Below are 57,671 nucleotides of genomic sequence, written 5' to 3' on the forward strand. Positions count from 1 at the left end.
GTAAGGCGTCTTCTGTAAAATAACGTCTCCCTCGTGGAGCGGGTACATGGTTTGCATCCAGTAAATCCGATTTACGGCCGCTTTGTGTTCAACTAGCACACCTTTTGGCTGACCGGTTGAGCCTGACGTATAAATGACGTATGCCGCATCATTGGAAGTGGAATTGCTTGTAACTGCCTGGCTATGCTCCCCACCGAAAGTTTGCTCAGTGCTTTGGGCGGTTCCCTTGTTCACAGCCGTTAAATCACTAGATTCATCATAAGCGGACGAGAATGCAGCTATCGGCATAAGCTCAACGTCACCAAGCTGTACATGCAACAGCTCACTACTTGTCTCTACAAGCACAAGGCTCGTATTTGAATCCTCTAGCACGAACCGAATTCTATCCAATGGCTGAGACGGTGCGATTGGAACGTACGCTCCACCAGCTTTCCAGATGGCTAACATGGCAACAATCATCTCAAGCGAGCGTTCCATACATATCGCAACTAGGCTATCCGCTTTAACGCCTTTTGATCGCAACAGATGTGCGACATGCTCCGCCTGATGTTGAAGCTCCCCGTACGTGACTGCTTGATCACCAACTAGCAAAGCTGTGCGCGCAGGCTCCGCGTGCGCAAACTTCTCTACCGCTTCACCTAATGTCATATGGGCTGGGAAGGAATGCTTTGTATCATTAAATAAATCGTATATGTTGCACTCTTCCGCCTCGGTCATAAGCCGCAGTTCACCAAGCAGAGCATTAGGCTGAGCCGCAGCGCTAGTCAGCACATGCATGTAATAATCAAGCAGGCGCATTACGCTCGCTCGTTCAAACAATGCCGTTGCATACTCGGCTCGTATGCGCAGCCCGCCCTCAATTTCGGTTACTTCAACAGTCAAGTCCAGCTTCGACACACCTGCGTCGAGCAGTTGGGAAGCAAATTGAAGCCCCTTCACTTCTGTAGTAGGAAGGCCCATATTTTGCATCACAAACATGACATCAAAAATCGGATTGCGGCTCAAATCCCGCGGCACTTGCAATGCAGTGACTATCTGTTCAAACGGCAGCGTCTGATGTGCAAAAGCTTGGACAGTCCGCTGCTTCACCTGCTGCGCAAAGGTAGCAAATGGAATAGAAGCCGATGGCTGCGTTCTAATCGGAAGCGTATTTACAAACATGCCGATTAATGGTTCTGTGTCTGGATGCAACCGTCCGCCAATCGGTGTCCCGACGATAATATCCTCTTGACCACTTACTTTAAATAGCAGTGCATGAAAAGCCGTCAGTACATACATAAAAAGTGTCATGTCCAACTTATCGGCGGCAGCCTTCACCAGCTCTAGCTGTGGTTGCTTCAGCTCTGCATACACACACTCGCCTTTAAAAGACTGAAGTGCAGGACGAGTATAATCCAGAGGCAGATGAAGCAGCGGCAATGAGCCTGCTAACGCTTCGCGCCAATAAGTTTCTTCTTGTGTACGTGCTTCACTGCTCATCCATTGCTGCTGCCATACCGCATAGTCCTTGTACTGAATCCGCAGCGGATTCGCAGCAGTCAGACTAAGCTTGTCATGCAAATCTTCATATTCCCGCACTAGCTGAGCAGCCATTACGTTCATGGAAATACCATCCGATACGATATGGTGCATATCCATCAACAATGTAAACTCGTTACTGTCCCGCTCCATCAAGCAAGCCCGCATTAGTGGCGCTTTGGTTAAGTCGAACGGTCGGATAAACGACTTGCCCGCCTCAAGCATGGCGTCATCAAGCGATTGCTGCTGATTAGACGACATAGAGCGCTCTAGTCTTAGTTCGATCTGCTCTGGTGCTACAATACATTGAACAGGCGCACCTTCGTACCATTTAAAACAAGTTCGAAGCGGCTCATGGCGCTCCACCAGTCGAACGAGTGCACGCTCAAGTATTTCGGGATCAAGTGCTCCTTTTATGTGTACAGCAAACGGCAAGTTGTAAGCCGTCTGCTCCTGATCCATTTCCTGCAAAATAAACAGGCGATTTTGAGCAAGCGACAGCGGATAGTGGGGTCTTAGCTCCACTTGTTCAAGCGGCATACTTGTCATCCCACCCGCTGCTTCTATAACGGTCGCCATATGTCGAAGTACAGGAGCTTGAAACACATGCTGTAACGTAAATTGCACTTGGAATTGCTGTTCGACCAGACCAGCCAACTGTGCTGCCCGCAATGAATGACCACCTAGCATAAAGAAATGATCGTCTCTTGCAGGTGATGCCACTGCCAATACCTGCTGCCAAATAGCGGCAAGCTTCAGCTCTGTAGGAGTCTGTGGTAACTCACCACTGCCTCCCGTTTTCCAATCTGGCTGCGGCAAGCTTCGTCGATCCAGCTTGCCGCTTGGTGTTAATGGCCATTGATCCAGTCGTATGATATAGACGGGTATCATATACTCAGGCAGCAAACGTCGCATCCAGATCATTAACGATTCGTCATCGCATAAAGCGGCTTCATTGGAATATACGATGTCCGCATCATTAGCTAGCTGCTCCACTTGTTGATCCACCTGCTGACTAACCTTGGCTGCTGCTTGAGGTACGATATAAGCACATAGCACCCGCTCCTTTAGTTGGTCCTCTACCGCTGTAACGACAGCTTCAGCGACTCCTGGATGTCGCAGCAGCACATGCTCGATCTCTCCACATTCAATTCGAATCCCACGAATTTTGACCTGCTGATCTATGCGTCCTTGGTATTCTATATTGCCGTCTGGAAGCCATTTAGCACGATCACCGGTTAAGTACATTCGTGTGCCAGACTGATGCGGGTGCTCAACGAACCGTTCAGCTGTTAACGCTGGCTTGTTCCAGTACCCTCTCGCTAGCCCTGTTCCAGCAATACACAATTGGCCAGACACACCGATTGGTTGCTGCTCTAAGTCCTCATTCACAATGTAGAGCTGAATGTTGCTGATCGGACTGCCTATCGGTACCGATCCTCCTCGATAAGCGCTGCAAGCATAAGCAGTTACATCAACTGCCGCTTCCGTTGGACCATATAAATTAACTAAGGCTGCCGTACGATTAGCTTTAAATATATTGTGGAACGTCTCTACATGCTGTGGCAGAAGTGCCTCGCCACTTGTAAATACATAGCGGAGACTAGACAGCATGCTGCTTGCATCATTACCTTCGCCGCAGCGCTGATCCGCACTGCGCAAAAACAATCCCAGCATGGACGGTACAAAATGCATAATCGTAATACGCTGCAAATCAATCGTTGCCATTAGACCTACAGGGTCTTTTTCTCCCCCAGGCTCTAGCACGTACACCGCAGCGCCCGCCGCACTCCACCAAAACAGCTCCCACACCGATACATCAAACGTAATTGGTGTCTTGTGTAAAATAGTATCCGCTTCTGTAAGGGGGTATGACTGCTGCATCCAATAAATCCGATTAACGATGGCTGCATGCTCCACCATTACTCCTTTTGGCATACCCGTCGAGCCTGATGTATAAATGACGTATGCCAAATGATGTGGAGTTGATATTGGTGCAAGGTCGTGCCGATCTTTGCTTCTGCCACATGTTTCGTCATCCAGTTCAATGATAGTCCCCTCAAATGGAAGGGACCCCCTCCATTTGTGCTGAGTACATACCAATTTAGATTGGCTGTCATCCAAGAAATATCGAATACGCTCTTCTGGATATTCAGGGCTTATAGGTAAATAGGCTCCACCTGCTTTTAAGATGGCAAATATACCAACAAAAAGTTCTAATGATCGTTCCGCCACAACAGGCACGACCGTGTCCGCCTTGACACCATACCCTCGCAAAACACGAGCAAACTGATTCGCTCTTTCATTTAATTGACGGTAAGTAAGCTCATGATCGGCACAGCGCACCGCCGTACGATCTGGGTAAAGCCGCGCTTGCTCTTCCAACCACTGATGTAGCAGCATGTGGGATGGAAATGGCGCAGCCGTCTCATTAAAGGCATTAATCATCTTCATGTCGGCTTCAGATGCACGCAATAATTCGCAGCACACTTGACCCGGCTTCTGCAAAGCCTGCTCAATCAAATGAAGCCACTGTGCAACTAAACGGCTAATAGTTGCCTCTTTAAACAGGTCTGTGTTGTATTCCGCCGCACCACTTATACGTCCGTCTCCGTACAAGAAAATATCTAGCTTCACATCCAGCTTGGCCGTATTTGTATGTACAGGGAGCGGGTTTAGCTTGAAACTATGCCCGTGCACCTGCTCTTCTGCATCCATTTGATTGTGAACAATCAGCATCGTATCAAATAACGGATTCCGTGAACGATCATAAGCCTGCGGTCGGTCGTTAAAATGAAGTAAACTGTCAACTGAGAATTCCTGATGCGAATAAGCACCAGATAACTGTTCTTGCACATATTTAGTGTGTTCATCCACTGTACGTCCCGAATCTATACCAATAAATATTGGTAAAAAGGCGTTAAACATCCCAATCATCTGCTCCGTATCTGGATGCGTTCTACCTGACGCAAGTGAACCAATAACACATTCATCTTGTCCAGTAAACTGATGCAGCAGCAGGCTGTACAGGGAAAATAAAAAGCTGTTCATCGTTATGCCGCTGCGTTCGCAATATTCAGCTATTTTTGTGCCCATCTGTGAGGAAAGCTCGAATGGAACAACCCCACCGTTAAAGGAGCGCTGATCACCTCTGCTAAAGTCAGTCGGTAGCTCAAGTACAGGCAGCTCTTGCGGCAATTGTCGCCGCCAATAAGCTTCGCTCCGCTTCATTGCAGGGTCCGCCTGCTCTCCATTCAACCAAACCGCATAATCCTTATACTGCACGTTAGGCGGCTGGCTTGTATAACCCGCTACGTATCCAGCCCAATCCGAAATGAGCGTCTGGATGGAAATACCGTCAGCCACAATATGATGAATATCGATGAGCATATAATGCTTTGACTGCCCGCTAATCCAATAGCCTTGCAATAACGGCGCAGCGGATAAATGGAATGGGCGAAGGTAACGCAAACAATAAGCCGATAGTTGCTGCATGTCCTTGTCGTCAACATTTTCAGGCAACGTAATCTGATTCATTTGGAACGAAACAGATTCATGAATCAACTGCTGGATATGGCCTTCATACATTCGAAATGACGTTCGAAACGGCTCATGTATGTTGATCATTTCTTGCCAGGCGGCTTCAGCCTGTTCCCGCGTCAGCTCGCCTTCTACCTCAAAAAGGATAGGCATATGATACGTCGTTCCAACTCCCTCAAACTGATCCAGCAAATACATTCGTTGCTGAGCAGGAGTTGTCGGATAGGCCAACATAGGTTCAGCAGCAGGAATTGGGTAATAACCTTGTGTATCTGTTTTGGCCTGAATGTCGATCCACGCTGCCTGTTCCCTAATCGTTGGGCAGGTAAAAATTTGCTGAATCGGCATTTGAAGATGAAATTGTTTATAAATCAAGGAGGCCAGCTTTGAAGCCTTTAACGAGTGCCCGCCCCGTTCAAAGAAATGGTCTGTTACCCCAATTTCATCAGCATGAAGCGCTTCTTGCCATAATAGCTGCAACGCTCGTTCTGTTTCTGTCTCCGGTTGCAGCACCGTAAATGCTGCCTCAGGAGCAGGTAGTGCCCGCGCATCCACTTTTCCGTTAGAAGTCAAGGGGAGCTTATCTAGCTGAATAACTGCGGCAGGCACCATATAATAAGGCAGCACGCGACGCAGTTCCTGCACATATTCAGCAGCAACTATAGGCTTATCGGCAACCACATAAGCACAAAGTGCGAGGTCACCACCAAGCTCTCTTGTTGTAAGGTGCGCCTCCCGAATATGTGGCAGCTTGAGCCATGCACTCTCGATCTCACCAAGTTCGATGCGATACCCCCGCAGCTTAACTTGCTTGTCTAATCGATCCAAATATTCCAATTGTCCGTCCGCATTCCATCTCACGAGATCGCCAGTTCGGTACATTCGGCGTGTCGAATCTGAATTATGAATTACAAAGCGCTCTGCCGTCATCGCTTGTAAATGGGCATAGCCTAGTGCAACACCATCTCCGCCGATATAAAGCTCTCCCGCGACACCTTTAGCCGCCAAGCGACCATCCGAATCAAGTACAAACAGCTCCGTACGCGTAATAGGTCGTCCAATTGGGATTGTTGCCTGCGTTGAAATCCATGACACAATGGGATAGCAGGATGCAAATACGGTCGTTTCCGTAGGACCGTAAACGTGAAGCAGCTTTCCTGGACCCATAGCGTCATACGCTCTGCGAACATGAGTCATGGAGGCGCGTTCCCCCCCAAACAGCACATGTCTTACTTGGGCAAGCCCTGCCAGATCATGGTCCACCAACATGTTAAATAGGGCCGTAGTAGCAAAGAAAACCGTAACCCCTTTATTCACAATCCGCTCCATAATTCGGAAAGGATCTGCTGTTTCGTCCGTATGTAATAGGATTAATCTGGAGCCGTTCAACAGCGCTCCATAAATATCAAACGTAGACCCATCAAAAGCATAATTGGACAGTTGCAGTAATGTATCTTGTGCAGTCAGTTCCAAATAGTTAGTATGCCGGACAACCCGAGATACATTGGCATGTGTAGTATAAATACCTTTAGGCCGACCTGTTGTTCCCGAGGTATACATCATATAAGCAACTTCATCCACATTTGTTGTAATCGACAAATTGCTTCCGTCATCATTCATATATTCCAAGCGCTGATCCGTAACGTGCAACCAGACAGCAGGCAACGCTCCCGCCTCTTCCAGTTCATTCCGCAGCTGTCGTCTGTCACCGTTAACTAACACAGCTCGGACCTTTGCGTCTTCGAACATGTAACGTATCCGTTCGGTTGGGAATGATGGATCTATTGGCACGTAGGCCATACCTGCCTTTAATACGGCCAACATAGCCGCGATCATTTCCATAGAACGATCCATAATGAGCGCAACATAAGGGCGCACGCCTGCTTTTGTTACATTCGAATCCGCTTGTGAGGCCGTACTTGTATCCAACAACCAGCGTGCTAGACGGTTAGCTTCTGCATTGAGCTTGGCATAAGACCATTGCTGCTCGTCCATTTCAAGAGCGATTGCTTCTGGTCGCTCCTCTACTTGCCATTCAAACCATCCATGCAGCGTCATCTCCCGATGTCTGACATCCGTCATCTCGCTGCACTCCCGCAACAATTGGGCTTGCTGCGGCTTATTCATCAGCTCCAGCTTGCTGAGGCTTTGATCTGAATAGTCAACGGCTTGCTCTAACAAGTAAGTGTAACAGCGCAGCATTTGCCTTATCGTGTCTGCACGGAATAATTCAAGTGAGAACTCCACATGCAAATCCAAGCCTTGTGCTGTTACGTAGCCTTCCCAGCTCATATCAAACTTGGAAGTAGACGTGAGAAGCGGAGCTATCTCGCATGTAAAATGCTGCGTCCGCAATTCAGGAAGATCCATATTCTGCAACGTAAATGCTGTATCAAAAAAAGGATGACGCCCCATTTCGCTAATATGGCCGGCAGCCTCCATCATATCTTCAAATGGCAGCGCTTGATGACGTAAAGCCGCAGAAAGTTGCTCCTGCACCGCTTGGAACCATTCGCTTAGCGTAATATCCAAAATAGTCGAGGTCGATCCTTGCAAATTAGCCTGATTTGAAGCTAGCTCGCTAACAGCAGCCGGATTGCTCTTACTCTGCTGCATGTTCGAGATGTTGTTACGAAGACGCAGCGGAATCATATTTACAAATAAGCCTGCTATTTGTTCCATCTCTGTACGTGTACGGCCTGCTGCTGCGGTCCCGATAACGATATCCTGTTGTCCGCTGTAACGACTAAGCAGCACATAATAAAGTGAGACCAACACGGTATATAATGTACACCCTGAATTGTTCGCCAATTTATGAAGCTTGGACAACAAAGCAGCATCGATTCTAACACTTTCAACACCACCACGATACGAAGGTGTAAGTGGACGTACAAAGTCCAAGGGCAACGTCAAACGCGGGCAGCCGTCTGCAAAAGTCGCTTGCCAATGCTGCCAGGCATGACGCCACTCCGGCGTATCATGCTGCTTGTTAAGCCATAATGCAACATCGGTATATTGGAGCGAACGAGCAGGCAGTTCAAAGCCGTCATACAGAGCAGCAAATTCACGTATCCATATTCCCATCGAGCTGCCATCCGTAATGATATGATGCATATCGAGCAGCATAAGGTGCCGATCGTGAGCGAGTTTAACGATCTCAATACGGAATAATGGCGCCTGCTCAAGCTGAAATGGACGTACAAAGGATACGGAATAACTACGAATCTGCTCCTCCGTCCAATCCGTTCCGTCTACCCACAGGAGCGGCAGCTCCACATCCTCAGCCACATACTGAACGGCTGTATCCTCTAACTGGCTGATGGACGTGCGGAGCATAACATGGCGTCTCATCAATTGTTGCCATGCCGCAGCAAGCTTCGTATAATCACACGTCCCCGTTATGGTGACCACATAAGGTAAGTTGTAATGTGTCAGCGACGGATTAATCTGCTGTAGAACGTATAGTCTGTTTTGAGCCGACGTGAGCGGATAGTATGCACTTGCGCTGGCAGGCACGATAGGGTTCGTTTGCTCTACTTGCTTGTCCCCGATAGAAGCGTCCACCCATGCTGCAAGCGACCGAATAGTTTCATGCTGGAGCACTTCACCCAAACTTACCTCAAGTCCCCATGTATCTTGCAAGCGGCTTGCAATCATTCCTGCTTTGAGCGAATTGCCGCCCATCTCCAAGAAATGAGCATCTATACTTGGTTGGGATAGACCTAGCACCTCATTCCAGAACGCAGCAATACGACTCTCGGTGTCTGTCATGGTCATGATCTGCGCTTGAAATCTTGAATCGTCTCCCGCAGCAGATGGCGTGGCGTCAACTTCCAAAATGGCGAGCTTCGCAACAACCTCCGTAAATTCACCACTTCCAAACCGCTCCGCCAACAAATAACGCTGAATCTTGCCTGAAGTTGTCTTCGGGATTTGCCGTATCGGCAGTACGGACGTCACATCCAGTCCAGTTGCACGGTTTAGCAAGCTCTTCACTTCCGACCGTATGCCGACAAAAGACTCCAGTTTGCCGCGATACTGAACAAATACGACGATCTCATCCTGTTTCGTAACAGGATCTTGCACGCCGCAAACGGCTACCTTACCGAGTGACAAACTTTTCGCTTCGCTTGCAATCTGCTCCAAATCGTGTGGGTACAAGTTTTGCCCATTTACAAACAAAATGTCCTTCATCCGCCCCGTTACAAATAAGCGCCCGTTCTGCATATATCCCAGATCACCTGTATTTAGCCAGCCATCCACTGTAATTAACTGCTTATTGATGTCCGGAAGGTTAAAATAACCGGCTGTCACATTTCGGCCTTGAATGTAAATAAGTCCAATGTGCCCTTCCTCCATCTGGATCTGATCCTCGTCTCGAATCGTTACCGCGCAGTCCTTCACGGGGTATCCAAGATCCAAGATAGGGACTGCTTCCTTGGCTTCAGCGTCAACTAGACATACAGCAGATCCCAAGCCCAGTTGTTCACGATCCAAGTACGAGACTTGAAGTTCCTCTTCTGGATCGGGAAACGTGACCGCGAGACTAGCTTCTGCAAGTCCATATACTGGAAATAAACTATTTGAAGGAAGACCGTATGGTGCAAGGCATGTTAAAAATTGACGACATATCACTTCAGAAATCGGCTCAGCTCCGTTAAATATTAACCGGACACAAGATAAATCCCATTGTTCCCCCACCGCTTGTTCTGGTTTAAAATGCTGCAAAAAATGGGCATATCCGAAGTTGGGTGATGCCAAACACGAGATGCGTCGCTCTGACGCAGTACGAAGCCAATTCATCGGGTGAAGTACAAAAGCAGAAGTCGTCATTTGATACTGGTGAATACGCCCGAGTATAGGAGTCAAATGAAATCCGATTAACCCCATATCATGTGTGAGCGGCAGCCAGCTTAATGAACTGTCTGCTTCCGTAGTTCGCGAGCCGTCAAGAATAGCGGACATGTTAGCAAGTAAATTATCGTGCGTTAATACGACACCTTTGGGGCTGCCTGTCGAGCCAGAGGAGAATTGAATGAACGCCGTGTCCTCCATGCGTGGTGTGTGCAGCTTGGCACCAGTTGCTAACGTGGCATCTGCCGATAACACTTCATCCAACAACACGGTTCTCGTTACGAGAGATCGATACAGTTCTTCCGCCCCAACACGACTGCTATAGGCTCCGAGGCTGCTTATGGCTTCACCAGCAGCGACAACATAAGCAAGTCCCAACTCCTTATAAATCTGGAGCAGCTTGTTACGCTGCTCATCGTTATGTGCGGCCGTCACGGGAACGGGCACATAACCTCCAAGCACGCATGCCCAGAATAAAATGACAAGCGCTTCATTGTCGTCCGTTTGAATAATGATTGGACAAGCAACCGGAATGCCGCGCTCCTGCAACATGGAAAGTACCGCAGCGGACTTGTTGTACAAATCGTTGTATGAATAACTTCGATCTTGTCCTGATTGTAAGAAGGTGATTCCAGCAGACTTTGTATCACTCTTTAGAAGCAATTCTGCTAAATGACGTATCGGTTTCACGCTTAACCCGCCCCCCAGTACAACTTAGTTATTTAGTTATAAGGAATACTCCATTTGCTTGTCCTGCACATTGGCAGTACGAGATGTAATCAAGCCATGCTCCAACTTAATAAACTGATCAGCATGATCAAAGTACCGATCATCATGAGTAATACAGATTACACATGTGCCATGCCGCTTCATATCAGGCAGCAATACTTCGTAAAAAAATTGGCGATATTCAGGGTCCTGATCCGCAGCCCATTCGTCCAGCAAGCAGAATGGACGATCTTCCAACAAACAGATAAGCAAAGCAAGACGCTTCCGCTGCCCAGTAGATAACAAGGTTGTACTAAAGCGATCCGCTTCCAACGTCACCTTGCCTTCCAAACCAAGCAAGCGAATATATTCAGGCAGCCGTTCAGCGACCCACCCTTTATCCAATCCATACAAACGATCAAATAAATGAAAATCGCTAAACACGGCAGAGAAGCTTTGCCGAAGTTCATCAGGTGTTATCGCTTGCCCATTCATGAGTACGCTGCCTTCATCAGGCGTATACAGCCCCAATATTAATTTGGCCAACGTAGACTTGCCGCTGCCGTTACCCCCCGTAATAAAGGTGATCTCCCCGCTTCTAAACGTACAATTAAATGGCCCAACAGCGAATGGCTCGCCCTGCTGAGCGGGATAGCTGAAACGAACATCTTTTAGTTCAAGCGCGTACTTGCCGCGCTCCACTTCCCCTGCATCATCAGATTCATCCAGCTCTGAAATACTTGCTTCTAGCAGACGCAGCCTTTTCCAGCTGACCCGAAAGTGCATAAATTCTGGAATCGTATTTAATACAAATGAGACATGTCCTGTCATATACAAAAAAATAAATACGTAGTCGCGCAGAACTTCATCTGAACCGCCTGGAAACAATAGTGGAAATACGAACACAACGGAACCAATGACTAGCATAAACATAAGTTCACCTGTCAAAATAACCTTTGCATACATAAGTCCACTAGTCGTCCGCTTGTCACTGTAAGCTTGACATGATGCATATAATTCCTGTTCAAATTGACGCTTCTTACCTCGATGAAGCGAAAGTTCCCGGAAGCCGGAGACGAGTTCCTGCACGAAACGGAAAAATACATTTTGTAAGTCTCTCGTTTCTTCCCACAACCGGTTAGCTCTCTGTCCTACAACGAAGTACAAAAGTGAGCTGAGTAGGACGACACCAAGGGAGAACAAAAAGCCGTACAAATCCAACCAGCCCAAGTATACGAACCCAAACAGTATAATCATCAAGCTCGTAGATACCGTCACAATTAGATTCGCAAAGTTGCTGACGACCTCAACATCGTTATTAAGACTTGTTAATATCTTCTCACGACTGATCTGTTCAAATTGCTGAAAACGTGTTCGTGCCAGTTGAGATAGCATGCGGGTTCGTTTCTCGTAAACGATACGGTTCGTTAACCGAATCATTAAAGCGCGTACAATCCGCTGTCCTAAAAAATAAGAGGCGAGGGCCAGTCCAAAACAAAGAAAGAGTGCTTGCTTGGCGGAGGCCTCAACTACTACTGCTTGGTTAACGATAAAAATAATAAGTGAGTTAGTTAGTCCACTTGTTATGCTCAACAAAATGAGTGGAAGGTAGGTCTTGAGGTGAGGGGTCGGACGTATACTGGAAAAAAAACTGTTTGCGATAAACACTGTAATAGCAGCGGCACACCACCCAACTGCTTCTGCCACCTGAATGGGTAAAGATACGATAAACTGACTCCATTCATTGTTGGCAACGCTTCCATAGTATGGAATAAGGATGGTTGATGCTCCGATCCATATGACACCTGTGATGCCGATCCACCACCAACGCCATCTGGCGGGCTCTCTCTCCTCTTCGCTGCGTTGCCTGCGGATGTAATCTACGGCATTTTTAAGCAACATATACAGCCCCGCAAACAACATGATTACGGTAACCATTTTGATAAGCCATGCCGCCTGCAACAGTCGCGGCTCGTAGAGATCGGCTGCGGCATACGAAGTAGGGATAGGCATCAACAAGCTGGCAAGCAGCAGCGGCATGACCTTACGGATACCAAAGCGGCGTAAGTTGTCATTCATAGGCAGTATCCTTTCGATGCGAATTCCATCATCGTATTTCGTATGACTATTGTGATCAAATTGCAAAGCGCTTTTACTTTGATGATATAATTAAATTCTTGTCTGTCCGATACCGCTGAACAATGGCTGGAAAACAAGACAAACGATGTCGTTATACGTAGACTCCTGATGAAAATAGCCCAATAAGTGAAAACATCGTCTACTACCAACTTAATACCACTTGGTCAAAAAAAAAATACTCAAATGATTGAGTATTTAAACAGTATTGCCCATAGTTCTCATTTTCCTCTATTGTATCGAGCTATACTTTGCTATAGGCTGACTCTATTTTGACAGTCAAAGGGCACTACTCCCCCTTCGCATATCAAAATATCTACGCTATAATTATCCAGTGGTGATTATTGAATACCCTTTTTTATAAAATATGACGACATAGATATAAAGATGTATAAATTATGTAAATAAATATCATCTTTACTCCTTTAAGTAAGTTGTAACGCGGTTCTGAATTAACTTCGCGACCTCAGTAGCTGACTTTTGTCCCGTAAAAAAGAAAGGTATTTCATCGTATATAATAGACAGTACATTAACATCCAGCCCTTGCAAGTTGTCAGCCGTGTTTATGACCGTTTTAAACTGCTCAAACTGTTTATCTGTTACTTGTACTAATTTTCCATTTTCTAGTTTATACGCGCCTTTCTTCACTTGTGTCTTCATGTCTTCCAGCTTTTTGTCATTTAGCGATCGCAGCATAGAGAAGCCATCTCTCTCGCTTAATAATTGGGCATCTTCTGACATCAAAAACGAAATAAATGTCCACGCTTCCTCCTTAACCGCGGATTTAGCTTGTATGCCTAGTTCCAGTGGGAGAACGATACGTGCCTTCCCCGTCTCACCTTTAGCATGTGGTTTTTGCAGCAGCTTGGGTTGTGACAAGAGCATATAGGGTATCCTTATCAAATCGTCAGGGGAAGCTATCATGCTGGAATAAAATAGTTGTCTACTCCCTGTTGTTGACTTATCCGTAAATACTTCATCATTATACATTTTCTGAACCTGCTCCATCATAGCAATAAAAGCAGGGGAATCAAAGGAAGCGGTCTGGTCCTTGTGATTGACAAACTGAGAGTATCCATCAAACAACCGCTCCACCAGTGTAAGCTCAGCAGGCTGTTCAGTCATCGCATAACGACGTTCCTTTCCATCCTGTTCTGACAGTTCTACCATCCTTCTTGCTGTCTCCTCAAATTGCTGCCAAGTCCAGTCCTCGTCATCTATCGTTACACCTGTCTGTTTCATAAATGCCTCATCTCCTATAAACGTTCTTAAAGAGAATGAGGCAGGCAGTGTATACAAGCCGCCGTCTATTTTTAATGCCTCTATAATATTCATGTGAAGATCCTGCTGAGACAGCGTCTGATCCTGTTTAAGCTTCTCATTCATGTCCATAAGCAGCTTCTTGCGGACATAATTGCCTACAGGCACTCCGCTTAATTCAATTAGATCAGCGCTAGTTCCGGCTAACAATGCTGCGTTTCTTGATTTTTTAAACTTTTCCATATCACCTGGTTGCCACTTCTCACCGGCCTTTTTAAACGATTCGATTTGCAAGTCTATATGAGGATATTTTTCTTCAAATTTGCGTTCTGCAGCCTCATAAAAAGGCTGCGTCTCTTTTAATGATAAAGTTACGATTACTTTTCCCTCTTTAGAAATGGGTGGTTTCTTCTTGTTCATATCCTCATCTCCATCACCACCAGAACCACAAGCGGTAACCATCATTAAACATATACAGACGATAACAATCCCTATCCATTTCTTTTCCATATTACGTGTTCGCTCCTTTAACTATATGAATAGACACCTTACTGCAAGCGGACCCGGTTGCCATCCTGTAGCGGTTCACTACTCTCCATAATGATCCGATCTTGCTCATAAATGCTGTCCGATGTAAAAAGTGTTTCGTTATCATTGGATTCCCTGCGCGTGACGGGGATTTTTCGTACGATAAAGACGTTACTTAATGCGCCTCTTTGCTCCTCCACCTTATACACGTAGCTGCCTTTCCGATCTTGATGAACAGCCTTGTTCATCAAAAGAAGGCCGTCCTGTTGGGAGCTTTTTTTAAGCTTGACGTAAGCCTGCTCATTCCCTTTTAAAGCTGAATCCGTCACTTTGACACGTAAAATCTGTTGTGGAACCGTTGTACCTTTGGTGTCCTCCTGAAGTGGCACCAGTTCAGGACGCGGATCTGCTTGAATCAACTCAACGATAGTACCATTTATCCTTTTACTCTGCCGTTCTAGCGGTGCTACAACGTCCAATTGTAGCTTTTCTCCTACTTCTAGCTCTAATGTCGTTAACAACGGATCGTCAATCCGCATATCAAACCAAAAACCTTTAAGGTGGTTGGTTATTACAAGATCTGCATCTGCTGAAGAAGCTAATCCTTTAATCGCGTTCAGCCTCGTAATAACGCCGTCAAATGGAGCCGAAATCACTCGTTCATTAGAAATTCGATCCTTCATGTCTGTTATTTTCCGTGCCAGTACGTCTTGATCTAACTTGCGTGATTCCATATCACGGCTTAAACTTCTTCTGCTTGCCTCATCCCCTTCGATCGTCGCCAATATATATTGATCCTGTATACGTTGCAGTTCAATCATTTGCTTTTTGGCGTCCGTCTCCAGCCCTTGCAATTCCCATTCAGCTGCTTTACTGTCATATGTAATTAATGTCTGGCCCCTCTTTACTCGATCACCTTCTTTCACTAGAATCGTATGTACTTTCCAGCCTGCAAGATTAAATAGCTTTACTTCCTCAATTGGTCTTAACCCACCTCTTGCTTCAAGTGTGTGCTCAAGCCTGCCAACAACCGGTACTTCCGTAATGACTTTGGGCAAGGTCAACGATTCCAGTGTATTGCTGAACAAAGTGAATATAATGAGAATCGCCACAAATACACTGAAGGCGATTTGAATGTTTCGTTTATGCTGTACTTCTTTTTTACTGACAGACAAGTCACTCCCCATAACTACTTCCTCCTAACCGATAAAACTATCCCTTAATGCCTGACAGCTGAATGCCCCTGATAAAATGCGACTCTGCGTATAGAAATAACAACACCATCGGAGCCATGTAGAGCATCGAGGCTGCAAAGGCAATTCCACGCTCCCCATCATTTACTTTGGACAAAAAAACGGACAGCGGCTGTTTAAATGGATCTTCTAAAAAGATAAGCGGCTGCTCCACCATGTTCCAATAATCCACAAATAACAACACCACAAGTCCAGCTATGCCAGGCTTCATTAGTGGCATAATGATCGTCAAAAAAATCCGCATATGGCCTGCCCCATCTATTTTGGCTGCTTCTATGTAGGCATACGGAATATGCAGCATAAACTGCCGCAGCATAAACACACCAAATGCTGAAAATATTGCCGGCAATAAAATGGCCTTCGAACTATTTAGTATCCCAAGTTGATCCGCCATAATATAATTAGGTACCAATGTCACTTGAAATGGCATGAGCATCGTGAGGACGTAGATGAGAAACCATATATCACGTCCACGAAACTTTAACTTAGAGAAGGCGTATGCCGCCAATGCCGCAATAACTGTTTGGCCTGCGATAATGGGCACCACTAGAAACACTGAATTCCAAAACATGGCTAAGTACTTTGGTGTGTAAATTAATAGTTGTCCATACTGCTCTAAAGATACTTGATCAGGAATCAGCTTTATATTCACCATCCGGTTCACATTTGCTGAAGTTGTTTCCCCTAAAAATCCAATCATCCCGTAATTAATTTCAATTTCACGTTCGGTCATAAGTGAATTTGTGAATGTAATCACAATTGGAAATAGTAGAATTACCGCTATAACGATCATCCCGATCGTTAACGCACTTTTTTGCATCACGTGCACACGCTGCACTCGCCTTCCTCCTGTCTCATTCCACTGACTGCCGGAAATAGCGTTCCATTATAAACAGCCCTATTACGATAAACATAATACAACCTGCCATCAATGTAGCCGCCGCAGTCAATTTCTGAATGTCAAGCGACATAAACATATTATTCATATAATGCTGTAGCATATAAATACTGTCATGTGGATAATCACCAGCAATCAAGTACGCTTCTCGAAACACCTTAAAAGAATTAATGATGGACATGATTACAACAAAGAACATCGTTGGAATCAAATACACTAGTGTAATGCTGCTAAACTGTCGAAATCGTCCAGCACCTTCCATACACGCCGTTTCATAGTAATCCTGCGGGATTTGTTGAAGCCCCGCCAAAAATAAAATAATGTTGTAGCCGACATTTTTCCACAGGTACACTGCAATCACTACATATCGCGCCGCATCCGTCTTCATCCAATCAACACGTTCAAAGCCAAAATATTGGAGCCACACGTTTAATGATCCGTTCCAATCCAACAATATTTGCCACATCAATATAATAGAGGCCACAGGGACAACAAGAGGAAGCACATAGGCAGTTCGCAGCCACTTCCGAAAATATACAGATTGGTTGAGCACGAGCGCAAGTCCAAGCGATATGACAAGCATGAGCGGAACACTAACTACAGTAAAAATAAATGTATTAGAAGCTGCTTTTCGAAAAGAATCGCTCGCAAACAGCTCGTTATAATTATCTAATCCAACGAATTGACGCTCAACCGAACTATTCATAAAGGAGTAGCTCACTCCCATCACAAACGGTACCAAGTAAAATAACGCAAACCCAATAACACTTGGCAGAAGAAATAACATAGCCGCTCCCGTATCCTTCAGGAACCATTTTTTCATTTTGTCAAAACACCATCATTTCTGAGACTATTCTTTTAAGTACATCTCGTCGTCATCCTATTCTGAAGCAGATTGGCGGCTTCTCTACTAACTGTAGCTCGTTTATGTATTTGACTTCGTCGTTCGTCTGGAAGAACATAGTCACAACTGTCTGCTCATAAAAAAACTTCTTTTCAAACAGTGACTGCTTATCCCTATACATAAAGGATAAAGATCACTGATTAAAAAAGAAGTGGGGTAAAAATAAAGTATTTCTTAAATTAGGGATACAACTTCAAGGATGATGTCTTGTTTCGTTCACCTGTGGTAATCGCACTTCAAAAACCGTTCGAATAAGATTACTTTGAGCTGTAATGATGCCCTGATGCTGTGCAACAATATTTTTAGCGATAAACAGTCCAAGACCTGTGCTCTCTCCCTGGTGGCTGCGAGCCTTGTCGCCAATGTAGAACATGTCAAAGAGATAAGGCAATTGTTCAGGGGGAATGAAGTCCCCGTAATTAATGACCTGGACTACAACCTCCCCATCCAACCGCTCTGCACAAATATCGATAAACTGTCCATCCGCGCCATAACGAATCGCGTTCATGAGCAAATTTTCAAATACTCGCGCCAGTAATTCCCCGTCACCTGCGATGTGCAAATGTGGCCTCACATCTAATCTGGCGATCAGCTCGGTCTTTTCTAGCATCGGATATAACTCTTCGTGCAGTTGCATCAACAGCTCACTCAAGTCAATCGGCTGATGCTCAACTATCGACATCCCATAGCTCATTCTCGTAATTTCGAATAGCTCATCAACAAGCTTTTCCAGCCGCTTTGATTTCGTATATGCGATTGCTGCATAATGCTGAACTTGTGTAGCGGTCAATTGATCGTCATTTAAAATAAAATCCAAATAGCCTAACACCGACGTAAGGGGCGTCCGCAAATCGTGTGCCAAATTCAACACAAGCTGATCCTTGCTGCTTTCTGCAAACGCACCTTTTTCTACTGCTTGCTGTAGCTTCTCGCTTGCCTGATTCATGTCTCTCGCAATATCACCAAACTCATCCCGGGAAACAACACTTATTCTGCTATTAAAGTCTCCATTAGCTAAAGAGTGTATCCCTTTGGAAATTTCCTTGAAATAATCAACATAACGCTTCGTAAACATAAAGAAAAATAGAATCGAAAGTGGGATAAAAACAAGTAAAAAAAAGTAGATATCACCTAAGTCCCTCATAAAATATCGAACCGGGGTTAGTGGATTTTCAAATTTCACTTGCGTTGTATAATACAACTGAAGCAGCTTGTAAAGCACAAAAGTAATTGTAGCGGACAAAAACATGCTCAGACTTAAATACAATATCATTTTAGTTCTAAAACTGCGCCCTAGCTTAACCATTAAATGTATACCCCACACCCCAGATCGTTTTAATAAATTTATTTTTTTCTGCTCCCAGTTTTTTTCGCAGCGTTCGTATGTGAACCATTACCGTATTTCCCCCTTCATAATAAGCCTCGCCCCATACCTGCTGAAAAATATGATCCGCACTAAATACTTTCTTCGGATAACTCGCCAACAAATACAAAATATCAAACTCTTTAGGTGTCAGTTCGATCGACTTTCCATATAGGGATACAACCCTTTGATCAGGACAAATGGATATGCCACCCACCTCCAAAATAAAATGACCGTCCGTTACCGGCTGGTTGAGCTGCATATAACGCCGCAATTGAGCATTCACACGTGCTACTAATTCCATCGGATTAAAGGGCTTTGTCATGTAGTCATCCGCCCCTTTCACCAGCCCCTCAATCTTGTCCAGATCACTTGTCTTTGCGCTCAAAAAAATGATAGGCATTCGATGCCGCTCTCTGATCCGCCTAGTTACTTCATAGCCGTCCCACTTAGGCATCATAATATCCAATATAGCTAGATCGATAACTTGCGTCTGCACCGCCTGAATGGCTTCCTGACCATCTGCCGCTTGAATACAATGGTAGCCTTCCTTACGCAAATGTAGCGAGATCAATTCAGCAATTTCCACTTCATCGTCCGCAATTAGTATAGTAATAGGTTTCATGACCATTCATCCTCTGTATAAATTTAGAAAATAAGATTAATTTAACTAGTCCATAATATAGGTAGTTACCGTTTACGAGTTCCGTGGAATCACAAATGAAAGCGTAGTTCCTACCTCCAGCTCGCTTTGGATCGATAAGCCTTGACCGTAAAGCTGCTTTAATCTTCGGTCCGTATTGTACAGACCGATTCCTTTCTTGTTAGATCGATCGCTGTCTAACACCTTTGATACAGTCGCTTCATCCATGCCAATACCATCATCTTGGATTGTAAATGTAACGTGGTTTCCAACGTCCATAATTCGGATGTGTACTGTCCCACCTTTGAAACGGCTTAATATGCCGTGCTTGACCGCATTTTCCACCAAAGGCTGTATCGTCAGCGGAGGCAGTTGCAGCGCGACGTCACTGTTCACTTCCCAGACAATATGTAATCTTTCGTCAAATCTTTCTTTTTCAATATATAGGTAGGCTCGGACTAGATTAAGCTCATGTTCAAGCGGGACTAACTGCTCAGAATTCCAAAAGTTAAAGCTGATCCGCAAGTAATCGCTAAATGCTTCGATCAATTTGTGCATCTTAGTCGTATTTATCTCGCTTAAAGCCATAATCGAGTTTAACGAGTTAAATAAGAAATGAGGTCTTATTTGTGCTTGCAAATAAGCAGCCTCCATGCGCAGCCGATCACTTACTGACTGCTTTAGCGTAATTAACGCCTTTACTCGGTATTTTAATTCGAGTGCGTCTACAGGCTTCGTCACGTAGTCGTTGGCGCCTGACATAAATCCCGAGTATACGTCTTCCGCCTGGCTGCGAGCTGTCAACAAAAGGATTGGCAGATCTGCAACGGAAAAACGAGTTCGTACACAGCGAGTAAATTCATACCCCGACATATGTGGCATCATCACATCCGCAACAATTAAATCCCATTGCTTCGTATGAAGCAGTGCTAACGCCTCACGCCCTGACAATGCTTTAGTAATCTCGTAGGGCTCCGACGCCAATATGTTGCAAAGCACCTTTAAATTGACGGCGTCATCATCGATAACTAATATTTGAGCTTTACTTGTGTGTACACCACACGCGGAATCTGACAACATGTTCTGTAAAGGTGTATGCTTCTCTACATCTACAGCGAGTTCTTCAAACGTCGTTGGTTCGGCTTTGCGGTTAAGCCATTCTAATTCTGCATCATCAAAATCGACTGCATGGGGTGACAAGGGCATCGTAAATGTAAAAGTAGAGCCTTCACTAGGTACAGACTGCAAATAAATGTTACCGTCATGCAGTTCAACCAGTTGCTTGCAAATATTAAGACCAAGCCCTATGCCACCACCAGCATTAATGCCCGCTCCACCTTGCTCATATGGTTTAAAAGCACGGGCTTGCAGTTCCCTATCCATCCCAATACCAGTATCCGCAACAGAGATATATGCATATCGTTGTTTCGTATACGCAGTAATGGAGATCGTGCCTGTTTCCGTAAATTTGATCGCATTGTGCAGCAAGTTAAACATAATTTGTACAAATCGTTTTTCATCGGCCCAAATACGAGGAAAATATGGAGAAATATCCATTTTAATGTCCAGCGACTTGCCGTCCGTCATAAAATGAAGCATATCAATGACACCTGACACAACAGATGGGATCCGTACATCAACAGGCTGTAATTGAATCCGCTTCTCTTGAAGTTGGGTTAAATCCAGAAGATCATTAATCATATAGGACATACGCCTGCTAATCGTAATCAGTAGCTCCAGATCATGTACACTTTTTTGTTGGATCGTATCGCTCTCGTTGGCCACTATAGTTTGGGCAATATTCATTATCCCGTGCAGTGGTGTTCTCAGCTCATGCGATGTGTTTGCCAGAAATTCGTCCTTCAGCTTATCCGCACGCTTGAGCTGTTCCGTCATTTGCGCATTTTGCTCCGCATGTCGATAAAACTGCTTAAACCAAAACGCAGAGAAACCGATAATAGCCGCAAATATATCCCAAGGGTAAAAGGTCATCTCTACCCATCCTAAACTTTCAGCAATACCCCATAAGGCACTAGATGTGATGCTCGCTGCGGCAAATAACAAATAGACAGCATCTTGGTTCTTTTTGAGCAGCGACCGTACAAAAAGCACTAGCATCAGCACTATGGAAATAAGACACAAACAAGTAAAAATGAACTTACTATAAATAACACTTTGGATATGTGCCAGTATCAAATAACAAGCATAGACACCGGCACAACTGTACAACCATCGAAATGAATGACCGAGCCGATGTTCGGACAAGAGGCTTTTGGTCAGTTCCAGCATAAACACGGAGGTGCCGATATACGATAATAAAGCCAGTTTTATACCCCACGTATAATTGATAGGCAGCCAAATCAGCAACAGTTTATCGTCATCTGCGGCAATGGCGAGCGCCGCGCAAGCAAGCAGTAGAAAAAACGGGATTAGTGATTTTTGTTGGCGATTAAAATAATACATAATTCCTGCGTATAAGCCATGCAACAACAGTACGACAAAAATAATCAATTGAAAGCCAACAGCATATAATCGCTCATTGTCGATGGCTGCCTGTGAGCCAAATTTAATAGATTCGACAATTCCCCCTTTAACGGGATTATCATAATTAGCCACTCGAACAATCAATTCCAATTCCCGTTGATCCTCTGCTATATAAGAGGACGTATACGATTTAGCCACGGGCTTATACTGGTCCTTTTCACTCGATACGATACCAAATGCCCCTATTTTTTGCCCGTTTAATTCGATTTCCGAGGCACTTTGAATGTTATGCACCCACAAACCGTATGGCTGATTTAATGCTGCTCCTGTCAAGATTCTAAGCCGATAGGTGCCAAAACCCTTCGCTGACTGCTCGCTTTCAGGCAAAGCATTATTCCACGTCCCTGGAACATGGAGATATCGATAGGGCTTCTGTTCAGCTGCTTTTCCAGTTGGGGCGTGCTGTAACAATTGTCCCGGATAAAATTCCCATTCTCCTTTTAAGGAAATAGCCTTGTTATTCGATAGGTCCCAATTTCTCAAGTCAAGCACACCTTGAACAGCATGCGGTTGTTCGGAAACTGTTTGAGCACTTAGCCATAAGAAGCGCAGTCCCGTCAGCGCAAGCAGAAATAATGCTGCCCAAATGAGCAACTTACGATTTAATCTCATCAATTTAGATTCACTTTCCCCACCATTATGTATAAGGTATAGTTGGAGCTTTGATATGCATTAGTTGACAAGCTATCGTTCTATTAAAATTAAGCCCATAATAGCATAATCGCACGAAATTCAAAACCAAGTTTAACGAAGGATAGAACATAAAAAGCCCTGACATTTTTTATTTCTGCGCTCAACTATTCATTAATAGGTTTTATATTGCCGATATATGAGAAATAAACAACTTTTGTCGATACGAGGGGTGGATTTTCCATGAAACTGCAATTCAAGACAATAAGATCCAAATTAATTGTATTATGCTTATTTCTGTTAATTGTTCCAACGGTTTTAATCGGGATTACAACCTACCAAACTTCCAAAAACAAGCTGGATGAAGCAGGAAAAAATCAGCTGCAACAAAGCGTCAGAGCTGTCATCGGTATGATCAACTTGATGAATGCTGAAGTAGTTGATGGAAAACTGACTTTGGAGCAAGCTCAAGAGAAAGTTCGCAGAGAGTTGTTAGGTGCTAAAAATGCCAACAATAAACGTCCGATCAAGCTGGAGTACACCGTTGGAAAAACGGGATACCCGTGGGCTGTAAATAAAAATGCAATCTCGGTACTAAATCCGAGTAACGAAGGACAGGACCTAAAGCAATTTAAATCTCAGGACGGTATTCTACTAGGACAAGCTATCATTAAAACGGGTACAGAAGAAGGAGGATTCCTTTCTTATCAATATAAACTTCCGGGTGATACCGATAAAGTTGAAACCAAAATTTCTTATGTGCAGCTAGAACCTAACTGGGGCTGGATTGTTGGCTCCGGTGCTTACGTGTCAGAATTTAATAGCGGTGCACAAGCCGTATTAGAACTAGTGATGTGGATTGGTTCTATTGCCGTTATCGTTGGTGTTCTGGTCGTAGCCTATTTCTCATCCCGTATAGCTAAACCGATTCAGTTAGTCGCGAGTCAATTAAATGTAGTGGCGACGGGCGATTTTACGGTTAAAGAGATACAAAACAAATCTGTTGATGAGGTTGGCAGGTTATCACGTGACTTTAACAATATGGTGAAGCAAATGCGCTTCTTTATTGGCGAAGTCGATTCGTCTACACAGCAGGTTGCGTCCTACTCCAAAGACTTGACAGTAAGTGCAGAGCAGACGTCAAAGGCTACCGAGCAAATTACAATGTCTATTCAAGAGTCTGCTGATGCTGCGGAGGAGCAGCAACAGGCGTTGGAACAAACAACAACAGCACTAGATGAAATTGCGATTGGCATCCAACGTATTGCAGAAAGTTCTTCGACGATCGCGGAATCCTCCGTGGAAACTCGAGATATTGCAAGTCTTGGTGGTGTCGCGATTCAGGACAGCATCAGACAGATGAAATCGATCAGCACGTCCGTTAACGATTCAAATGAAGTCATTCATCGTCTCGAACAGCGTGCTGCGCAAATTGATCAAGTGCTTGCGCTCATTCGGAACATCTCCAGCCAGACAAACCTGCTCGCTTTAAATGCAGGTATTGAAGCCGCACGCGCAGGTGAACATGGACGAGGGTTCGCCGTAGTTGCTGGGGAAGTTCGCAAGTTAGCGGATCAATCTAACCGTTCAACAGATGAGATTTCCAAGCTCATTGAAGAAATGCAAGCAGATATGCAGCTATCTGTGCAAACGATGAATAAGGTCAAGCAAGAAGTAGTCTCTGGCATAGAGATTACGAATGAAACAGATCGCAGATTCCAGGATATTTCTGTTTCTACTATTCGTATATCCGAGCAAATTGAGGAATTAGCAAGTATAACCGAACAAATATCTGCTAGCGTAGAGGAAATTTCGGCAAGTGGTGAGAACGTGACCCATCTAGCTAAGCTGGCTGCCAGCAATACACAAGATATTGCCTCCTCGGCTGAAGAACAGCTTGCCTCTATGGAAGAAGTATCGGGGCTGGCAACGAATTTATCTCATATGTCAGCAGAGTTGCAGCATTTAATCCAGCGATTTAAGTACTAATTGATCATATCGTTAAAGTACGCTTCATTGATTTAACAAAGGTGGTTCAGGATAATTCCTGCCACCTTTTTTTTATTTTGCTAACCTTGTGTTTGCACCACACAGCTATATGTCTTTACTCGCATAGTAATGGAGCAATCTGCACACACTGATATACAATGTTATTTCTAATTCATCCATAAAATGGTCTCCCTTCACATCATGATTCCTGTTTAAATGAATAGCTGAATACAACAAGACTTTAAAGGTGACAATGCATGAAAAAATCCGAGATTACACATAGGCAATTCATTTTGCTCATACACGGCATACAGGTAGGGACAGGTGTGCTTTCCCTTCCTAGAATGCTCGCTGAGGTAGCTGGGACAGATGGGTGGATTTCCATTCTTTTGGGATGGATCATCAATTTAGTGTTAGGTATCATCATAGTGTGGGTGATGTCACAATATCCACAATATACGTTTTCGCAATTAATAACACGTTTATTCGGCAAATTCATCGCGACGTTTGTTATCATTGTACTGTTCTGCCATTTTGCACTCTTTTCCTGGAGTGTCTTTGCCGATGCGATGTTGTACATCAAAGCATGGTTTCTTCCGATGACACAAACCCCAATTATTATGTGCCTGTTTATTACTCCCGCTCTACTAACTGCTAAAAAGAACATACTTGTTGTCGCACGGTATAGTGAATTTGTGTTTTATTTTACGTTGTGGATGCCACTAGTTATGCTCTTTCCGCTGTTAGAGGCACAGTTCGTCCATCTTCTCCCCGTGTTAAAAGAGGGGTGGGTTCCTGTTATAAAAGCGGTAGACAATACGACCGTGGCTTTTATCGGCAATGAAATTATTTTTTTGATTTATCCTTTTCTGAAGTCTAAAGAAACGGCCATACGTGGTGTTATCGCTAGTAATACATTAACGATGTTATTATACTTGTTTGTAACCGTTATCAGTTATGCCTATTTTAGTCCTGATGAAGTCACCCAATATAGCCAGCCTGTACTCAATTTATTAAAAGTTGTTGAATTCCGGTTTTTAGAAAGAATTGATGTTATTTACTTGGCGTTGTATTTGTTTGTTGTATCCACATCATGGGTAAATTATATCTACTCCACAGGAGTATGCGCTTCGCAGCTTGTGAAAAGCAGCAATCATTCGCCATTTGTACTCGTTTTTGGCGTCCTTATTGTTGTGTTGTCTGCCTGGATAGAGCCCTCTTGGCAGCAGTCTAGGCAATGGATGAATTGGTGCAAGTACTCGGGGATAATCGTAGCTTATCTGCTTCCTGTAATATTGATGGTATACATAAAAGCAATCCAGCTTTTTCCTAATAAAACGAACCCCTCCGAAGCGTAACAAGAATTTCGTTCGTCAGCTTTGCGCAAAAACAAAACACTAACACTCTCAAAGCCCGGAAGACATAATATTATTCCGGGCACTGCGACTGACGGGATTTATCCGCTACTTTTCATTTTGTTTGCGATACTCCGTAGGGGTATGTCCTGTTTTCTTTTTGAACAGCGTTATAAAATAAGGGATATTAGGAATACCGGCCAGTCTGGCAACTTCGGATACAGACCTGTCCGTATGCTGCAAATACGCAGCAGCTTTAGTGATTCTTATGTGCTGTGCATATTCGATCGGAGACAGCCCCTTGATTCGTTTAAATGTTCTTTGCAGATGATAAGGACTGCCATGACACATGTCTGCCAATACGGCAAGTGTTAATGTGTCACTGTAGTGAGTCTCGATATATTGTGTAATCTGTTCCACCCACTCTTCGTCGGGTAACCGCTGCCCCGTTGGTTTGCACCGCTTGCATGGCCGGAAGCCGGAGGCTGCTGCTTGCTCAGCATTTTGAAAAATGCAAACATTTTCTTTTCGGGGAGGTCTTGATTTACACGCAGGCCTGCAAAAAATACCCGTGGTCGTCACCGCATAAATAAATTTCCCGTCATATGTGCCATCGTTCGTAATGATCGCTTGCCACTGCTCTTCAGCTAGTTGGGGTAAGCTCATACCCTCCGTTTCTGTATATGTGCGTCCTTTATTTATATGTGACTGCTCTTTTATATTTTTCATCATAACACCTCCAAACACAGTATACCCCCAAACATCACGTCTTGACTGCATGATGGAATGTAAAAGCAAGATAGTAAAATGTGATTCGCTATTTTTTGAAGGACAGAGAAAGTCTTGCTTTCGTCTTATTGTACAGGTATAAATGCGCAAACAACCGATTCACCGATTCTTATTCATGTAGGAGGTTATACAATCCATGATTAAAGCAGTAAAATCGTTGGCAGCGCTCACGATGATATGGTCATTGTTTGCGTTTGGGACAATGGCACAGGCCGCCCCGTGTAACACATCTAACTCTAACACAAACACGTCTCCAGCGAGTATCAAAGCAACACAGAGTGGGTTTCATGGGAAAATAAGTCTAGGAACGTACGGTCTTTATGTTAACCTGATGGGAGAATCACGCGTGGATGTGCCAACCGTTGTCTTTGACAGTGGTAATGGGGATGACTCTTCTATTTGGAGTCAAGTTGCACCCCAAATTTCTAGCTACACACAGACGTTTACTTATGATCGCGTAGGGCTGGGACAATCCGATCTAGCAGCTGGGCTAGATCGCAGCGCTAAAGGTTCTGCGGAACGCCTACACTCTTTATTACATAAGGCACAAGTAAAAGGTCCTTATCTGCTAGTCTCCCATTCCATAGCTGGGCTGTACGCTAGACAATTCCAAGCCTTATATCCCGATGAGGTAGCAGGTATCGTATTTGTAGATTCAAGCTATGAACACATGGAATCTTCCCTCTTCCCTGACCCTGATTTTACAGATGCAGAGCGTCGCAGCATCATGGAGGCCGATTTGTCTAATGGCACAGGGATTCCGATCGAAGGAAACTATAATGATCTGTTAACTTCGTACCAACAAATAGCGACAGCGCGTACACAGGACTCCCTGCGGAATGTGCCTATTTCAGTGCTTACCGGAGGTAATCATGGATACCCATCTCATTTCGGTAGTATGGAACAACGTTGGGCCAGCCTGCAGCAGCAGTTGGCAAGCCTTTCTAACTTCACCACACACCATCTCGATCCTGATCATGGGCACTACCTTCATACACAAAATCCTCAACTGGTCATTCAGCATATTGTAGATTTAATTCAATTGACAACTTCCACCGTAAAACAATCTCATTAACACCAGATTTATAGCCACAATCGCCATAATCTGGAAGGTACTTAGAAGTGTACCTTCCTACGATTATGGCGATGAAAGTTTCATAACCCTGTTATTTATCGAGCAACAGCCAACCTATTAATGAGTAAGTACAACATCACATAAATAATCATATGTACGGTACCACATAGAATAGCAAATTGGATTGACTCCAAATGCAGATCCCTTGTCAGAATCGTCCATAAGTTACTAGGCGCTGTAATCAGATCCCAGCTATTCCAGCGGATGAATCTGCCCAGATAGATGGCGAATCCACTTAACAGCTGCATAAATGCCACCAGCAACCAACTAAGCTGCCGATTCCATACCTTTGCCAGCAACTGCTGCAACACATACATAGACACAAAACTGAGTATTATCGCGATAAACACTCCAATGGCGATTGTATAAAAATTGCTCCATAGCGCCATATCCGAATTAAACAAGAACCGCGGTTGATCCATGTAAGGAACGTAATCCGGATTTTTAATTATAAATTTCTCGCTTTGAATATGAATCATATCCGTCACAACATAAGGGGCATTAGGATAAAACAAAAACCATATCACGGACAACCCACCGATATACACTTTACTAAATAGAGAGGATCGGCTGGCCTTCATCCGGTCTTGACTGCGATACAGCAATATGGACGCATAAAACGGTATAGCAGCCAGCATTACATTCCAGATCATATACCCTTGACCCCCGCGTTCAAATGCAACAATCCAAGTAAAGTATAAAAGAATGATAGCCGTGAACGGAATAACAGCCATTTTAGAATAATATGGTCGCTCCAACATCATAGTTACCTCCTACATACGTGCTGCTTAATGAAGATGCCGCGTATCCCCATTAGCGCTCCTCCAATTCATAATCGTTTTATGAATCCAAATCGCAGCTTGTGCACCTTCTCCCATTGCTATCGTTAACTGTTCAGCATGTGCACAAACATCCCCAGCTGCCCATACGTTTGGGACACTTGTCATTTTGGTACGGGGATCGACCATGATATGTTTATTTTCCAGCCTTTCAATCTTAAGCCGTGAAGCTAACGATGATCGTACCTCGTTACCTCCAAAAGCTATAAATCCGCGCTCCCCTGTGATGACACGTCCATTTGCAAGACATATGCCACTGAACATACCTTCTGCCGCGCATAGTACCTGTTCGATCGGTTCAGCGACTACCTCGATTCGCAACTCCGCTAACCTTGAATGCAATTCTGAACATATGGGTGCCTGCTCATGGTTGACGTATATTATCTTATCAGTCCAGCCCGACAATGTCACCGCCATATATGCCCCCGTATCACCAGAGCCTAGCACAATCGTTCTTTTATTTTTAACTTCATAACCATCACAATCGGGACAAACATACATTGTCGAGCCCAGACAAGATCTCAAATTCGGCAGCTCAGGGAAACGGTCCATTACCCCTGTTGCGAAGAGAATGGTAACCGCTTTAAACAATTCCCTCTCTTTCGTGCGGACAACAAACTGTCCATCTTGACAATCCACCTCTACGACTTCATCTGTTACCCACGACACACCTAGTGACTGTGCTTGTTTACGCCCTATTTCACGCAGCTTGGGCCCTGATATGCCATCAGGCCATCCTAATACGTTCCGATAGGAGCCACAAATTGTTGATCTGCCCACGCCAGCATCAATGACCAGCACGTTATGCGCATACCTGCCAAGTTGTATCGCCGCCTGCGTGCCAGCAATACCACCACCAATAATGACACATTCGTAATCCATTTGATAAACTTCCCTTCTAGCCTCAACTTGCATCCACATGAACACTCATACGACCGGACGGCTACTATAAAGTATTACATGTAGAGTCCATGTTAATCCGTCATATGAACGTGAGCATTTTCGCCTGACAGCAGCAAAACTGGCGTCGGACTTTAGACGCCAGTTTCTCTTTATCGCAGACGCAAACAGCAGCGTTGCCAATTGAATACAATACAAGCTAGAAGGCCTACCTGACTTCACCTACCATACATACAAGTAAGCACCTTACTCTAAAGGAAACTTCACTTCAGGAAATTGCGGACTAGGCCCCTTAATCAACTCTCCACCGATTCCTTTTAGTTGTTTATTAAAGAAATCCAATACATATTGGTTAACGATATTTGCCCCTCGTTCGCCTTTAATGTTTCCCGTCATGCCCATAAACGTCGTAAAGGAAGAGTACAATTGAAGATCTGTAAAATTGTAATGATCCGTGCCCTCCACTACGATCATAGTGCCTCCATGCTGTGCAACTTTGTTGATAATACCGTATTCTTTTTTGACACTTCGAACCATCTTTTCGTATTGCGGCCTTGTCAACTGGATGTCTGCCAACTCATCATCCGATAATGTTTTCGTTTTCAGTTCTTGTTTCTTCGTTAAATATTGTCCCGATTCCATAAACATAAATGGCTTCGTAAAATTGGTTTTGTTGTCTACGTTGTAAAGTGAGCCATCCATATTAATTCCGGCCTTAATGTTCGGGTTGCTGTAATAGGCGTTAAATGCCGTCGCACCTCCAAAGGAATGACCCATTACCCCAATTTTGTTTAAGTCAAATGTCCCCTTCAGAGCGCTTTTAATTTGACCTTCGTTCAGCCGTCCGAGTTGACGAATAATAAATTCAACATCTTTTGTCCACACTTGCCCTACAAGATTGTTTGGCGCATAAAACTGGTCTACTGTAAAATTCGTTTTGCTTCCAGCAATTGTCCCGTCCTTTAACTCAGTTGCTGTTGAACTGTACGTATGATTTGCAGCAACGACAATATATCCTTGGCTGGCAAGGTGTTCAGCTTGCGAAGTATGCAGCATTCGTCCCGTCCCCATACCATGACTAATGAGAATAACAGGATATGGGGTAGAAGATGGCTGTACCTTTGCATTTTCATATGAATTGGTGCGCACATATTTCCAATACTCCAATACAAACCCTGGAAGACCCAACTGCTCGGCATACGCTCTTGCTACCTGTTTAGACCTATTTTTGGAGGATGCTAACAAATACTCTGTCTTCTGCTTTCCTACCTCTGTTGCTGGATACCAGAATTGAACGATTAATTCTCTTTTGTCGCCTTTTCTTTCAGTAAAAATTTCCTCTCGATTCGTATCTGTAAAATGGAACGTTTGTGTACCTACTGCATAAGGGCCATCGGGGGGCGGGAGTTGAAATACAGGCAAATATGCCGAAACTACAGTGCTAAGGCCAATCAAGATTACGAACAGCCCACATCCTACCCACTTCACAGGACTCCAAATGTTAATATCTTTTATTTTAGGGACAAACTTTGCCAACTGAAACAGTAACAGCAGAACGGTAATGACGTACACTGCATAAAGCTGCCATCTATATCCTTCCACAAATAAGTGCAAGGTCAGCACCACAGTGCCAGCACCACTAATTAGAACAACGAAGCGCTGCGGTATCAGTCTCGGTAAACATAAGCATAACAGTAAGGACAAACTGGACAGCACTAACAAGATTTCAAATAGCCTCATCAATTCCTCTCCTTTGTATGCATCACAGCTGACGCTGCTTTTATACGCTTATCATATCTTTCCAGTTAAAGGAGAGCCATTGATTTGAATGACATATAAGTTGTACAACATTGCATTATTGAAAGATTATTTTATGCCATCTTCTTTACAACGCTTCGAATGTAAGATTCTCCCTCTTCGATGCGTATTACATATGAACCATACTCATAATAAATAACTAGAATGGAGCGTTAAAGACATTATGAAGACCAAAAAGATATTTTTATTCATTCTCATGCTGATGTTGGTTGTCCCCCTTTTGTCCGCTTGCGGAGGCGGGACTCCTGACCAAGACAACAAACGTGTGCTCAGAATTGGCGTGATGTCGGGTAATGGTGATGAACAATACATACGACAGAAATACACGGATGTATTTGAATACGCCAATCCAAACCTTACGATTGAGATCGTTCCGGCATTTGACCATATCGAATATCGTTATGTTGATAAAGAAGAACAGAAAAACAGACCTGATGCAGTGGAGGAAATGAAAAAAAAGATGACAGGCAGCAATCCAGTTGACATTGTGTTAATGGACAGCGAAGCGTTCCAAGTATACGCCGGGGAAGGACATTTAAAACAGCTGGATACCTATATAAAAAATGATAAGTTTGATACAAGTGACTTTGTCCCTTCTATTCTGGAACATCTGAAAACGATTGGAAATGGAAATCTGTACGGCTTAACCCCCACTTTTTATACAAGTGCAATATTTTATAATAAAAACCTGTTCAAAGAAGCAGGCGTTCCCTTACCAGAAGACAATATGACGTGGGATGAAGCGTTTGATTTAGCACGTCGTGTCGCAAAGGGAGGCGGAGCTGACCGGAAGTTCGGATTCAGCTTTAGTCCTTACTGGTTCAGCAACTTCTACGATATTTTTAATTATGCTAAGCCGTTACAATTAAGGTTGTATGACGATAAAGCGGAAAAAATGACCGTAAATTCACCTCAGTGGGAAAAAGTATTTGACACTTTCTTAAAGCTAGAGAAAGAACATATTTTTCCTGTTGAACCCGAACAAAACGAAGTTGGTCAATCTTATAACCCTATAGCACGTGATGCATTTTTGTCTGGAAAAGTAGCAATGGTCGTAAATTACTATGATTACATTGCGGAACTGCAAGAGGTTAGCAAACATGCGGGCAATCTTAAAAACTTTAAAATGCCTGACTGGGATGTCGTGACGATGCCCCATCATGTGGAAGCGCCAAACATAAACAGCTGGATGGATGTAAAAACAATATTTGGTATTAACAATCAAGCCCAAAATCCAGATGATGCATGGAATTTTATTCGGTTTATTCATAGTGAGCAATGGTCGAAGTTGCAATCTCGCTCCAGTCGACAGTTAGTAACCCGCAAAACTTACATCAAACCACAGGAAGGCATGAATTATAACATCCAGGCTTTCTACGCGATGAGTCCTGACAATAGCACCGATCCGAAAATTGCCCGCCAGAAACGAAACCTGTGGGTAGTTAACGAAACAGGAAATACATTTTATGAAAAAGCGAAGGAAGGCAAAATGAGCACGGCTAACATGCTGAAGGAATGGGAAGTCACTGGCAACAAATTGTTACAAGCGATTAAAAACAATCCTAATGGTAATATAAACGAGGATGAAACGATACGGAAAGCCATTTATGGAGAATAAACGTCAAAAACAACTGGATCAAATGATCCAGTTGTTTTTTGCTCGTTATCCGTTTAAAACTTTACGGCTGGTTAATTGGCTCCCTTTTGCTGCAACATATTGAACGATATGATCCGCCGCGCGGTCCAGCCCGCCAGTCGCCTCAAATGAACGTGTTACTCGCACGCAATTCTCTTTATAGGAGGGATCGGCGAGTACAGTCTGCACAGCTGTACGAATTTCAGAAGCACTTGGCTCTTGTGTCTTCAAATACAGTCCAACCTCTGCCCTCTCCACCATCATTGCGCCCATAAACTCATCAAAAGCTTGAGGGATGACTACTTGTGGAACATGATAACAAATACTTTCATAAACACTGTTAGTACCTGCGTGGTTCACAAAAATACGCGCTTGCTCAAGCACTGCTAGTTGAGGAACATAGCTCATCACTCTAAAATGGTCGGGAATAACTCCGAGTTCATCTATCCGGATACCCTTGCCGACGGACATAACAACCTGACATTCTATGTCGGAGAAAGCTTCTATACAGTTTCGGTACAGCACATGCAGACGTTCTAGCATGGTGCCAAATGCAACATAGATCAGCGGTCTGCCATCGAGCCAGTCCATTTGGAACGTAACTTCTTCCTGGCGGGAATAAAGACTATATCCCGCAAAAAAGTAGCGCTGATCAAAAGCTTCTGAATGGAGCTGAAACTCGCGCGAGGTGAACAATATATTTAAATCCTCGCGGCTGCAAAACACATCGTTTATGAGGTTTAACGGCTCTGGCAACTTGTATTTATGAGCAAACAGCTTAGCGCTCTTATGTAAATAGTTGCGGAAAGCGTCAGCGGGGTCTTTATGTTTTAACAAGAAGGAATTTTCCTCAGATCTCAAAATCATCTTCATGAAAAAATGGGGGTCCACTTCTGACATCTCATCGATATAAGGAAAGGGGGCTGTAATCGAGACACATGGAATATGAAGCTGTCTACCTAATTCCTTGCCCCAATAGCAAAATACATCGTGAATAATATAGTCTGGCTTTAAACTCCTAATATCATCACCCAGTTGTTCAATAATAGCTTGGCTGCGTTCCAGAATGTAATTCGCAAATATAAAAAACGTATCCAATCGATCTCCGCCGTGCAAGCCAAAGCTTATTAATTGCTCATAACTTCGAAACTGTGCTCCTACTGCTTCGATTCGAGGGCGGAACAAGTCACTAGAATAGTAAATGACCTCCTCCCCTCTCTGAATCAATTTATCAATGAGCCCTAGTGAAACGTTAACATGCCCATGCAGATCTACACTGAAATACACCATTTTAGCCATAAAGCACCACCTTTTTAGCTGAACTTGACCTTGATTATACGAAAACACACACAACTGACGGCATGACTAGAAGTGGAGGTATACAATCTTCATGTTGGGAAAGTTAGACATGGAAAACAACAGTAGGAGGAATTCGAAGTGACTGGAAGAAGACCTACGCTTCTCCAACTATTATAAGGGCGATCTAACCATTGGTAAACTTTTCTTTTTTAACACCCTTCATAATAGGAGCAACTGCCGCTATCATGGAGCTGCCATTATTCGAAATGTGTGCTTGCCGTTGAGAATTAAACTCGATTGCTTTGGCTTATGATCCACAACAAAGCCTACCCTTATTTGAACAGGATAGGCTTGCACGATAGTTTGATTATGCTGTAGGGGCTAACAGCTACCGTCTCCCGACTTTGACCGGTACAGACGCCAACCGATCATCCCCTTGATGACGAGAATGCCCAGAGTCTAAAGCTGAGTCAAAATTAATTTCATCCTGCACAATGTATAACGGCCTGTCTTTGCTCTCGTCGTAGATTCGTGCGATATATTCGCCTATAATACCTAGCGATAACAGTTGAACGCCACTAAATAACGTAATCGCAACCATAATGGAAGTCCAACCTGCTTCTGTAGGAAAACCGAGAATCTTAGCGCACACAGAGTACACCAGCACAACAAAAGCCAATAGAACAGCAAAAAAGCCCATTTTCATAATATATCTTAACGGTTTGGAGGAAAACGACACGATGCCATCTGAGGCAAATTTAATCATCTTTTTAAACGGATATTTGGTTACACCCGCAAATCTTTCATGTCGATCATACTCCACATAGGATTGCTTGAAGCCGACCCAACTGATCATACCGCGAATAAATCTATTTTTCTCAGACATACGGTTAAATACATACGCCACTTTACGGTCAATTAAGCGGAAGTCACCCGTGTCTCTAGGAATATCCACATCCGACATGTAATGGAGAAATTTGTAGAAATACTTGGCGGTGATCAGTTTAAACCAGGTTTCACCTTCACGTCTTTTCCTCTTACCATAAACGATGTCATACCCCTCTTCCCATTTGGCTAACATCTGGTGGATCACTTCAGGGGGATCTTGCAAATCAGCATCAATAATGACGATTGCGTCGCCGCAAGCTCTGTTAATCCCCGCGCTAACTGCCGCCTGATGGCCAAAGTTTCTTGCGAAATCAATAATTTTGACGGTATTGTCTTGCTTTGCAATTTGTAACAAGATGTCTAACGTACGATCCTTACTGCCATCGTTAATAAAAATGAGCTCATAGCTGTAATTGGTTTGCTCCGCTACCGCTTTTAGCTGATCGTAACATTGCTCGATTACCTCTTCCTCAAAATAAGCGGGTATAACGATAGATAGCTGTTTCACTTGCAAGTACACTCCTTTAAAGATAGCTTATTCGTTGGCGTATCGATTTTCAGGCCTGCACTCAGGCCCGTCTTATTTTGGCACCGCTTTTGTAAGTTATAGCGATTTCATTTGAATTACTCTGCTTCTGTCGTTTACTCCATATCATCTGCTTATCAGCAAGCTCCGCCAAATCTTCTAACCGCTTCCCCTGGCAGGGATAAACAGACGTCCCTACGGTTACCGTTAGCGGAATCGGTGCCTGCTGGTTTCGTGTTACTGACTTCATGCTAGATTGAATCTCTTCATAAATAGCTGCAATCTCTTGATGTTGCTTACATGGCACCATTACTACAAATTCATCCCCGCCCCAACGTACAACCGCTTTTCCTGGACGATCGATCCGCTGCAAGCAAGCTGCAACAAAACGAAGCACAGCATCGCCGACACTGTGTCCAAAATTATCGTTAATTAGTTTAAAACGATCCACATCAATAAAATAGATTGCTACCATATGATTGCCTGGTGTCATCCGCTTTGTTAGATTTCGATACAGGCTGACCGCTGCGTTTCGATTAAAAACGTTAGTTAACGAGTCAATTTGTATTTCAAACCGTAATTTGTCAATATATTTCCCTACATACCATGAGCTTGTGATCCATACGCTAGTAGCAATCAAGATCCACATCGATATGGGTCCAAACCGAAATAAATACATATGGAGCATGGCTGCCATACCAATAGATATCAGACTAAAGATGATTCGTCCTGTATGTTTCATTGTCCTGCTCACTCCTACCACTCTATATATTTATCATTATATGGAAGGAGACTGAACATTTTCTGAAACATCATGTTCGTTGCAGTTGGCAACTGCTTGCAAACATGACAAAAAGGCTGCTCTAATTAGAGCAGCCAGACTATCGTCCCTATTACATCCTGGTAACAAAGGATTCATACCAATGCTGAATATTCGGGCTTGGTTTCAAGCCCAGTTCATTCCTTAAATTTGAAGTTAGTTTGTCAAATAATTTTTTGACTTCATAGGTATTGCCAAGTTCAGCTTGCAGCTTCATCGCTTCAAACCAAATTTCTTCATTGTACGGATATTTCTCTACCATGAGTAAGTACACTTGTAAAGCCTCAACCTGCTGCAGTTGCTCTCTGTGACAAAAGGCAACTTGCTGCGCACGGATAAGCCATAATGTTCTTAGCCGTTCACGTTCGCTTTCCGCCCAAATATAATCGTATTCCCCTAAATAATCACCACGATATTGGGCTAATAGTCGATGCTGTTGGTTCAGATTATGCGGTGCAACTGGCAGTGTCATGTTGAGATCCTGCTCCCACGCCTCTACATCCAACGAGACTGTATTTGTCTCCAATCGATATCCACTGTCTGCATACTTAATATGTACGTCTACCCCTTTAAGTTTTAACACTCTACGAATCTGGTAGATCGTCGTATGCAGCAAATTGGAAGCTTTGTCTGGCTCGCAATCCGACCACATCCACTCTAATATCGATTCCTTTCGCACCGTTTGACCACGATGATGAAGTAAATAAGCAAACAATTCCTGCGCCTTTACGGTCCGCCACTGAAAAGAATGGCTCCGCCCATCATCGTCACACAAATGAAGGCTGTGCATGCAGCAAAGCTGAAAATTGTGGCTAGACTTCGTAGCAGCCGCAGCCTTCATCAGTTGGTCGCTAGACCGCTGGAGCGTTACGGCTATTCGGCTGCGCTGTACAGGTTTAAGCAAATAGTCCATCGCGTTAAGCTCAAAAGCCTGAATCGCATATTCACTATAAGCGGTTACGAACACGATACGGATATGTGGCTGCTTTTCCATTAGCCGTTCGGCAAGCACCATCCCATTGATTTCAGGCATTTCAATATCGAGAAAAACTAGATCTATATGTTCGTTACTCGCCAGTTTAAGCGCTTCCCTCGGATCGTTAAACAGGCCCACAATTTCGACATTCGTGAACTCCTTTAAATGGTGACTCATGCTTCGCAAAGCCAGCTTCTCATCATCTACGATCATGATTTTCATTATGATGTTGGCGCTCCCTTCATTGCTCATCCCAGTTATGTATAACCAACATTATAGGAGAACGAAAGCACAAGAGCATTATTTTTTTTGTAATTGAGGCTGAAAATGAGGCCTACTGTTTCCCATTTCACACATACCCAACCCTAACACCGAATGCACTTAGTTATTTATTTTATTTTATTCGTAATCCAATGTTGCCAAACTGTTCGCTGTTTTTCATTCGTTGAAACGCTTGAACCGTCTCTTCCAAGGGATACATCCGATCAATTACAGGTCTAATCGAGTGCTGTTCCATATAACGCAGCATGGCTGTAAATTCTTCATGACTACCCATAGAAGTTCCGATTATACTTATCTGTGGAAAAAAAAGGGCTCGTATCGGGAATTGGACAACGTCTCCAGAGCTTGCCCCGAACGTTACAATACGTCCATTTGACTTCACTACGTCAAAATATATTGAAAATGTAGCTGGACCGATACTGTCAATAACCAAGTCTACTTGTTGCCCGTGGAGTGCTTCGTTCCAATTCGCTTGACTGTCTAAGGCCTGATCAGCTCCATGTTTGAGCGCCATCTCACGCTTATATTCACTTCTTGAAGTTACCGTTACCTGCGCCCCCGCAGCTTTAGCCATCAACAGCGCATACGTAGCAACGCCACTGCCGATACCAGGAATAAGCACATGCTGCCCTGGTTTGAGCTGCCCTCGTGTAAATAGAGCACGATACGCTGTTAAGGCTGCTAAAGGAAGAACACCTGCTTCCTCCCAAGTCAAATAAGCAGGCTTCGCTACGGCTTGTTGCGCTGGAACAACCACATACTCGGCAAAAGTTCCGTTCGATGGACTGCCTAAAATGATAGGCAGTTCCGGAACTTCCTCTGCAACAGGCCAGTTCAGGGTTGGATTTATGATGACGTCTTGACCTATGCTGCCCCGATCCCCCCCTTCTCCTACTTCGACGATGGTGCCCGCTCCGTCCGACCCCAAAATTAGTGGCGTGTCTTGCTCCGTCCGTGCTTTCATCAAAAATAAATCCCGATGATTTAATCCTGCTGTCCGCAGCTGTATTAGCACTTCTTCAGGTCCAGGTTGTACCCGCTCTACATGTTTGTAACTCAGCCCAGCAAGTTCTGCGTTTCCAAAATGAACCATAGCCTGCATTTGATCTCCCCCTATTTGTATCTTTCTAGGAAATAGCTTACTTATAACTTGCATTAAGTATATGCCGCATGTTAGCATGAATCAAATTAATGTATTTCATATTATTGATGAGGTATTACTCATGACTATTGCCAGATTTGAAATATTTACAAAAGTAATCGAGCTTGGCAGCTTTACAAAAGCTGCCGCAGCGTTAAACCTGACGCAATCCGCCATTAGCCATGCAGTAGCTGGATTGGAAGCAGAATGGGGTGTCACTTTGCTGCTCCGTGATCGTAAACGAGGATTGCTGCTTACGGAGGTTGGACAGAAGACACTTATCCATATGCAGGATATCGTAAATAGCGTTAATAAGATAAAGCAGGAGCTTGCACTCGTCTCTAATCTGGAAGCAGGCACGATCCGTATAGGCAGCTTCACCAGTGCTTCTTCAGCTTTGCTTCCAAGGCTAATCGCGGAATTCCATCGAAAATATCCGCATATTGAGTTTGTATTTTATGAGGGGACATATGAAGAGATTGAGGAATGGCTTGATACAGGCGTTGTCGATATAGGATTTGTTCTCCAACCGAATGAACATACAACATTCCATACCACTCCTCTAATAAAAGATCGGATGGTAGTTGCATTTGGGGCTGATCATAGATTCCACCAACTCCCCGTGGTCGATATTCAACAATTGGAAAGTGAACCGATGATTATGCCGAAGGGTGTTTATCGTTCACATGTGAATGACCTTTTTGTAGAGGCGGGTTATAAGCCTTGTATTCGTTTCGAGGTGATGGACTGTAATACAATTGCCAATATGGTGCAGGAAGGACTCGGAATTACGATCGGGCCTGAGCTGTTTCTAACAAGTCAATCCGGCATTACAACTCGGCACCTGACGCAATTAAAATGGCGCGGCATTGCATTGGCGTGCCCCTCCCTGCCAAGTGCTGCCCCAGCTGTGCGGGCCTTTTTAGCTATGGCAGAAGATATTTATAAGCCTGCACAGGCAGAGGATAAGACAGTGTAATAAAGTGGCTACGCCTTATCAATATCTTTATGCTTTGGAACTGATGGCCCGATCAATATCATTTATTAAAACATTCTGGGTCTATTTTTCTCAGAAAACGCCGAAAAGTCCTTCAGTATTTGCTGAAGGATTGGTTCTTATACCGATCCAAGTACTGGTTACGCCTGTTAGTGTACGTCAATAGTAATAATAGTAGTTGTCCAGCTTAATTACATTGTCTGATTGGATTTCGCTTCAAAATATTCTACAACTACCTCGCGAAATTCCAGAGCAGCCCGCGAAATGTAACGATCCCTGTGCCACAATAAAGCTATCTCTCGTACCAATTCGTGATTTTCTACTTGGAGATATTTGATATGTTCACGCGCATTTCTTGCCGTGCTTGGTATGAAAGCTATGCCAATTTCGGCTTCCACAAGTGCGCTAAGCCTTGCAGGTTCATCCCCCTCATACACATATTTAGGTACAAATCCAACCGATTTGCATACAGAGTCAATTAAATCACGAGTACCGTAGCCTCTCTTTACTCCAACAAACCATTCATCCCTCAGATCTGTCAAAGATACGCTGCTTCGATCCGACAGCCGATGCCCTTTTGGAACGGCTACAAGGATTGGGTCCATAAATACGATTTGACATTCGATATCATCCCCTACTACAGGAGGCGAAGACAAGCAATAATCAACCTCTCCTCTGTGAAGAAGTGTAACCATTTCCTGCGTGGTCAGCATTTGCACATGAAATTGAATAGAGGGACGCTTTCTCCGAAACTCTCGAAGGATACTGGGTAATGTGCTTGCGGTTGTCACCGCTAATTCAAGTGTACTATGTTCCAACTTGGATAAATCACTAAGCTCCTGCTTCCCCTGTTCCAATTCAAATAAAGCTCTTTCTGCACGACGAAGGAAGCTGCTTCCGTACGCATTCAAGTGCAGCTTTCTTCCGATCCGATCGAATAAGGGTACCCCTAAATCCTCCTCCAAGCGTTGAATCGTTTTGCTGAGTGACGATTGAGTTACATGCAAATTTCGTGCAGCTTCGGTCACATGTTCTAAACGAGCTACCGCGAGAAAATATTGCAATTGAAGAAGCTCCATTTTTCACCTTCCATTCATTCCTTCAAATCTATGTAATTATAACATAAAATGCGTTGGAAGGAATAAATGATTTCAAGTACGATGACATTAATACGCTACTGGAGGGACCAATAATGAGTGTTCGCAGCAGATGGTTAATGATTTCAGTTGGTCTAGGGATACTATTAAACCCATTAAATTCTTCGATGGTTTCTGTTGCTATTCCAAGTCTGCAAAATGTGTTCCAACTTGATTTTACAGGTGTTTCCTGGATTATTTTTTCTTTCTACATTGCAAGCAGCATCGCTCAACCTATCATGGGAAAGGCCAGCGATTTATTCGGTCGTAGGAAGTTATTTCTTGCAGGGCTAGTTGTAGCCTTCATTGCATCATTATTAGCTCCATTATCACCAACCTTTGGCTGGCTCATCGTATTCCGCATTGTACAATCCATCGGAACAAGCATGATGGTTGGGGTTGGAATGGCCATTGTTCGAATTCATATTATGGAGAATCAAGCGTCTGCGCTGTCTGTTTTGTCCACTTTTCTATCGGGAGCAGCAGCAATTGGCCCCTTTATTGGCGGGGTCTTAATTCATTGGTGGGATTGGCCAGCTATCTTTTTCGTTAATATTCCATTTGTGGTGACTAGCTTTCTATTAGCATGGAGGACTATACCTAAGGACGAGCCTTCAACATTAGCTGCACGCAGCATGTCTTTTCGAAAGTGGATTGATTTAATTGATGCACTAGGAATCCTGCTCTTCTCAGTGGGTCTAATTGCCCTACTCGTCGGAATACTCTCAGCCAAATCAAATGGGCATATCTCATTACAAAACGTCATTGTGGGGCTTATTGGCCTCGCTCTGCTGGGGGCATTCGTACGACATGAGTTAAAAGTGACGTCCCCCTTTCTCCCTTTACGCACATTCGCCAAATATCCGGCGATGATTTGGGTTAATGTGGAATTCATGCTCGTTAACGCACTTTATTATTCAGTCTTTTTCGGGCTTCCATCCTACTTGCAATTGGTACGCCACGTCAGCGAGTTCCAAACTGGGATTCTCATGTTAAGCTTAGGCTTGTGCTCACTAGCTACTTCTCCAATAGCAGGACGTTGGATCGATAAATCAGGACCTCGACCAGCATTGCTAGTGTCTGGCATTCTGTTGACATTTGGATCGTTGTGGCTCGTAATATTAAGTCAAACCTCACCAGTTATCAGTGTATGTTTGGCTTTGGCTGCATTCGGTATTAGCAACGGGTTAAACAATGTAGGTATGCAAGCTGTCTTGTTCCAAAGTTGTCCAAAAGAAATAATCGGTGTAGCATCCGGATTATTTAATACATCAAGATACCTTGGAACCATTTTCTCTTCATTATTGACAGGTATCGTCATGGGAGATAAGTTCAACTTCGAGGGATTTCAATTGCTTGGGATTATCCTTACGGTAATGGCATTCTCTTTGGTACTCATGAGTCGGCGCCGCCGGGAGTCAGGGCCATTGCAGGAATTGTAGGTACAGGGTTCACCTAAAATAATAAAACCTCCCATTTAGAGACCTATTAACACTAGGTTCTCATCAAATGGGAGGTTTAATCGATTGTATAGCACTATTGTGCCCGTTAGTTTAATTTGTGATTAGAGTAATCCATCATTCACGTTCTGTACATTCTCATCCTTATTAAAGGAGATCATCATTATATTTTATTTCACTTTGGTAAAAGTCATATAATTGATTAATAGAATGACTTGATAAGATGGGACTGGCTCGTTCAATTATTTCACGTTCCCAATCGAACCAACGCATTTCCTGTAACTTTGCGATTTCATTATCTGTAAAGCGTTTCTTTAGCTCTTTAGCAGGGTTGCCTCCTACTATCGTATATGGCGGGACATCTTTGACAACAACCGATCCTGCGGCAACAATGGCACCTTCACCAATTGTCACTCCAGGCATTATCATTGCATTCATGCCAATCCAGGCATCACTTTCGATAATTGTATCCCCTTTGGGCTCGTAAGAGGTTTCAAGCTGCTCCACAAACGGATACACGGTAATCCATTCAGGATGATGATTGTGGTTTCCACCCATTAAAATAATGACACCACTTGCAATACATACGTAATTTCCAATAATCAATTTATCCATATGCCAACCATAGTCTTCGATCGGGTTAAATAACTTACTTGATGTTTCATCTCCCCAAAGGTATCTAACGCACCCGTCTTCAAAATCATGATTATCGTAATAACCAGAATAGTAAGAGTACTCCCCTACTTCAATCATTGGGTTGGTAACAATATCCTTCAGATACTTAATTTCAGACCAGTGGTTAAATTGATGTTGTTTCATGCTTACTCCTCGCTTCTAAGTAATATCACGCATTTGTTTACTTAGAAGCTTAATGCAGTAGCAACATTTTTGAACCGTTTTAAACGACGAACCATCGCCCTCATCCTATTCCTATTTGATGGGGACATTGTAGCAGACGAGTCATTTCTTCGTCAAATTATACCTCACTGTTCATACTAATCATCCTCTGTTTACGTGACTACCATTAACCTCAAATGACTTAAACCCTTGCAGTCTTATAAGCGGGCAACTAGCTCCTGTGTCATCCGCTCACATATTTCATGTGCTGTTAGTGCAGCTTCTCCACTTGATTCACATGCTGTTCCCTGCTTCACATGCTCTATAAAATGATCAATCATATCTACAAAGCCACGACGATACAGTGTTGTCGTCCAATCTTCAAACTTATGATGATGCTCCTGATTATGCTCAAAAGAAATCGTATTTACCATATTGTGTACAACCAACTTACGTTGATTCCCCGTCATTTCCAAGCGCTCATCGGTTACACCTGTATTACGGTTCATCATCCCGATAGCCGTCGTGCTGCCCTTGTGTAAATTCAGAACAACATAATGAGCCTTTTGTTGCTCTAGCTTCGCTTTAACCGACACTTCGATTGGTTCACCTGCAAAATAAACAAGCGTATCTACAACATGAATAAAATCGTCAAATAAAGTTGTTCTTAAATCAGACAGTGGGCCTGTACGGTTTTTTTGTAGAAAAATAGTCTCCGGTTCTTTTATGTGCTGCTTTACATCCCGATACATAGGGGCAAACCTACGATTAAATCCGACCATGAGCTTGACATCGCGCTGCTTCGCATACGACACAACTTGTTCCGCTTCACTTAATGTGTAGGCAATCGGCTTGTCCACAAATACATGAACTCCTGCGCTGACCAATTGCTTCACTATTTCTGGATGAGACTTCGTTGCCGTATGTACAAATGCTGCCTCAATACCAGATGCAATCAAATCGCTGACAGAAGTGTAGGCTTGTTTGATCCGATACTGCTGCGCTGCTTGATGAACAGCCGTTTGGTTACGACTTGTAATAGACAATTCTATGTCCTGCCTCGTAGCCAATATAGGTAAATAGGCTTTGGAGGCGATATCCCCAATTCCGATCATCCCCATTTTCATCGTAATCACCCTCCGATTAATAGCGTTGTCTCAGCTTTATGAGCTTATGTTCAGTATAGCAGATTTAATCTACTTCACTCCCCCGTCCCTATACGTTCCTTCCGTGAAGAAGGTGACTTTCCTGGTTCGGTCCATTACACTAACGGTAATGATAAATTAGGAGCAGACCACTATGAATGTAAAGATAGATTCGTTCAAACATCTTGTGAAGAGGCTGGCAGGTGATGGTGCTACATCGTATGCATTCAGAACGGCTTTAATCAGTCGTCTCCGTGAGATCATTCCTTTTGATGCCGCCTGTTTTACCGCGGTAGACCCACAAACTTTACTATCTACGGGTGCGGTGACCGAAGAGGGTGTAGAGGCTATTCATCAGCGCCTATTTGAATATGAATATGTGCAGGCGGACTTTAACACCTATACTCAATTAGTAGAGTCGGATATATCCGTTGCTACATTAAGCGGTGCAACTGACGGACAACTGGAACGCAGTGCACGCTATCGCCACGTGCTACAGCCAGCGGGCTTTCAAGATGAGCTGCGAGCAGCGTTAGTTTATGATAAAGCATGCTGGGGATACTTGACCTTATTTCGCAAGCAAGGAAGCGCCTTGTTCACAGCACTTGATCGTGATTTTGTATCTGAACTGGTCCCCATTATTGCCTATCAGTTGCGAGCTATTCATCTTTCTTTGCCGGCTGAGGACAAGGTCTGGGTAGAGGAAGGACCAGGTATTGTAGTACTTTCCGATCAACTTGACATTATTTCGCACAACGATGCTGCGGTGTATTGGCTTCATCTGCTGAGACAATGGGAACACGTAACAAGCCACGTTATTCCGCGGCCGATTCAAGCTGTATGTACGCGTGCTTTAGCAGATTCAGCTGCAAGCGCTAAAGGTGCTGAAAGTGCCGGACATTCCTCACTAGCTAAAGTATGCTTACGTATTCCCGACGGGCATTATGTGACCATTCAAGCTAGCCGCCTTAACGGTCCGGCAGAGACAACCCAGCTCGCCGTTTGGATAAGTGCTGCTTCTCCCAATGACATGCTGCCCTATTTGTCTGAAGCTTATGGATTATCTGAGCGCGAAAAGCAGATTCTCGCTTGTGTTGTTAAGGGACTCTCTACGAAACAATTGGCCGAATCCCTTCACATTTCAGCCTATACCGTGCAGGACCACCTCAAGTCCATTTTTATTAAAACAGGCGTAACGAGCCGTAGAGAATTGTTATGGCGCTTGTTCTCGCGATTCCACGTATACGATACACCCGACACTACACATTTAAAATAACAAATAAGGGAGTGACATCTATTCGAGCAATCGAGATGTCACTCTTTTTCTAAGGCGAAATGGTAGGGGTAAATGACGCGGCTTCCGCATATTCATAGAATGATCGCTATTTTGTACAGGCAGGTGAGTGGATGTTGGAACGCAGCATGGAATCTACACATTTAGAATGGATTATTAATCGGATTGATGTCGGGGTTCATCTTCTGGATCAAGAAGGGATCACCATCCTTTATAATGACAAAATGGCCGAGATCGACGGTCTAAACCGGACGCAAGTCATTGGAAAAAGTGTGTTTGACCTGTATCCCTCTCTGACGCATGAGACAAGCACGTTAATTAAGGTCCTTCGCACAGGAAAAGAAATTGCCGAGCACATCCAAACCTACGTAAATGTATCGGGCAAAAGAATTACAACCGTAAACAGCACCTTTCCATTGGTGAAACATAATCATATCGTTGGTGCGCTGGAAGTGGCCAAAGATATTACGAGCATCGTGCAGCTCCATGACCAGATTCTCGATCTGCGGCATCAGCTTTACAGAGCCCAACAGCACGAACAACGCCGCACAGGAGCCGCCCGTTATCACTTTAGTGATCTTATCGGACAAAGCCCCTTATTTTTAGAAGCGCTTCATATTGCCAAAAAGGCAGCACGTACCAATTCTTCCGTCTTTATATGTGGTGCAACAGGAACAGGCAAAGAGCTGATTGCTCAAAGCATCCACAATGCAGGGATTCGTCGGGATAAGCCCTTTATTGCACAAAATTGCGCGGCGGTTCCCGGGGAACTCATGGAGGGATTAATGTTTGGAACTACCCGTGGAGCCTTTACGGGTGCTATTGACAGGCCAGGTTTGTTCGAGCAGGCAAACGGCGGCACGTTATTTTTGGATGAGTTGAACAGCCTTGATCTGTATCTCCAGGCCAAGCTGCTGCGCGTCTTACAAGATGGAATTGTGCGACGAATCGGGGGAACGACTGAACAACAAGTTCATATCCGTATTATCGCCGCTATGAATATGGAGCCGAAGGAAGCGCTGGAGAAAGGCATATTACGATCCGATTTATTTTATCGCCTGCACGTCGTTCATATCCACCTGCCCTCATTAAGTCAACGACAAGAAGATATTCAACTGCTTGTTCAGCATTATATCGAAGCGTTTAATCCCCTATTCGGATTAAAAGTGTCAACGATTAGCACTGCCGCGCTAAAACAATTGGAAGCCTACCTTTGGCCAGGAAATATTAGAGAGTTAAAGCATGTTATTGAATCTGCCTTTAATATGATGGAGCTGCACGATGAGCAGATTGAGGTGTCCCACCTGCCGCCTTATTTGCATTATGCTGCTGTCGAACGTCTCGAGCATCAGACTTTACTTATGACACCTGTTGCGGAATTGCCCGCACGCAGCGCTACTTTGCCTGCTATGCTGGAAAAGTACGAGCGTGAGGCGATTCAAGCCGCGATGGACAGCCATCAGCATAATATTACACTAGCTGCCCAAGCTTTAGGCATCAAGCGGCAAGCACTACAATATAAGCTGACCCGCTATGGGATTAGCCGCAGGCCAGAATAGATTAGGAGAGGAGCAATCACATTTCATAACAATTGTTATAAAAAATACGCGTCTGCCTTCCACTTGGCATCGTTCTTGCTTCTTGTATAGAGCAGCAATATAGACAAGAACCATCATTATCGGAGGTGCGGACTAATGGAACTTCAGAACGATCTCACACCAGATGAAATACATGCAATTCCGCTTAGCAGCAAGCGGCACTGGAAACAAATCGAGTTGTGGAAAGATGTACCCGAGGAGAAATGGAATGACTGGTTATGGCAGTTAACAAATACGATACGTTCATTGGAAGATCTGAAGCAGGTTGTCAATCTGACACCTGATGAAGAGGAAGGTGTTCGTATTTCTACTCGCACCATTCCTTTAAATATTACACCCTACTATGCAGCACTAATGCATCCCGATGATCCGCGCTGCCCGATTCGGCTGCAATCGGTACCTGTTTCGGCTGAAATCATGAAAACAAGATACGATCTGGAAGACCCGCTGTACGAAGATGAGGATTCCCCTACTCCAGGTCTCACTCATCGCTACCCTGATCGTGTGCTGTTCCTCGTTACCAATCAATGTTCCATGTACTGCCGTTACTGTACGCGGCGTCGCTTTTCTGGCCAAGTGGGTATGGGCGTACCTAAGAAACAAATGGACGACGCCATTGCGTATATTAGAAATACACCGGAAGTACGGGATGTGCTGTTGTCCGGTGGAGACGGGCTGCTAATAAATGATCAAATTTTAGAATATATATTAAAAAATTTGCGTGAGATCCCTCACGTTGAAATTATCCGTATTGGAACACGGGCGCCCGTCGTCTTCCCGCAGCGAATTACCGAAAATTTATGCAACATTTTAAAGAAGTATCATCCCATATGGGTAAATACGCATTTTAATCATCCCTTAGAGATTACTGCCGAAGCAAAACTTGCCTGTGAGATGCTCGCTAACGCTGGTGTTCCACTTGGCAATCAAGCGGTTATTTTGGCCGGTATCAACGACAGCACTCAAATTATGAAGAAACTGATGCATGACCTGGTTAAAATACGTGTGCGACCTTATTACATTTATCAATGCGATTTGTCGGAAGGCATCGGACATTTTCGTGCCCCAGTCTCTAAAGGGCTGGAAATTATTGAAGCACTTCGCGGGCATACGAGCGGATATGCGGTGCCTACTTTTGTGGTCGATGCCCCTGGAGGTGGCGGCAAAATTGCACTACAGCCAAATTATTTGCTTTCGCAAAGCCAAGATAAAGTCATTCTGCGAAATTATGAAGGCGTTATCGTAGGGTATCCTGAGCCTAAATCGTACGTACCAGGACGTGCAGACGAGTATTTTAACGAAATTTACGAGCTTGGTCAGGCCCCTGAGAGCACTGGCATCATTGCTTTAATGAAGGATGAGAAATTTAATCTGGTGCCGGAAAATTTGCGGCGCATCGGCCGACGCCAAACTTATCAGGAATCTCCTGAACATATGTCGTTAAAGGACAAACGTCAAAAGCGCGACGAGATGAAGCAAAAACTAATTGACAGCAAGGATGCAAAATATCGCTCTGTTGAGGCTAATAAACAACAAGACGGAAAGCCTATAAGCGCTCTTGAGCATCACGATACTGAAAGTAAAAATACTGAGACTAATCGGGCTAACAGTAGTCATGCTGAGATCAACCGTACGGATGGCAGTTCTCCGAAGGTTAATGATAAATAAAATCAGGAGCACAAAATTTCCAACTACAAAAAAGAGCAGGTGGACGCGGGACTTCCCTCGCGTCCACCTGCTCTTTTAGTCTAATAAGTATACGTACATATTTAGTCCTTTTTAAAACAGATAAGCTTTAATTCCGTAAATTGCTCGGTTGCATACTTCACGCCTTCGCGTCCGATTCCACTGTCCTTCACCCCTCCATAGGGCATATGGTCTACACGAAACGTAGGAATATCGTTAATCATTACGCCTCCGACCTCAAGTCGTTCGGCTGCCGCTAATGCGGTGCTAATGTCATTGGTGTAAATACCCGCCTGTAATCCATAACGAGAATCGTTCACTGCCTGAATCGCTTCTTCCATTGAAGACACGCGGTTAATAAGAACTACAGGGGCAAACGCTTCGCTGCACGAAATTTGAGCACTCGCGTCAACATGTAATAACACCGTGGGGTGAACCACGTTGTCTTGGTGAACGCCGCCAGTGGCCACTTCCGCACCTAATCGCTTCGCCTCCGCTATCCATGCGAGTGACCGTTCAACATCTTTTCGAGCAATTAAGGCGGATACATCCGTGTGCGGATCAAGAGGATCGCCAACATGCAGCATCTCCGTACACGCCACAAATTTCTCAACAAAAGTATTGTACAGCTGTTCATGCACATAAATTCGCTGCAAGGAAATACATACTTGACCCGAGTTGGAAAATGCGCCAGTGACCGCTCTGCTAATCATTTTATCTAGCTGAACCCCCTGATCCACAATTAAAGCCGCATTAGAACCAAGCTCAAGCGTAACTTTTTTCAAACCTGCCTTACTGCGAATTCCAATTCCAACCTCAGGGCTGCCCGTGAATGACACTGCTTTGACCCGTTCATCCTGAACAAGAATATCGCCAATAAGGCTCCCACTTCCCGTCACTACGTTTAACGCTCCGGCAGGCAGCCCCGCTTCCTCAAATAGTTCGGCTATTAACAAGGCACTCAGTGGTGTTTGCCCAGCTGGTTTCAGTACCACCGTGTTCCCCGCCGCAAGCGCAGGTCCTACTTTATGTGCAACCAAATTCATCGGGAAGTTAAACGGCGTAATCGCAGCAACGATGCCTAACGGCTGGCGTATCGTATACGCGATACGCCCCTCTCCACCTGGTGCAGCGTCCAGCGGGATCGTTTCCCCATGAATTCGCCGTGTTTCCTCTGCCGCTAATTGATAGGTCATCACCGTGCGCTCGACTTCCGCACGTGCAGCTTTTAGCGGCTTAGCAGCTTCCAGCGCAATAAGATGGGCACATTCGTCTGCCCGCTCGCTTAGCAAAGCCGCTACCTTCCCTAATATAGAAGCGCGTTCATGCGCTGGCATACGTGCCATTGTTGGTGAAGCATGCGCTGCCGCAGCAATCGCTTGCTTCACCTCTGCTTCGTTTGCATAAGCGACTTCAGCAATCTTGAAACCATCGTAAGGAGCATGCAAGGGTCGATATTCCGCTGCCTCTACCCAGCTTCCCTTTATATACAAATGCTTTCTCATCTCGATCCCTCCTTCCTCCATTATGCGCCATTATGTGTCTGGATGCACGTTCGGATCGATGCTTCAACAACGTCAAGCGCTTCTTCCATCTGTTCAATCGTTATAACAAGTGGACTTAATAAGCGGATGACGTTCCCATGCAAGCCAGCGCTCATAATTAATACCCCCCGCTGATGGGCGAGCTGGATAATGCGCTGAGTTAAGGCTTTATCGGGCCGTTTACTGTGCGGGTCGGAAACGATCTCAAGCGCACTCATAGCGCCAAGAGACCTTACATCACCAATGGATGGAAACTCCTGCTGGAGCTTCCTAAATCGATCTTCAAACAAGCTGCCTATACGTACGGCTTGAGCACACCAATCCTCCGTTTCCATCAATTCAATCACTTTAAGTGCCGCTACGCATCCAAGCGGACTGCCGCCGTACGTGCCTCCAATTTCACCGATGCCAGGCGCATCCATTATCGATGCTCTACCTGTTACTGCACTAAGTGGAAGCCCCGCAGCAATCGACTTGGACATCGTCATAAGATCAGGAACAACATCGTAATGCTCAATGCCAAACCGTCTACCCGTACGACCAAACCCTGTTTGTACCTCATCGGCAATAAATAAAATGCCATAACGCTCACAAATTGCCTTCACGCCTTGCACAAACCGAGCAGAAGGAATTATAAATCCCCCCTCCCCTTGTACAGGCTCCATAATGATAGCGGCTATGTCTTCGCCTGGTACCTCCGCCAAAAAGAAATCCTCATATCTAGCTAGCAGCGCATCATCCCACTCATTAGCTGTCATGCCTTCGGGAGCACGATAATAGTATGGATAAGGCAGCTTATATACCTCAGGAACAAATGGGCCAAATCCGTTTTTATAAGGTTTTACTTTGCTAGTTAGTGACATCGCCATATAGGTTCTGCCATGAAATCCTCGTTCAAAAGAAACAATTCCGCGACGGCCCGTATATTTGCGTGCAATTTTGATTGCGTTTTCAACCGCCTCAGCCCCACTCGTCAAAAAGAAAGATTTCTTAGGATGGTCACCGGGTGTAATTCGATTTAAGGCTTCCGCTAGTGCAATATAAGGCTCATACATCGTGACATGGAAACAGGGATGTATATATTTATCCAGTTGATCCTTAAGAGCGGCAACCACTTGCGGCGGACAGTGTCCTGCATTTAGCGTTCCGATTGCACCTGCCAAATCAATAAACGTGTTGCCATCCACATCAGTTAACAGCGCCCCTTTGCCCGATGCAGCAAACGTTGGCACCGTGTTAAAGGGCCCTTGAGGAACGTGCTCTTGCCTTCGTAGCAGCAGCTTCTGGGCAAGCGGACCTGGAAGTTCAGTCTTGAGGCTGATATGTGTCGTGCGTGTCGGTTTCATCTTGAATTACCTCCATTCCACACCATTGGATCAGCGTCATAGCGACCACTTCAGCCGCCGTAAATACGTCATCCAGCACGATGTATTCATTTGGATAATGCGCTGCCTCGGTAACACCAGGACCAAAAACAATACAAGGTGTATCGGCAAGCTTCGTCAGCAATCCGCCATCCGTTCCCCACGGAGACGCTTCCACTTTAGGCTCATGTCCAACCGTCGCATAATACTCGTTCCTTAGAACACGTGCAAACTCGTGATCTGGATCAACATCTCCTGGTATCCAGCGTGCGCCGAACCATTCCACTTTCGGAGGATGCTCTAACAACCAGGCATCATGCTTTGCCATTTCACCTATCCACTCCACCATTTCTCGTTTAGCATCATCCAGGGATTCATATGGCGCAACCCCCATTCGCCCTTCCAGCACAACCGTATCCGGTACAGATGAAGGCCAATTCCCCCCCTGAATGATACCTACATTAATCGGAACCGGAATGGGGTTATCTGCGTACAACGGATCTGTAATTCGGCTATTTCTATGGTGTTCCAGCCCTTGAAGCCCTTGCACAACTAGCATACTTTTTTCAATCGCACTAACACCTTCATATCTTGTGCCCCCATGCGCCGCTCTTCCTGTCACCGTAATTCGGAACCACATCGAACCTTGTTGTTTAGTAAAAATACGTAAATTAGTCGGTTCTGGTATTAAAGCAGCATCCGCTTTGTATCCCTTTACTATCGCTGCAAGTGTTCCCGCTCCGCCGCTCTCTTCCTCAATGACACTTTGAAAAATAACGTCACCCTGCAAACTTATGCCAAGCTCCTTGATAGCCTGTAAGGCAAGCAATAAAGAAACGGTCCCCCCCTTCATATCGGAAGCTCCCCTTCCATATAGCTTGCCTTCTTCTTTGATCCCGCCGAAGGGATCGTGCCGCCAATCGTCCACATTCCCTTCTGGTACGACATCGATATGCCCATTTAACAAAATAGAACGCCCATTTCCAGTTCCCTTCATTTTGGCAACGATGTTCGGACTCCCCGTGAACGATTGGCGAGGGGAATAAAAGTATTCGTGCTCCGCCAACTGAGTGCCATCTGGCTCCCAGATTTCAACTTCCAGTTGCAGACTCTGGAGATGCGTCGCAATGAGCTGCTGCGCTGCTGCTTCTGCGCCCGCTTTGCTTGGACAGCGAACTAACTGCTGTAGCAGGCATGTGCCTGCATCACGATGAGCCAGCAGCCAATTGTGAATAAGCTGCCTCACGTTCGAAATGGACATTTGTGCCGTTCTCCTCCCTTGCCATGCAATAAAAATGGGTCTGTACTAGCTCGTTCGTGCATTGCGGCCTTGTACAGCTAAGGAATCGTGATCATCTGTTCCGCCAGACTTACACGCGCATCTGTGTGATGAATGACTTGCTCCGCTGTGTACGGCGCCATGATCTCACAGAGAATGAGCCCTTCAGCCCCAACTCGAAAAACAGCCATATCCGTAATAATGAGATTTACACAGGCTGGAGCGGTGAGCGGCAGCGTACATTGTGACTTCAGCTTTGATTCGCCCGCATGATTCAGATGGTTCATCAACACAACCACTTGCCTTGCCTTTTGTGCCAGTTCCATCGCCCCTCCAATACCTGGAACCCTTCGCCCTGGTACGATCCAGTTTGCCAAATCGCCGCGTTCACTTACTTCTAATGCACCAAGAATCGTCATGTCGATCCTGCCTGTACGGATCATGGCAAAAGCCGTCGCGCTGTCACAATAGGCGCCGCCTTTGGCAAGACTGATCGGATAACCTCCCGCATTACACAAATAAGGGTCTTCTTTGCCCGGAGCAGGTGTCGGCCCTGAGCCGAGAATACCGTTCTCGGCATGAATAAGGACGTGCACATCCGCTTTTATATAATCGGGAACAAGCGTTGGGATACCAATTCCCAAATTAACAACCATACCGTCACTTACTTCTTGTGCAGCCCTTCTCGCTATTCGGCAGCGGACGTCTTCTCCCATACCCATTTCCACGGCACCCCTTCGCTTTGTATAACCATATCTACAAATATACCGGGTGTCACAATGAGCTCCGGATCAAGCTCCCCGGGTGCCACGATTTCATCTGCTTCGGCAATTGTAAATATGCCAGCCATCGCAACTAACGGATTAAAATTACGACCACTCTTGTCATAGACGAGATTGCCCAAATGATCCGCTCGTTTGGCGTGTACTATCGCAATATCAGCGGTTAGCGCTGGCTCCACAATGTATGAGGCACCCGCCAATGTATATTGACGTTTACCTTCCGCCACTATCGTTCCTAACCCTACATCCACTAAAATGCCGCCTAGTCCAACTCCGCCTGCACGTATCTTTTCAGCCAATGTTCCTTGTGGATAAAATTCGACTTCCAACGTACCTGCTGTCATCATGAAACCAGCATTCGGATTAGAACCAATGTGTGAAGCGATCACTTTTTTGGCTCGACCTGCCGTTACGAGCTTTCCGATACCTATATCTGGAAATCCAGTGTCATTTCCGATGAGGATGAGATCCCGAATCCCTTTTTCCAAAATGCCCTTCACAATCGTAGGCGGTGTACCTACACCTCCGAAGCCTCCATACATTAACGTGCTTCCATCTTGGATGTGAGACAGTGCCGCTACCAAAGTTCCTACCTTATTTAGGCCACTCAAATTAAACCACCGCCCGTAATTCTTCTTGCATTTCGAATAACGTTTGCTCCATCTTTTCGGCTAGCTCGTCAATCTCTTCTTTCGTAATGACCAATGGCGGAGCAATAATAATGGCGTCTCCCGTTCCATCCAGCCCACCTCCGGCAGGATATATAAGCAGTCCGTTACGAAACGCAAGTTCAATCATTCGTGACGTCACTTGCCGCTCCACAGCAAAGCTTGCTTTTGTCGCTTGGTCGGCTATCAATTCAAGTCCAAGCAGCATCCCGCTGCCGCGTACATCACCGATTATTGTGAATTTTTGGGCAATACGATCTAACTTATCTCTTAAATATCGTCCTTTATTAACGGCAGCGTTCACTAGCTTATGTTTGTCAATGTATTGCAGCACAGCTAAAGAAATAGCTGCAGACTGTGGATTGGCACTATACGTATGACCTGCCATAATACTTTTTGATCCGGCAACAATCGGCGCCATTACCCGGTCGCTAACTAAGGTAGCTGCCATCGGTGTGTAGCCTGCACTCATCCCTTTGCCAAGTGCAATCAAATCAGGTTCTACTCCCCAATGCTCTATGCAAAACATTTTGCCTGTCCGTGCAATTCCCGTCATCACCTCATCTGCGATAAACAGCACCTCATAACGGTCACATATCGCTTTGATTTCGTTATAATAACGCGGCGGAGGTACTACAGCACCACCCGCGGCACCTACAATTGGCTCTGCGATAAATGCCGCTATCTGGTCAGCGCCGATTCGGCGAATGGCTACTTCCAGATCACTTGCACATTTGATCCCACATGAAGGATAGGTCTGTTGGAAAGGACAACGATAGCAATAAGGCGCCGCTACAACAGGGAAATCTTCCAACAATGGAGTAAATCGCTTTCTCCTTAACACATGCCCCGACATCGATAAAGCACCTAGCGTAATGCCGTGATAACTCATTTGTCGGGACAAAATTTTGTATTTATTTGGACGACCCTTTTCTTGCCAATGCTGGATAGCAATTTTCATCGCCGTCTCTGTCGCTTCCGAGCCACTGCTTACGAAAAAAGACCAATATTCACCTCCTGGCGCCAGTTCGCTAAGGGCTTGGGCCAACCGTTCCGCAGGCTCACTTGTAAACTGGGAACGATAAACAAATGACACTTTTTGTGCCTGCTCCGCCATCGCCTCGCCAATCTCTTGCACGCCATGCCCAAGACTAGCCGTTACCGCGCCGGAACACCCGTCTAAATATTTGTTGCCGGCGGCATCGTATAAATACACGCCACGCCCATATTGAATTGCTGAATATTTTCGGTCCAGCATAGGCTTGATCAAATATTCCCGATCCATCGCTGCCACCCCCTCCTCCATCTTATTCTGTCCTCCAGCGCAGCATGCCGCGTCAAATAGATACACGCAAACTCCGTGCCAACTGCATAAAGATGAAAGAAAACATCTCGTTGGCATGCTATTTGCTTATAAACGATATACCTATCGGTAGAGTCATCAGAACTTTGGCCAATAAAGGAGGGCGGCGTATGTCTAACAATGAAACGTACTACACCAATCTGGTTGAAAATGGACGTGATTACAGCCTGCACATGTGCCTTGATTATTACAATAAAAGGCTGCGGGTAGATGATTATCGAGGCAACCCGAACGCTGTGTTCGAGCGTGTTCAGGAGCTTATGCAGCTCCACTATTTCACGAAAGTATGGATCAAGGCGCGACATTATGATTGGGGCTGCTTCCTTGCTCAAGGTTATATGCTCGAAGCTGTTATCCATGGTTATTTCCAAGGTCAAGAAGCTTTTAATATGGTCTTTTATACTGATTTGGAACGTAGAACGAGTGACTATTGGGTGTACGAGGATCAGTTGTTAGCTAAGGTTTTGGCACTTCCTTTAAAATCAGAATTAAATAAGCATTCTGCTGGATTTTTGCTGCGCCCAGCAACTTGTCAAGATGCACCAGCGCTTGCTGCGTTGTATCGGCAAGTTTTTGCGACTTACCCTACGCCGATGCATGATGCTCAATATGTGGAGCACAGCATCCAGGAAGGAACGATCTTCCATTTAGCTGAGTTTGAAGGGCAATTGGTCAGCGCTGCTTCTGCCGAAATGAATGCCGCCTACCACAATGCCGAAATGACGGATTGTGCAACGCTGCCAACCTGTCGTAATAAGGGATTGATGAGGGTGTTGCTGCAACAACTAGAGCAAGATCTTTTGCGGCGTGACATTACCTGTGCCTATTCCCTTGCAAGGGCCTTATCACCGGGCATGAATGCTGTATTTAAACAGCTTGGTTATGAATACGGAGGTAGAATGACTAAAAATTGTAATATATACAATAAGTTCGAGGATATGAACGTATGGACTAAATCGTTGACGCCATAAAAAACTGGCTATCGTCGTTTCCGCTCAAACGACGATGCCAGACCGAGCGCTTCACGATATTTAGCAACCGTTCTCCGAGAAATACGGATGCCTTGTTTCTGGAGACATGCTGCGATCTGTTGATCAGACACGGGCGAACTTTGCGATTCATTAGTAATAATCGCCTTTATTTTTACTTGAATATGCGCAGCAGAAGCCAATTCCCCGTTCTCTTGATAAAGACCCGCTGGGAAGAAGTAGTTTAATTCAAATGTACCCCAAGATGTCGCGGCATACTTCCCAGCAATTGATCTGCTCACAGTCGACTCATGCATAGTTAACCTATCGGCGATGTGAGCCAAATTCATCGGCTTTAAGCCCGCTGGTCCCTCCTTA

General features: G+C 44.7%; 37 protein-coding genes and 1 pseudogene (2 of these 38 running past the window's edge). 10 read left to right on the forward strand and 28 right to left on the reverse strand.

Annotated elements, in window-relative coordinates; all coding sequences use genetic code 11:
* The 9 genes from H509_RS26105 to H509_RS0120045 all read right to left on the reverse strand — a co-directional run.
* A protein-coding gene (locus tag H509_RS26105) for a non-ribosomal peptide synthetase (RefSeq protein WP_051287460.1) crosses the window boundary here: on the reverse strand, positions 1 to 10,602 show its 5' portion. The gene continues 1,854 nt to the left of window position 1, outside the view; 10,602 of the gene's 12,456 nt are visible here — the first part of the coding sequence; the start codon lies at positions 10,600 to 10,602; the stop codon falls past the left edge of the window.
* A 36-nt stretch (positions 10,603 to 10,638) separates the two neighbouring features.
* Positions 10,639 to 12,699 carry a cyclic peptide export ABC transporter gene (locus H509_RS26110; protein ID WP_051287462.1) on the reverse strand — a complete coding sequence of 687 codons (2,061 nt, stop codon included), beginning with the start codon at positions 12,697 to 12,699 and terminating at the stop codon, positions 10,639 to 10,641.
* A gap of 474 nt (positions 12,700 to 13,173) precedes the next feature.
* Complete coding sequence (locus tag H509_RS0120015; protein WP_028546645.1) at positions 13,174 to 14,526, reverse strand: ABC transporter substrate-binding protein; 1,353 nt, start codon at positions 14,524 to 14,526, stop codon at positions 13,174 to 13,176.
* A 38-nt stretch (positions 14,527 to 14,564) separates the two neighbouring features.
* Positions 14,565 to 15,731 (reverse strand): efflux RND transporter periplasmic adaptor subunit, encoded by a 1,167-nt coding sequence (locus H509_RS0120020; protein ID WP_036698224.1) that lies wholly within the window; start codon positions 15,729 to 15,731, stop codon positions 14,565 to 14,567.
* Between the two features lie 25 nt (positions 15,732 to 15,756).
* Entirely contained in the window at positions 15,757 to 16,617 is an 861-nt protein-coding gene (locus H509_RS0120025; RefSeq protein WP_036698412.1) for a carbohydrate ABC transporter permease, read from the reverse strand.
* Between the two features lie 34 nt (positions 16,618 to 16,651).
* Positions 16,652 to 17,518, reverse strand: a complete 867-nt coding sequence (locus H509_RS0120030; protein WP_028546648.1) for a carbohydrate ABC transporter permease — start codon at positions 17,516 to 17,518, stop codon at positions 16,652 to 16,654.
* A gap of 274 nt (positions 17,519 to 17,792) precedes the next feature.
* Complete coding sequence (locus H509_RS0120035; RefSeq protein ID WP_028546649.1) at positions 17,793 to 18,905, reverse strand: sensor histidine kinase; 1,113 nt, start codon at positions 18,903 to 18,905, stop codon at positions 17,793 to 17,795.
* The gene (locus H509_RS0120040) at positions 18,898 to 19,587 is read right to left on the reverse strand and encodes a response regulator transcription factor (RefSeq protein ID WP_028546650.1); all 690 of its coding nucleotides are present in this window, start codon (positions 19,585 to 19,587) and stop codon (positions 18,898 to 18,900) included. The genes H509_RS0120035 and H509_RS0120040 overlap by 8 nt, the downstream gene beginning before the upstream one ends.
* A gap of 72 nt (positions 19,588 to 19,659) precedes the next feature.
* Entirely contained in the window at positions 19,660 to 22,761 is a 3,102-nt protein-coding gene (locus tag H509_RS0120045) for a hybrid sensor histidine kinase/response regulator (RefSeq protein ID WP_028546651.1), read from the reverse strand.
* A gap of 261 nt (positions 22,762 to 23,022) precedes the next feature.
* Between H509_RS0120045 and H509_RS0120050 the strand changes: the two genes are divergently transcribed.
* Positions 23,023 to 24,768, forward strand: coding sequence for a methyl-accepting chemotaxis protein (locus tag H509_RS0120050; protein WP_028546652.1), 1,746 nt, complete (start codon positions 23,023 to 23,025; stop codon positions 24,766 to 24,768).
* A gap of 257 nt (positions 24,769 to 25,025) precedes the next feature.
* Positions 25,026 to 26,126: a GerAB/ArcD/ProY family transporter gene (locus H509_RS26115; protein ID WP_036698230.1), complete on the forward strand. Its 1,101-nt coding sequence runs from the start codon at positions 25,026 to 25,028 to the stop codon at positions 26,124 to 26,126.
* Positions 26,127 to 26,231: 105 nt separating this feature from the next.
* On the opposite strand, the gene H509_RS0120060 is transcribed toward H509_RS26115, so the two are convergent.
* Positions 26,232 to 26,852, reverse strand: coding sequence for a bifunctional transcriptional activator/DNA repair enzyme AdaA (locus H509_RS0120060; RefSeq protein WP_036698234.1), 621 nt, complete (start codon positions 26,850 to 26,852; stop codon positions 26,232 to 26,234).
* Positions 26,853 to 27,048: 196 nt separating this feature from the next.
* On the opposite strand from H509_RS0120060, the gene H509_RS26120 reads away from it, so the two are divergent.
* The gene (locus tag H509_RS26120; RefSeq protein ID WP_051287464.1) at positions 27,049 to 27,987 is read left to right on the forward strand and encodes an alpha/beta fold hydrolase; all 939 of its coding nucleotides are present in this window, start codon (positions 27,049 to 27,051) and stop codon (positions 27,985 to 27,987) included.
* A 95-nt stretch (positions 27,988 to 28,082) separates the two neighbouring features.
* Here the strand turns inward: H509_RS26120 and H509_RS0120070 are convergent, their stop codons facing one another.
* From H509_RS0120070 to H509_RS0120080, 3 genes are all read right to left on the reverse strand, one after another.
* Positions 28,083 to 28,808 (reverse strand): DUF1361 domain-containing protein, encoded by a 726-nt coding sequence (locus H509_RS0120070; protein WP_028546654.1) that lies wholly within the window; start codon positions 28,806 to 28,808, stop codon positions 28,083 to 28,085.
* A 27-nt stretch (positions 28,809 to 28,835) separates the two neighbouring features.
* Positions 28,836 to 29,768: an NAD(P)/FAD-dependent oxidoreductase gene (locus tag H509_RS0120075; RefSeq protein ID WP_028546655.1), complete on the reverse strand. Its 933-nt coding sequence runs from the start codon at positions 29,766 to 29,768 to the stop codon at positions 28,836 to 28,838.
* Between the two features lie 264 nt (positions 29,769 to 30,032).
* Positions 30,033 to 31,526, reverse strand: a complete 1,494-nt coding sequence (locus H509_RS0120080) for an alpha/beta hydrolase family protein (protein WP_028546656.1) — start codon at positions 31,524 to 31,526, stop codon at positions 30,033 to 30,035.
* A gap of 241 nt (positions 31,527 to 31,767) precedes the next feature.
* Here H509_RS0120080 and H509_RS26125 point away from each other — a divergent pair, with 241 nt between their 5' ends.
* A complete protein-coding gene (locus H509_RS26125) occupies positions 31,768 to 33,222 on the forward strand; it encodes an ABC transporter substrate-binding protein (RefSeq protein ID WP_036698237.1) in 1,455 nt (484 codons plus the stop codon).
* 45 nt (positions 33,223 to 33,267) lie between these two features.
* Here the strand turns inward: H509_RS26125 and H509_RS0120090 are convergent, their stop codons facing one another.
* From H509_RS0120090 to H509_RS0120110, 5 genes are all read right to left on the reverse strand, one after another.
* A complete protein-coding gene (locus tag H509_RS0120090) occupies positions 33,268 to 34,539 on the reverse strand; it encodes a macrolide family glycosyltransferase (RefSeq protein ID WP_028546657.1) in 1,272 nt (423 codons plus the stop codon).
* Between the two features lie 388 nt (positions 34,540 to 34,927).
* The gene (locus H509_RS26130) at positions 34,928 to 35,935 is read right to left on the reverse strand and encodes a glycosyltransferase family 2 protein (RefSeq protein WP_051287468.1); all 1,008 of its coding nucleotides are present in this window, start codon (positions 35,933 to 35,935) and stop codon (positions 34,928 to 34,930) included.
* A 61-nt stretch (positions 35,936 to 35,996) separates the two neighbouring features.
* Positions 35,997 to 36,695, reverse strand: coding sequence for a GGDEF domain-containing protein (locus tag H509_RS0120100; RefSeq protein WP_028546658.1), 699 nt, complete (start codon positions 36,693 to 36,695; stop codon positions 35,997 to 35,999).
* 151 nt (positions 36,696 to 36,846) lie between these two features.
* Entirely contained in the window at positions 36,847 to 38,001 is a 1,155-nt protein-coding gene (locus tag H509_RS0120105; RefSeq protein WP_245596202.1) for a response regulator, read from the reverse strand.
* 142 nt (positions 38,002 to 38,143) lie between these two features.
* The gene (locus H509_RS0120110; protein ID WP_028546660.1) at positions 38,144 to 39,133 is read right to left on the reverse strand and encodes a quinone oxidoreductase family protein; all 990 of its coding nucleotides are present in this window, start codon (positions 39,131 to 39,133) and stop codon (positions 38,144 to 38,146) included.
* 121 nt (positions 39,134 to 39,254) lie between these two features.
* Between H509_RS0120110 and H509_RS0120115 the strand changes: the two genes are divergently transcribed.
* A complete protein-coding gene (locus tag H509_RS0120115; RefSeq protein ID WP_028546661.1) occupies positions 39,255 to 40,151 on the forward strand; it encodes a LysR family transcriptional regulator in 897 nt (298 codons plus the stop codon).
* 209 nt (positions 40,152 to 40,360) lie between these two features.
* On the opposite strand, the gene H509_RS0120120 is transcribed toward H509_RS0120115, so the two are convergent.
* Positions 40,361 to 41,248: a LysR family transcriptional regulator gene (locus H509_RS0120120; protein WP_028546662.1), complete on the reverse strand. Its 888-nt coding sequence runs from the start codon at positions 41,246 to 41,248 to the stop codon at positions 40,361 to 40,363.
* Between the two features lie 113 nt (positions 41,249 to 41,361).
* On the opposite strand from H509_RS0120120, the gene H509_RS0120125 reads away from it, so the two are divergent.
* Positions 41,362 to 42,747: an MFS transporter gene (locus H509_RS0120125; protein ID WP_028546663.1), complete on the forward strand. Its 1,386-nt coding sequence runs from the start codon at positions 41,362 to 41,364 to the stop codon at positions 42,745 to 42,747.
* 165 nt (positions 42,748 to 42,912) lie between these two features.
* On the opposite strand, the gene H509_RS0120130 is transcribed toward H509_RS0120125, so the two are convergent.
* Together H509_RS0120130 and H509_RS0120135 are read right to left on the reverse strand one after the other, a co-directional pair.
* Positions 42,913 to 43,584 carry a CatB-related O-acetyltransferase gene (locus H509_RS0120130; protein ID WP_028546664.1) on the reverse strand — a complete coding sequence of 224 codons (672 nt, stop codon included), beginning with the start codon at positions 43,582 to 43,584 and terminating at the stop codon, positions 42,913 to 42,915.
* 236 nt (positions 43,585 to 43,820) lie between these two features.
* Positions 43,821 to 44,729, reverse strand: a complete 909-nt coding sequence (locus tag H509_RS0120135) for a Gfo/Idh/MocA family protein (RefSeq protein ID WP_028546665.1) — start codon at positions 44,727 to 44,729, stop codon at positions 43,821 to 43,823.
* 172 nt (positions 44,730 to 44,901) lie between these two features.
* On the opposite strand from H509_RS0120135, the gene H509_RS0120140 reads away from it, so the two are divergent.
* The 3 genes and pseudogenes from H509_RS0120140 to kamA form a co-directional block, all read left to right on the forward strand.
* Entirely contained in the window at positions 44,902 to 46,023 is a 1,122-nt protein-coding gene (locus H509_RS0120140) for a helix-turn-helix transcriptional regulator (protein WP_028546666.1), read from the forward strand.
* A 134-nt stretch (positions 46,024 to 46,157) separates the two neighbouring features.
* A complete protein-coding gene (locus H509_RS0120145) occupies positions 46,158 to 47,600 on the forward strand; it encodes a sigma-54 interaction domain-containing protein (RefSeq protein WP_245596203.1) in 1,443 nt (480 codons plus the stop codon).
* A gap of 135 nt (positions 47,601 to 47,735) precedes the next feature.
* A pseudogene (kamA, locus tag H509_RS26135) lies at positions 47,736 to 49,181 on the forward strand (lysine 2,3-aminomutase); the annotation flags it as partial.
* A gap of 227 nt (positions 49,182 to 49,408) precedes the next feature.
* Here the strand turns inward: kamA and H509_RS0120155 are convergent.
* The 6 genes from H509_RS0120155 to H509_RS0120180 all read right to left on the reverse strand — a co-directional run bounded on the left by H509_RS0120155 (position 49,409) and on the right by H509_RS0120180 (position 56,247).
* Positions 49,409 to 50,830: an aldehyde dehydrogenase family protein gene (locus tag H509_RS0120155; RefSeq protein ID WP_028546668.1), complete on the reverse strand. Its 1,422-nt coding sequence runs from the start codon at positions 50,828 to 50,830 to the stop codon at positions 49,409 to 49,411.
* Between the two features lie 20 nt (positions 50,831 to 50,850).
* Positions 50,851 to 52,215: a 4-aminobutyrate--2-oxoglutarate transaminase gene (gene gabT / locus H509_RS0120160; RefSeq protein ID WP_028546669.1), complete on the reverse strand. Its 1,365-nt coding sequence runs from the start codon at positions 52,213 to 52,215 to the stop codon at positions 50,851 to 50,853.
* On the reverse strand, positions 52,175 to 53,488 hold the full coding sequence (locus H509_RS0120165) for a peptidase (RefSeq protein WP_028546670.1): 1,314 nt from the start codon (positions 53,486 to 53,488) through the stop codon (positions 52,175 to 52,177). Before H509_RS0120165 ends, gabT begins: the two co-directional genes overlap by 41 nt.
* Before the next feature lie 83 nt (positions 53,489 to 53,571).
* Complete coding sequence (locus H509_RS0120170) at positions 53,572 to 54,234, reverse strand: 3-oxoacid CoA-transferase subunit B (protein WP_028546671.1); 663 nt, start codon at positions 54,232 to 54,234, stop codon at positions 53,572 to 53,574.
* On the reverse strand, positions 54,201 to 54,836 hold the full coding sequence (locus tag H509_RS0120175) for a CoA transferase subunit A (protein ID WP_245596218.1): 636 nt from the start codon (positions 54,834 to 54,836) through the stop codon (positions 54,201 to 54,203). Before H509_RS0120175 ends, H509_RS0120170 begins: the two co-directional genes overlap by 34 nt.
* Positions 54,837 to 54,906: 70 nt before the next feature.
* Positions 54,907 to 56,247, reverse strand: a complete 1,341-nt coding sequence (locus tag H509_RS0120180; protein ID WP_028546673.1) for an aspartate aminotransferase family protein — start codon at positions 56,245 to 56,247, stop codon at positions 54,907 to 54,909.
* Between the two features lie 188 nt (positions 56,248 to 56,435).
* On the opposite strand from H509_RS0120180, the gene ablB reads away from it, so the two are divergent.
* Positions 56,436 to 57,296, forward strand: coding sequence for a putative beta-lysine N-acetyltransferase (ablB, locus tag H509_RS0120185; protein WP_036698242.1), 861 nt, complete (start codon positions 56,436 to 56,438; stop codon positions 57,294 to 57,296).
* An 8-nt stretch (positions 57,297 to 57,304) separates the two neighbouring features.
* On the opposite strand, the gene rpoN is transcribed toward ablB, so the two are convergent.
* On the reverse strand, positions 57,305 to 57,671 hold the end of the coding sequence (rpoN, locus tag H509_RS0120190) for an RNA polymerase factor sigma-54 (RefSeq protein WP_028546675.1). The gene runs 971 nt beyond the window's last position; 367 of the gene's 1,338 nt are visible here — the last part of the coding sequence; its start codon lies off the right edge, out of view; its stop codon occupies positions 57,305 to 57,307.

This window comes from Paenibacillus taiwanensis DSM 18679 (assembly GCF_000425125.1).
Taxonomy (GTDB): Bacteria; Bacillota; Bacilli; order Paenibacillales; family Paenibacillaceae; genus Paenibacillus_B; species Paenibacillus_B taiwanensis.

What these genes read in the sequence shown, in the direction of transcription:
- H509_RS26120 (WP_051287464.1), top strand. Translation starts at nt 27,049, where the DNA reads ATGATTAAAGCAGTAAAATCGTTGGCAGCGCTCACGATGATATGGTCA.
- H509_RS0120120 (WP_028546662.1), bottom strand. Translation starts at nt 41,248, where the DNA reads ATGGAGCTTCTTCAATTGCAATATTTTCTCGCGGTAGCTCGTTTAGAA.
- H509_RS0120105 (WP_245596202.1), bottom strand. Translation starts at nt 38,001, where the DNA reads ATGAGCAATGAAGGGAGCGCCAACATCATAATGAAAATCATGATCGTA.
- H509_RS0120100 (WP_028546658.1), bottom strand. Translation starts at nt 36,695, where the DNA reads ATGAAACATACAGGACGAATCATCTTTAGTCTGATATCTATTGGTATG.
- H509_RS0120015 (WP_028546645.1), bottom strand. Translation starts at nt 14,526, where the DNA reads ATGGAAAAGAAATGGATAGGGATTGTTATCGTCTGTATATGTTTAATG.
- H509_RS0120045 (WP_028546651.1), bottom strand. Translation starts at nt 22,761, where the DNA reads ATGAGATTAAATCGTAAGTTGCTCATTTGGGCAGCATTATTTCTGCTT.
- H509_RS0120180 (WP_028546673.1), bottom strand. Translation starts at nt 56,247, where the DNA reads ATGGATCGGGAATATTTGATCAAGCCTATGCTGGACCGAAAATATTCA.
- H509_RS0120135 (WP_028546665.1), bottom strand. Translation starts at nt 44,729, where the DNA reads ATGAAAATGGGGATGATCGGAATTGGGGATATCGCCTCCAAAGCCTAT.
- ablB (WP_036698242.1), top strand. Translation starts at nt 56,436, where the DNA reads ATGTCTAACAATGAAACGTACTACACCAATCTGGTTGAAAATGGACGT.
- H509_RS0120130 (WP_028546664.1), bottom strand. Translation starts at nt 43,584, where the DNA reads ATGAAACAACATCAATTTAACCACTGGTCTGAAATTAAGTATCTGAAG.
- H509_RS0120140 (WP_028546666.1), top strand. Translation starts at nt 44,902, where the DNA reads ATGAATGTAAAGATAGATTCGTTCAAACATCTTGTGAAGAGGCTGGCA.
- H509_RS26115 (WP_036698230.1), top strand. Translation starts at nt 25,026, where the DNA reads ATGAAAAAATCCGAGATTACACATAGGCAATTCATTTTGCTCATACAC.
- H509_RS0120035 (WP_028546649.1), bottom strand. Translation starts at nt 18,905, where the DNA reads ATGGTTAAGCTAGGGCGCAGTTTTAGAACTAAAATGATATTGTATTTA.
- H509_RS0120025 (WP_036698412.1), bottom strand. Translation starts at nt 16,617, where the DNA reads ATGCAAAAAAGTGCGTTAACGATCGGGATGATCGTTATAGCGGTAATT.
- H509_RS0120030 (WP_028546648.1), bottom strand. Translation starts at nt 17,518, where the DNA reads ATGAAAAAATGGTTCCTGAAGGATACGGGAGCGGCTATGTTATTTCTT.
- H509_RS0120050 (WP_028546652.1), top strand. Translation starts at nt 23,023, where the DNA reads ATGAAACTGCAATTCAAGACAATAAGATCCAAATTAATTGTATTATGC.
- H509_RS0120110 (WP_028546660.1), bottom strand. Translation starts at nt 39,133, where the DNA reads ATGCAGGCTATGGTTCATTTTGGAAACGCAGAACTTGCTGGGCTGAGT.
- H509_RS0120125 (WP_028546663.1), top strand. Translation starts at nt 41,362, where the DNA reads ATGAGTGTTCGCAGCAGATGGTTAATGATTTCAGTTGGTCTAGGGATA.
- H509_RS0120115 (WP_028546661.1), top strand. Translation starts at nt 39,255, where the DNA reads ATGACTATTGCCAGATTTGAAATATTTACAAAAGTAATCGAGCTTGGC.
- H509_RS0120020 (WP_036698224.1), bottom strand. Translation starts at nt 15,731, where the DNA reads ATGGGGAGTGACTTGTCTGTCAGTAAAAAAGAAGTACAGCATAAACGA.
- H509_RS0120090 (WP_028546657.1), bottom strand. Translation starts at nt 34,539, where the DNA reads ATGGCTAAAATGGTGTATTTCAGTGTAGATCTGCATGGGCATGTTAAC.
- H509_RS26110 (WP_051287462.1), bottom strand. Translation starts at nt 12,699, where the DNA reads ATGAATGACAACTTACGCCGCTTTGGTATCCGTAAGGTCATGCCGCTG.
- H509_RS0120075 (WP_028546655.1), bottom strand. Translation starts at nt 29,768, where the DNA reads ATGGATTACGAATGTGTCATTATTGGTGGTGGTATTGCTGGCACGCAG.
- H509_RS0120070 (WP_028546654.1), bottom strand. Translation starts at nt 28,808, where the DNA reads ATGTTGGAGCGACCATATTATTCTAAAATGGCTGTTATTCCGTTCACG.
- H509_RS0120155 (WP_028546668.1), bottom strand. Translation starts at nt 50,830, where the DNA reads ATGAGAAAGCATTTGTATATAAAGGGAAGCTGGGTAGAGGCAGCGGAA.
- H509_RS26125 (WP_036698237.1), top strand. Translation starts at nt 31,768, where the DNA reads ATGAAGACCAAAAAGATATTTTTATTCATTCTCATGCTGATGTTGGTT.
- H509_RS0120060 (WP_036698234.1), bottom strand. Translation starts at nt 26,852, where the DNA reads ATGAAAAATATAAAAGAGCAGTCACATATAAATAAAGGACGCACATAT.
- gabT (WP_028546669.1), bottom strand. Translation starts at nt 52,215, where the DNA reads ATGAAACCGACACGCACGACACATATCAGCCTCAAGACTGAACTTCCA.
- H509_RS0120040 (WP_028546650.1), bottom strand. Translation starts at nt 19,587, where the DNA reads ATGAAACCTATTACTATACTAATTGCGGACGATGAAGTGGAAATTGCT.
- H509_RS0120175 (WP_245596218.1), bottom strand. Translation starts at nt 54,836, where the DNA reads ATGTATGGAGGCTTCGGAGGTGTAGGTACACCGCCTACGATTGTGAAG.
- H509_RS0120080 (WP_028546656.1), bottom strand. Translation starts at nt 31,526, where the DNA reads ATGAGGCTATTTGAAATCTTGTTAGTGCTGTCCAGTTTGTCCTTACTG.
- H509_RS0120170 (WP_028546671.1), bottom strand. Translation starts at nt 54,234, where the DNA reads ATGGGTATGGGAGAAGACGTCCGCTGCCGAATAGCGAGAAGGGCTGCA.